The sequence below is a fragment of the uncultured Treponema sp. genome, assembly GCF_945873775.1.
In the GTDB taxonomy this organism is placed as follows: Bacteria; Spirochaetota; Spirochaetia; order Treponematales; family Treponemataceae; genus Treponema_D.
In genome coordinates this window covers 1-57,671 of the sequence record NZ_CAMCEC010000011.1, presented here as the reverse complement: position 1 = coordinate 57,671, position 57,671 = coordinate 1, and the positions used below count along the sequence as shown (strand labels likewise).

General features: G+C 41.3%; 51 protein-coding genes (1 of these 51 running past the window's edge). 28 read left to right on the top strand and 23 right to left on the bottom strand.

Going from position 1 to position 57,671, the window contains the following annotated elements:
- Both coaBC and Q0N70_RS07220 read right to left on the bottom strand, forming a co-directional pair.
- On the bottom strand, positions 1-442 hold the beginning of the coding sequence (gene coaBC, locus Q0N70_RS07225; protein ID WP_294015363.1) for a bifunctional phosphopantothenoylcysteine decarboxylase/phosphopantothenate--cysteine ligase CoaBC. 749 nt of this gene lie to the left of the window's left edge; only the first 442 of its 1,191 coding nucleotides appear in the window; its start codon is at positions 440-442; the stop codon falls past the left edge of the window.
- Positions 436-1,374 carry an AraC family transcriptional regulator gene (locus Q0N70_RS07220; protein ID WP_294015361.1) on the bottom strand — a complete coding sequence of 313 codons (939 nt, stop codon included), beginning with the start codon at positions 1,372-1,374 and terminating at the stop codon, positions 436-438. The genes coaBC and Q0N70_RS07220 overlap by 7 nt, the downstream gene beginning before the upstream one ends.
- A 110-nt stretch (positions 1,375-1,484) precedes the next feature.
- Between Q0N70_RS07220 and Q0N70_RS07215 the strand changes: the two genes are divergently transcribed.
- Together Q0N70_RS07215 and Q0N70_RS07210 are read left to right on the top strand one after the other, a co-directional pair.
- Positions 1,485-1,913 (top strand): hypothetical protein, encoded by a 429-nt coding sequence (locus tag Q0N70_RS07215; protein ID WP_294015358.1) that lies wholly within the window; start codon positions 1,485-1,487, stop codon positions 1,911-1,913.
- 137 nt (positions 1,914-2,050) lie between these two features.
- Positions 2,051-2,911, top strand: coding sequence for a flagellin (locus Q0N70_RS07210; RefSeq protein WP_273355447.1), 861 nt, complete (start codon positions 2,051-2,053; stop codon positions 2,909-2,911).
- Positions 2,912-2,998: 87 nt separating this feature from the next.
- Here Q0N70_RS07210 and Q0N70_RS07205 read toward each other — a convergent pair whose 3' ends face one another.
- The 5 genes from Q0N70_RS07205 to Q0N70_RS07185 all read right to left on the bottom strand — a co-directional run bounded on the left by Q0N70_RS07205 (position 2,999) and on the right by Q0N70_RS07185 (position 8,707).
- A complete protein-coding gene (locus tag Q0N70_RS07205) occupies positions 2,999-3,784 on the bottom strand; it encodes an AraC family transcriptional regulator (protein WP_294015355.1) in 786 nt (261 codons plus the stop codon).
- Positions 3,785-3,997: 213 nt separating this feature from the next.
- Positions 3,998-5,047, bottom strand: coding sequence for a sugar ABC transporter permease YjfF (locus Q0N70_RS07200; RefSeq protein WP_294015353.1), 1,050 nt, complete (start codon positions 5,045-5,047; stop codon positions 3,998-4,000).
- Positions 5,048-6,142: an ABC transporter permease gene (locus Q0N70_RS07195; RefSeq protein ID WP_294015351.1), complete on the bottom strand. Its 1,095-nt coding sequence runs from the start codon at positions 6,140-6,142 to the stop codon at positions 5,048-5,050.
- Complete coding sequence (locus Q0N70_RS07190; RefSeq protein WP_294015350.1) at positions 6,139-7,653, bottom strand: sugar ABC transporter ATP-binding protein; 1,515 nt, start codon at positions 7,651-7,653, stop codon at positions 6,139-6,141. The genes Q0N70_RS07195 and Q0N70_RS07190 overlap by 4 nt, the downstream gene beginning before the upstream one ends.
- A gap of 124 nt (positions 7,654-7,777) precedes the next feature.
- Positions 7,778-8,707, bottom strand: coding sequence for an ABC transporter substrate-binding protein (locus tag Q0N70_RS07185; protein ID WP_294015349.1), 930 nt, complete (start codon positions 8,705-8,707; stop codon positions 7,778-7,780).
- A gap of 227 nt (positions 8,708-8,934) precedes the next feature.
- On the opposite strand from Q0N70_RS07185, the gene Q0N70_RS07180 reads away from it, so the two are divergent.
- On the top strand, positions 8,935-10,533 hold the full coding sequence (locus Q0N70_RS07180) for a xylulokinase (protein ID WP_294015347.1): 1,599 nt from the start codon (positions 8,935-8,937) through the stop codon (positions 10,531-10,533).
- 160 nt (positions 10,534-10,693) lie between these two features.
- Complete coding sequence (araD, locus tag Q0N70_RS07175) at positions 10,694-11,410, top strand: L-ribulose-5-phosphate 4-epimerase AraD (protein ID WP_273355458.1); 717 nt, start codon at positions 10,694-10,696, stop codon at positions 11,408-11,410.
- Positions 11,411-11,500: 90 nt separating this feature from the next.
- On the opposite strand, the gene Q0N70_RS07170 is transcribed toward araD, so the two are convergent.
- Positions 11,501-13,009 carry an L-fucose/L-arabinose isomerase family protein gene (locus Q0N70_RS07170; protein ID WP_013702464.1) on the bottom strand — a complete coding sequence of 503 codons (1,509 nt, stop codon included), beginning with the start codon at positions 13,007-13,009 and terminating at the stop codon, positions 11,501-11,503.
- A gap of 351 nt (positions 13,010-13,360) precedes the next feature.
- On the opposite strand from Q0N70_RS07170, the gene Q0N70_RS07165 reads away from it, so the two are divergent.
- Positions 13,361-14,365: a hypothetical protein gene (locus Q0N70_RS07165; protein ID WP_294015343.1), complete on the top strand. Its 1,005-nt coding sequence runs from the start codon at positions 13,361-13,363 to the stop codon at positions 14,363-14,365.
- A gap of 255 nt (positions 14,366-14,620) precedes the next feature.
- Here Q0N70_RS07165 and Q0N70_RS07160 read toward each other — a convergent pair whose 3' ends face one another.
- Positions 14,621-17,467 carry a CHASE2 domain-containing protein gene (locus Q0N70_RS07160; RefSeq protein WP_294015340.1) on the bottom strand — a complete coding sequence of 949 codons (2,847 nt, stop codon included), beginning with the start codon at positions 17,465-17,467 and terminating at the stop codon, positions 14,621-14,623.
- A gap of 72 nt (positions 17,468-17,539) precedes the next feature.
- On the opposite strand from Q0N70_RS07160, the gene Q0N70_RS07155 reads away from it, so the two are divergent.
- The 7 genes from Q0N70_RS07155 to Q0N70_RS07125 all read left to right on the top strand — a co-directional run bounded on the left by Q0N70_RS07155 (position 17,540) and on the right by Q0N70_RS07125 (position 25,152).
- On the top strand, positions 17,540-18,010 hold the full coding sequence (locus tag Q0N70_RS07155) for a hypothetical protein (protein ID WP_294015338.1): 471 nt from the start codon (positions 17,540-17,542) through the stop codon (positions 18,008-18,010).
- 1 nt (position 18,011) lies between these two features.
- Positions 18,012-19,208, top strand: a complete 1,197-nt coding sequence (locus Q0N70_RS07150) for a hypothetical protein (RefSeq protein ID WP_294015336.1) — start codon at positions 18,012-18,014, stop codon at positions 19,206-19,208.
- A 24-nt stretch (positions 19,209-19,232) separates the two neighbouring features.
- Positions 19,233-20,111, top strand: a complete 879-nt coding sequence (locus Q0N70_RS07145) for a FecR family protein (protein ID WP_294015334.1) — start codon at positions 19,233-19,235, stop codon at positions 20,109-20,111.
- A 102-nt stretch (positions 20,112-20,213) separates the two neighbouring features.
- Positions 20,214-20,984, top strand: coding sequence for a hypothetical protein (locus tag Q0N70_RS07140; protein ID WP_294015333.1), 771 nt, complete (start codon positions 20,214-20,216; stop codon positions 20,982-20,984).
- Position 20,985: 1 nt separating this feature from the next.
- Positions 20,986-21,660 (top strand): YfcE family phosphodiesterase, encoded by a 675-nt coding sequence (locus tag Q0N70_RS07135; RefSeq protein WP_294015332.1) that lies wholly within the window; start codon positions 20,986-20,988, stop codon positions 21,658-21,660.
- 2 nt (positions 21,661-21,662) lie between these two features.
- Positions 21,663-23,780: an energy-coupling factor transporter ATPase gene (locus Q0N70_RS07130; protein ID WP_294015329.1), complete on the top strand. Its 2,118-nt coding sequence runs from the start codon at positions 21,663-21,665 to the stop codon at positions 23,778-23,780.
- A gap of 16 nt (positions 23,781-23,796) precedes the next feature.
- Complete coding sequence (locus Q0N70_RS07125) at positions 23,797-25,152, top strand: SLC13 family permease (protein WP_294015327.1); 1,356 nt, start codon at positions 23,797-23,799, stop codon at positions 25,150-25,152.
- Between the two features lie 3 nt (positions 25,153-25,155).
- On the opposite strand, the gene Q0N70_RS07120 is transcribed toward Q0N70_RS07125, so the two are convergent.
- The 3 genes from Q0N70_RS07120 to Q0N70_RS07110 all read right to left on the bottom strand — a co-directional run bounded on the left by Q0N70_RS07120 (position 25,156) and on the right by Q0N70_RS07110 (position 28,199).
- Entirely contained in the window at positions 25,156-25,557 is a 402-nt protein-coding gene (locus tag Q0N70_RS07120) for a hypothetical protein (protein ID WP_013702454.1), read from the bottom strand.
- A 100-nt stretch (positions 25,558-25,657) separates the two neighbouring features.
- On the bottom strand, positions 25,658-26,971 hold the full coding sequence (locus Q0N70_RS07115; protein WP_294015324.1) for a hypothetical protein: 1,314 nt from the start codon (positions 26,969-26,971) through the stop codon (positions 25,658-25,660).
- The gene (locus tag Q0N70_RS07110; RefSeq protein ID WP_294015322.1) at positions 26,907-28,199 is read right to left on the bottom strand and encodes an aminotransferase class I/II-fold pyridoxal phosphate-dependent enzyme; all 1,293 of its coding nucleotides are present in this window, start codon (positions 28,197-28,199) and stop codon (positions 26,907-26,909) included. The genes Q0N70_RS07115 and Q0N70_RS07110 overlap by 65 nt, the downstream gene beginning before the upstream one ends.
- Positions 28,200-28,398: 199 nt before the next feature.
- Between Q0N70_RS07110 and eno the strand changes: the two genes are divergently transcribed.
- The 5 genes from eno to Q0N70_RS07085 all read left to right on the top strand — a co-directional run bounded on the left by eno (position 28,399) and on the right by Q0N70_RS07085 (position 35,028).
- Positions 28,399-29,688, top strand: coding sequence for a phosphopyruvate hydratase (eno, locus tag Q0N70_RS07105; RefSeq protein WP_288756842.1), 1,290 nt, complete (start codon positions 28,399-28,401; stop codon positions 29,686-29,688).
- Between the two features lie 342 nt (positions 29,689-30,030).
- Positions 30,031-31,095 carry a multiple monosaccharide ABC transporter substrate-binding protein gene (gene chvE / locus Q0N70_RS07100; protein ID WP_273352073.1) on the top strand — a complete coding sequence of 355 codons (1,065 nt, stop codon included), beginning with the start codon at positions 30,031-30,033 and terminating at the stop codon, positions 31,093-31,095.
- Between the two features lie 81 nt (positions 31,096-31,176).
- Entirely contained in the window at positions 31,177-32,709 is a 1,533-nt protein-coding gene (gene mmsA / locus Q0N70_RS07095) for a multiple monosaccharide ABC transporter ATP-binding protein (protein WP_013702449.1), read from the top strand.
- Between the two features lie 24 nt (positions 32,710-32,733).
- Positions 32,734-33,984, top strand: coding sequence for a multiple monosaccharide ABC transporter permease (gene mmsB / locus Q0N70_RS07090; RefSeq protein ID WP_013702448.1), 1,251 nt, complete (start codon positions 32,734-32,736; stop codon positions 33,982-33,984).
- Positions 33,985-34,170: 186 nt separating this feature from the next.
- Positions 34,171-35,028 (top strand): hemolysin III family protein, encoded by an 858-nt coding sequence (locus Q0N70_RS07085; protein WP_294015315.1) that lies wholly within the window; start codon positions 34,171-34,173, stop codon positions 35,026-35,028.
- A gap of 189 nt (positions 35,029-35,217) precedes the next feature.
- Here Q0N70_RS07085 and Q0N70_RS07080 read toward each other — a convergent pair whose 3' ends face one another.
- From Q0N70_RS07080 to Q0N70_RS07040, 9 genes are all read right to left on the bottom strand, one after another.
- On the bottom strand, positions 35,218-35,430 hold the full coding sequence (locus Q0N70_RS07080; protein WP_294015312.1) for a SlyX family protein: 213 nt from the start codon (positions 35,428-35,430) through the stop codon (positions 35,218-35,220).
- Between the two features lie 5 nt (positions 35,431-35,435).
- Positions 35,436-36,968: an MBL fold metallo-hydrolase RNA specificity domain-containing protein gene (locus Q0N70_RS07075; RefSeq protein ID WP_294015310.1), complete on the bottom strand. Its 1,533-nt coding sequence runs from the start codon at positions 36,966-36,968 to the stop codon at positions 35,436-35,438.
- A gap of 475 nt (positions 36,969-37,443) precedes the next feature.
- On the bottom strand, positions 37,444-38,673 hold the full coding sequence (locus tag Q0N70_RS07070; RefSeq protein ID WP_294015309.1) for a hypothetical protein: 1,230 nt from the start codon (positions 38,671-38,673) through the stop codon (positions 37,444-37,446).
- A 173-nt stretch (positions 38,674-38,846) separates the two neighbouring features.
- Positions 38,847-39,836 carry an Rpn family recombination-promoting nuclease/putative transposase gene (locus Q0N70_RS07065; protein WP_294015307.1) on the bottom strand — a complete coding sequence of 330 codons (990 nt, stop codon included), beginning with the start codon at positions 39,834-39,836 and terminating at the stop codon, positions 38,847-38,849.
- 60 nt (positions 39,837-39,896) lie between these two features.
- On the bottom strand, positions 39,897-40,712 hold the full coding sequence (locus Q0N70_RS07060; RefSeq protein WP_294015304.1) for a hypothetical protein: 816 nt from the start codon (positions 40,710-40,712) through the stop codon (positions 39,897-39,899).
- Positions 40,713-40,788: 76 nt separating this feature from the next.
- A complete protein-coding gene (locus Q0N70_RS07055) occupies positions 40,789-41,712 on the bottom strand; it encodes a regulatory iron-sulfur-containing complex subunit RicT (RefSeq protein WP_294015302.1) in 924 nt (307 codons plus the stop codon).
- A 28-nt stretch (positions 41,713-41,740) separates the two neighbouring features.
- Positions 41,741-42,283: a YaaR family protein gene (locus tag Q0N70_RS07050; RefSeq protein ID WP_294015301.1), complete on the bottom strand. Its 543-nt coding sequence runs from the start codon at positions 42,281-42,283 to the stop codon at positions 41,741-41,743.
- 1 nt (position 42,284) lies between these two features.
- On the bottom strand, positions 42,285-42,701 hold the full coding sequence (locus Q0N70_RS07045) for a polymer-forming cytoskeletal protein (protein WP_294015300.1): 417 nt from the start codon (positions 42,699-42,701) through the stop codon (positions 42,285-42,287).
- A gap of 1 nt (position 42,702) precedes the next feature.
- Positions 42,703-43,716, bottom strand: coding sequence for a M23 family metallopeptidase (locus Q0N70_RS07040; RefSeq protein WP_294015299.1), 1,014 nt, complete (start codon positions 43,714-43,716; stop codon positions 42,703-42,705).
- 269 nt (positions 43,717-43,985) lie between these two features.
- On the opposite strand from Q0N70_RS07040, the gene Q0N70_RS07035 reads away from it, so the two are divergent.
- The 9 genes from Q0N70_RS07035 (at position 43,986) to Q0N70_RS06995 (ending at position 54,170) form a co-directional block, all read left to right on the top strand.
- Complete coding sequence (locus tag Q0N70_RS07035; RefSeq protein WP_273467032.1) at positions 43,986-44,771, top strand: TatD family hydrolase; 786 nt, start codon at positions 43,986-43,988, stop codon at positions 44,769-44,771.
- Positions 44,768-45,778 carry a tRNA dihydrouridine synthase DusB gene (dusB, locus tag Q0N70_RS07030; protein ID WP_273467033.1) on the top strand — a complete coding sequence of 337 codons (1,011 nt, stop codon included), beginning with the start codon at positions 44,768-44,770 and terminating at the stop codon, positions 45,776-45,778. The genes Q0N70_RS07035 and dusB overlap by 4 nt, the downstream gene beginning before the upstream one ends.
- A gap of 69 nt (positions 45,779-45,847) precedes the next feature.
- Positions 45,848-47,428: a DUF5312 family protein gene (locus tag Q0N70_RS07025; RefSeq protein WP_273467034.1), complete on the top strand. Its 1,581-nt coding sequence runs from the start codon at positions 45,848-45,850 to the stop codon at positions 47,426-47,428.
- A 1-nt stretch (position 47,429) separates the two neighbouring features.
- Entirely contained in the window at positions 47,430-48,587 is a 1,158-nt protein-coding gene (gene dgcA / locus Q0N70_RS07020) for a diguanylate cyclase DgcA (RefSeq protein WP_273467035.1), read from the top strand.
- A complete protein-coding gene (locus Q0N70_RS07015; protein ID WP_273353837.1) occupies positions 48,584-49,207 on the top strand; it encodes a rhomboid family intramembrane serine protease in 624 nt (207 codons plus the stop codon). Before dgcA ends, Q0N70_RS07015 begins: the two co-directional genes overlap by 4 nt.
- Positions 49,198-49,926 carry a hypothetical protein gene (locus tag Q0N70_RS07010; protein ID WP_294015295.1) on the top strand — a complete coding sequence of 243 codons (729 nt, stop codon included), beginning with the start codon at positions 49,198-49,200 and terminating at the stop codon, positions 49,924-49,926. The genes Q0N70_RS07015 and Q0N70_RS07010 overlap by 10 nt, the downstream gene beginning before the upstream one ends.
- A gap of 23 nt (positions 49,927-49,949) precedes the next feature.
- Complete coding sequence (locus Q0N70_RS07005; protein ID WP_294015294.1) at positions 49,950-50,384, top strand: hypothetical protein; 435 nt, start codon at positions 49,950-49,952, stop codon at positions 50,382-50,384.
- A 102-nt stretch (positions 50,385-50,486) separates the two neighbouring features.
- Entirely contained in the window at positions 50,487-52,046 is a 1,560-nt protein-coding gene (locus Q0N70_RS07000; protein ID WP_294015292.1) for a phenylalanine--tRNA ligase subunit alpha, read from the top strand.
- A 54-nt stretch (positions 52,047-52,100) separates the two neighbouring features.
- Complete coding sequence (locus Q0N70_RS06995; RefSeq protein WP_294015289.1) at positions 52,101-54,170, top strand: methyl-accepting chemotaxis protein; 2,070 nt, start codon at positions 52,101-52,103, stop codon at positions 54,168-54,170.
- On the opposite strand, the gene radA is transcribed toward Q0N70_RS06995, so the two are convergent.
- Entirely contained in the window at positions 54,167-55,516 is a 1,350-nt protein-coding gene (radA, locus tag Q0N70_RS06990) for a DNA repair protein RadA (RefSeq protein WP_294015287.1), read from the bottom strand. The genes Q0N70_RS06995 and radA overlap by 4 nt on opposite strands.
- A 119-nt stretch (positions 55,517-55,635) precedes the next feature.
- Here radA and pgsA point away from each other — a divergent pair, with 119 nt between their 5' ends.
- Together pgsA and Q0N70_RS06980 are read left to right on the top strand one after the other, a co-directional pair.
- Positions 55,636-56,244, top strand: coding sequence for a CDP-diacylglycerol--glycerol-3-phosphate 3-phosphatidyltransferase (gene pgsA, locus Q0N70_RS06985; RefSeq protein WP_273467039.1), 609 nt, complete (start codon positions 55,636-55,638; stop codon positions 56,242-56,244).
- A 173-nt stretch (positions 56,245-56,417) separates the two neighbouring features.
- A complete protein-coding gene (locus Q0N70_RS06980) occupies positions 56,418-56,792 on the top strand; it encodes a hypothetical protein (protein WP_273467040.1) in 375 nt (124 codons plus the stop codon).
- Between the two features lie 51 nt (positions 56,793-56,843).
- Here Q0N70_RS06980 and Q0N70_RS06975 read toward each other — a convergent pair whose 3' ends face one another.
- A complete protein-coding gene (locus tag Q0N70_RS06975) occupies positions 56,844-57,581 on the bottom strand; it encodes a bifunctional 2-polyprenyl-6-hydroxyphenol methylase/3-demethylubiquinol 3-O-methyltransferase UbiG (protein WP_294015284.1) in 738 nt (245 codons plus the stop codon).
- Positions 57,582-57,671 lie beyond the last annotated feature (90 nt).

The window sequence follows — 57,671 nt, the reverse complement described above, 5'->3', positions numbered from 1 at the left end:
GAATTTTAAATCCGAATTTTTTGCATTTTTCAAGATTATCTTGCGTTATTGGATTTTCGTACATTGCTGTGTTCATTGCAGGGCAGATTACTTTCGGGCATTTTGCTGCAAGAAAAACAGAAGTAAGCATATCATCCGCCATTCCGTTTGCAACTTTTGCGATTATGTTTGCAGTTGCCGGCGCGATTAAAAAAATATCCGCTTTTTGTGCAAGTGAAACGTGACTTACTTTGAATTCGAAGTTTCTGTCAAAAGTATCTATGAAGCATTTGTGTCCACTTAAAGTTTCAAATGTAATCGGATTGATTATGTTTGTGGCATTTTTTGTCATTAGCACGCGGACTTCAGCTCCTGTCTTTACAAGCATGCTTACAAGTGTTGCTGCCTTGTATGCCGCAATGCTTCCTGTGACTCCGACTAAAATTGTTTTGTCTTTCAGCATATTGTATTTTCCTTTTGCGCGGATTCTGTTTCTGAAGTTTTATTTGACTTTAGCTCAAGGTTTCTGTATTTGAGCGGCGTCATTCCTTTGTATCTGTGGAACATTTTTATAAAATAGCTGAAATCTTTAAATCCGCATTTTTGAGCGATATTTAAAAGCTTGTCGTTGGATTCCCGTAAAAGCGCGCAGCTTCTGCTGATTCTGAACCAGTTCAAATATTCAACTGGAGAACGCCCTGTCATTTCTTTAAAAACACGGCAAAAATATTTTGGTGAAAATCCGGCGGCCACAGAAAGCTGTTCAAGCGAAATGTCGTTTCCGTAGTTCTTTTTTATAAAGTCCAAAACAAGATCAAGTTTTTTGTTTCTGGCTCTTTTTTGCGCTGGAAGAATTTTCTTTTCTGAATAAAAATGATTCTTTTTTAAAAGTCCAAAAAAAACAATCAGTGCGCCGGAAGCAATTATGTCCCAGCCTTCTCTTTGTTCGCGGATTGTGTCGAACAAAAATTCAATTGTGCTGAAAATATCTTTTTGTTCTGCCGGAATATAATTTTTCAGCGAAATATTTTCCAATATAATGTCGTTTATAAAACTGTCCGGGCTGAATCCATGCTGGCGCAAAAGCTCAATGTCAAAAACTGCAGATTCGTATTTACATGCGCTTTTCTCTGGTGCGTCTCCGTGGACAATTTTTCCGGGAATAATGCAAGAGTCTCCTTTGTTCAAGACAATTTCATGATCGCCAAGAAAAAGATTGTAAGTTCCAGAAAGAATGTGGATAAGCTCAAATTCTGTATGCCAATGAAGCCACAAGTCGTAGTACGGATTTTCTGTATTACAAAAATTGTATTGCAACGGAAAAAGTGAAGTTCCGCGCTGCTGCCGTTCATTTACTGGAATTTTTTCTTTCAAATCAGAAGATACTTTTGTCATATTTTTATTTCCGTTCAGATTATATCATGTGATTTTATCAAAAACAACCTTTTGTTGCAGTTGCGCCGCTTTTTGTTGAAATAAAATTTTTTAGAACTTATAATGGCTTCATGCTGACATATTTTATTGCCGCCGCAGTTTTTGCGCTTATAATTTTTTTACTGAATCTTTATATAAAATTCAAATCTTTGGAAAGTAAGAATTCAGAACTTAAAGCTAGAAAAATCCGAAGTGAAAATGCGCAGAAAAAAGGACTTTTGGTTTCGTGTCCGATTTGCGGATCTTCTCTTCTTCCGGGTGAAGATTTGGTCAGCAGAGTTTACAGGCCTATGAATGTTCCAGACCAGCTTTGTACGATAAACGGATGTCCGCATTGCTATCCAAAAGTTGAAACTGGATTAAGAAGAATCTGCCCGGTTTGCCATAAGGAAATTCCTCTTGCAGACGGTCATCTTGTTGCCCGGCTTTTTAATAAAACTGAAGGAAAAAAGCACGTTATTGTAACTGGGTGCAACTCATGCTGCAAAGGAAAAAAATAGCAATTTATCTAAAAAAAATCTAAAGTAAAAAAATCAAACTCCGACAATCAAAATATAGGGTGGTAAACCCAAAGCAGGGGAAGCAGGCACAAAATGTTTGCTTAGAACTCCAGTATCTTGATCATAGGAGATAAATTATGGTTATCAATCACAACATGAGTGCAATGTTTGCACAGCGTTCACAGGGTTTGACTGATTTGAACAACCAGAAGAACATGGAAAAACTCTCTTCTGGAATGAAAATCAACCGCGCCGGTGATGATGCTTCTGGACTTGCTGTTTCAGAAAAAATGAGATCCCAGATTCGCGGATTGAATCAGGCTTCTACAAACGCAAAGAACGGCATTTCTTTCATTCAGACAACAGAAGGATACCTCCAGGAAACTGAAGATATTATCCAGCGCATCCGCGAGCTTGCAGTTCAGTCAAGCAACGGAATCTACACTGACGAAGACCGTATGCAGATTCAGGTTGAAGTTTCTTCACTCATCGCTGAAGTTGACCGCATTGCTTCTTGCGCACAGTTCAACGGCATGAATATGCTTACTGGTCGCTTTGCACGCCCAACAGGTGAAAACAGCGTTACAGCTTCTATGTGGCTCCACATTGGTGCAAACATGGATCAGCGCACACAGGTATATATTGGAACAATGAGCGCAGCAGCTCTTGGACTCCGCGCAGTTGGAACAGAAGAGATTATGACTCTTGAAAGCCCAGACGAAGCAAACCGCGCAATCGGAACTTTGGATGAAGCAATCAAGAAGATTAACAAACAGCGCGCAGACCTTGGTGCATATCAGAACCGCCTTGAAAAGACAGTTGTTGGTCTTGATATTGGCGCAGAAAACCTTCAGGCTTCTGAGAGCCGCATCCGCGATACAGACATGGCAAAGGAAATGGTTGACTTTACAAAGAACCAGGTTCTTTCTCAGGCTGGAACAGCAATGCTCGCACAGGCAAACCAGAGCTCACAGAACGTTCTTTCACTTCTCCAGTAGAATTGAAATCAGCGTAAAATCTGCGTGAAAAAAGCTTCCCTAGAAGTGAAAACTTTTAAGGAGGCTTTTTTTTGTTTCTTCAATTTTTTATTCCCCTTTCTGTTTTCGGTATTGGTGCGGAGAGACGCCGTTCATTTTTTTGAAGGCGCGGATGAAATTCTCACATTCGTTGTAGCCGCATTTCTGGGAGATTTCCTGGACTGTGAGTTCGGTTGTGTTCAGAAGGCGGAGGGCTTTTTCGTTCACAAAAAAATGGATGTCGGACTGCGGCGTAACACCAAATGTCTTCTTGTATAAAACTGAAAAATGCGAGCGCGTAAGGAAAAAATCGTCCGCCATAAGATCGACTGTCCACTTTTCAGGATTTTCCGAAACTTTTTTCCTCAGCTGGTTCAGCCTGAAGCGGATTTCACTTTCGCGCTTTGTTTTTATGCTCGGATAAAGCCGGTTGTTCTGGAGGTTGGACAGAACCTTGCACAGGCGGTCCAGAAGCTCGTGGTCGTGGTTTTCGTAGCGTTCCGTCAGAAAATATGTGATGTCCGTCATCTCGCGCTTGATTATGTCCGCATCGGTCACGTAAAAAATCTCGTCAAACGGAATCTGAAAGTCGTTGAAAAACGTCATGTCCGCCGGAAGAAATTTTATGTAGTCGTTTTCAAATTCGTTGTTCTTGCACCAGTAAATCTGCGGAGTTCCGGGCTTGTAAAGAATGCACGCATTTGCCTGAGTTTCAATCTGTTTTCCGTCCAGCGTTATGACCATGGGATTGTAAAAATGAAGAAGAACACATTCCTTGGTTCCTGAAACGAATTTCATTTTAAAAGAGGATTCTTCGGTTTTCTTGTAAAATGCTCCGGCAAAATCTATTTTCATATAAGATTCAATTATAAACCAAAATTGAAGGAAATGTCAGTCGCGGAATTCGTCTGATCTGCAAAATCCGCCGTGCTCAAAATGTGCTGAAAACGGCTGCTCCAAAAATTTCAGGGCAGCCGTAATTTTTTGCTGGTTGTCATTGTACGCCCGATTTTTGTCATTCCCGCACTTGATGCGGGAATCTTTGTACATACCGATGACAAACTGGATTTACTTTGAATTCTTCCTTGAGAGAACCACGCTCTGAATCAGGAGGAAGAGACAAATCATGAAAGCAACCGTGATGTTCGTCCACCAGGCGTCGTCAAGTCCGAGCGAGGAGACGATGTTCTTGATTGTGGCAAGAGAAAGCACGCCGAAGAATGTTCCCGCGATGTTTCCCACTCCGCCCGTGAGCATTGTTCCGCCGATAATCGAAGACGCAATCGCGTTCATTTCGTAGCCGCTTGCATGGCTTGGAGAAGCCGAGCCTACGTGCATGAAGTACACGAATCCTCCGACCGCTGCAAGAACCGAGCAGATGAAGTGCGCAAGGAATTTTGTCATCTGAACGTTGATTCCGAGCATGTTCGCGCTCTGCTGGTTTCCGCCCACAGCGTAGAAGTTGCGTCCGAGCTTTGTCCACCTTAGCACAAGGAAAAGAATCACGACCACAAGAAGCGCCACGAGAACGCCCGGCTCAACATAAGCCGGAATGTATTTTCCGAGCTTGTTCACCGAGCCCATGCCCGGAACGTAAATTCTTGTTTCTATGAGCTTGACGAATCCCTCGTGCTTTACGTTGAACTGCGTCGCGTTTACGATTGTCGTCATTCCTTTTGCAAAGAACATTCCCGCAAGCGAGACAATGAACGGCTGGATGTCGAGGAACGCCACAAGGAATCCCTGCACAAGTCCGAAGCTTACTCCGATAATCAGCGCATACATAACCGCGCCCGTAATTGTTCCGCCGTTTTTGTCCAGGTGAACTGCGCAGCACATGCATACGAGAGCCGTTACAGTTCCAACTGAAATGTCGATTCCGCCTGTAATCATTACAAGGCTAAGCGCGCACGAAAGAACTATGAGCGAGGCGTTCTCATTCAGCAGGTTGAAGAAAGTCTGGGGCTTCCTGAATCCTGAGCCTAGAAAAATGACCGCAAGAAGATACATCGCCACGAAAACCGCAATTGTAATCACAAGAAGAAGATTTGTGTCTGAAAGCGGTCTTTTTTTTGCAAGCGCAGTCTCATTCTGCTTTTTTTTGTTTAGAAAGTTCATTTAACAGCCTCCATTCGCTACGGCGTGTTTTCGTGCGCCGGAAATCTGTTTTGCCAGCTGCGACATTTTTTCGCGGAATACCGGCGCGCTGATTACAACGAGGATGATTACAACGACGGCCTTGTAAGCCGGAAGCGCGGTTGAGGCTACGTTGAACTTGAACAGCGTTGTCGTAAGGAACTGGATTACGTAAGCTCCAAGAATCGAAGCCCACATATTGAACTTGCCGCCGCTCAAAGCATTTCCGCCGAGCGCGACCGCAAGAATCGCATCCATCTCGATGTCCTTCGCGATAACAGAGTAATTAATAGAAGAAATTCGGCAGACTTTGATGAATCCGGCGACCGCAACGCAAAGTCCCATAATCACATAGGTGATGAATTTTATGAACTGGGGATCTAGTCCGTTCAGTCTTGACGAGTTGCTGTTGATTCCCACCGCCTGCGTGTAAAGTCCCAGGTTCGTGAATTTGAGTACAAGCATCGTGATTATTATGCAGATTATCGCGATGAAAACTGGAGTCGGAATCGGAATTCCCGGAATGAAGTTTCCGAAGTAGCCGAAAACAGGATCCACAACAATCGGAAGCGCGTTGTCGTTAATCCAGGCGGCGATTGAGCGTCCGGCCGTAAAAAGAATCAGAGTCGCGACCATCGGCTGAATCTTGAAGTACGAGACAAGAACGCCGTTGAATCCGCCGAACGCCATGCTCACAATACAGCCCACAAGAAACGCCACAAAAATCGGAGCCTGAAGAGTTTCGGGGCGCGCGTCCGTTCCGCACAGAACACGCAGAATCACCGAGCCTGCAATCGCAATTCCCGCGCCCACAGAAATATCCTGTCCGCCCGAAGCAGCCGTTACAAGCGTCATTCCGATCGCAAGAATCACAAGCTCAGAGGCGTTGTCCAAAATCGTAATCAGGTAGCCTGAAAGAACCGGGAAGCCCTCGCTGTTCTGGCCGAGCGTAATCTTGAAGAATGACGGATCCGCTGCAAGGTTGAAAATTACAAGAATCAGCAGCGCGGCAATCGGAATAAAAATCTGCTTTTTTACAAGTCCAAGAAGGAAGTCCGTGATTTTTTTAGAAGTCATTGTTTTTCTCCTCCTGCGATGGTTTCCATAATCTTTGTCTGGTTCAGGTCATTGCCGGAAAGCTCGCCGACCTGCTTGAGATCGCGCATGACAACAAGACGCGAGCAGGTTCTGAGCATCTCGTCAATTTCGGATGAGATGAACGTAACGCTCTTGCCTTCCTTTGCAAGCTTCAGGACAAGCTCCTGAATTTCCGTCTTTGTTCCGATGTCGATTCCGCGTGTCGGCTCGTCAAGAATCAGGTACTGCGGATTTGAAAGCAGGGCGCGCGCAAGAAGCACTTTCTGCTGGTTTCCGCCCGAAAGGGATTTTATCGGAGTTTCCGCGGAAGCCGTCTTTATCTCAAGCAGCTTGATGTATTCGTCCGCAAGTTTTTCCTGTTCCGCCCGGCTGAACGGCTTGAAGAATCCTCTCATCACCTGAAGCGCAAGAATCAGGTTTTCTCTCACGGAAAGGTCGCCGATTATGCCGTCGCGTTTTCTGTCTTCGGGAAGATAGCTGATTCCGTTTTTCATCGCGTGGATCGGCTTTGTGATGTTCACGCTTTTTCCGTTCACCTTTACTTTTCCGCCGAGGACTTTGTCCGCACCGAATATCGCGCGCACGCTTTCGCTTCTTCCTGAACCTAGAAGTCCTGTGAATCCGTTCACCTCGCCTTTGTAAATCTTGAAGTTGAACGGTTTTACGCCGCCCGTGCTTGAAAGATTTTCCGCCTCGTAGACAGGAACTTCATCCGCGGCGAATACCGGAGCTTCGGAAGACTTGGACGACTTGTCAAGATTCTCAACTGATTTTCCGAGCATTTTTGAGACAAGCTCAAGGCGCGGAAGATCGCGGATTTCGTATTCACCCACAAGCTGTCCGTCGCGCAGAACGGTGATTCTGTCGCAGATTTCGTAAACCTGCTCAAGGAAGTGGGTAACGAAAATAATTCCGACTCCCTTTGCGCGGAGATTGCGCATAAGGCGGAACAGTTTCTGGACTTCCTGATCGTCAAGGGAAGAAGTCGGCTCGTCCAGAATCAGAATCTTGCAGTCCATGTCAACGGCGCGCGCGATTGCGACCATCTGCTGAACAGCGATTGAACAGCTTGAAAGCTGCTGCTCCGCCTCGCACGGAATTTCAAGATCCCTTAGAATTTTTTCGGCTCCTTCATTCATCTTTTTCCAGCTGATGAAAGGCCCTTTTGTTCTTCCTATATACATATTCTCCGCCACGGTAAGGTTGTGGCAGAGAGTTATTTCCTGATAAACTGTCGAGATGCCTGCGTTTTGGGCATCCTGAGGGGAACGGATGTTGACTGTTCCGATTCCTTTTACAGAAACCTGGCCTTCGTCCTTGTGATGAACGCCAGTCAGAACCTTAATCAGCGTTGATTTTCCGGCTCCGTTTTCTCCCATAAGAGCGTGAATTTCGCCTTCACGCAAAGTAAAATCAATATTCTGCAATGCATATACACCGGGAAATTTCTTGTGTATTCCGCTCATTTCAAGAACTGATTTGTCCTGCATGGTCTGCCTCCAAAAAAAACACGGGGTTCAGATTTTTTGACAATCCGAGCCCCGTGTCCAAGGTGTTGGATTCTCCGCCAATTTTATATTTTTTGTTTACAGAAGAATCCGCTTGACAATATGCTTAGATACCGTACTTTGCAACATCATTCTTTGTGATTGTCGCGGCGTCAAATCCTTTTTCTTCCATAATTACAGTCTTTTCCTTTGCGCCGTTCTTGATGATGTCATCAATGTAAGCCGCCTGGAACGGATTGCACTGGCCGTCGTAGTTCCATCTTTTTGCAAGAAGCTCCTCAAGCGCCCATTTGTTGCAGTCGAATCCCATTACGATTACATCTTTTCCGACTCCGTGAGAGATTCCCGCCTTGTCGAGGGCAGCAACCGCGCCTTTTGCCATGTCGTCGTTTTCCGCATAGATTACGTTGAATTTTTTGCCGGAATCGATTACAGCCTGAACAATCTGCTGGGCGTTTTCCGCGTTCCATTCAGCTGTCTGCTGGGCAACGATGTTCCAGTTGCTTTCTGCCTTTGCCTTTTCATCAAGCGCGCCTGAGCGTCCGATCTGAGCGGCTGAACCCATAACACCCTGGATATGGATGATGTTGTATTCCTTGAGATTCTGTCCTGCGAGCCAGTTTACGGCTGTCTTTCCTTCCTGAGCCATGTCAGAAACGATTGATGCCTCGTAAAGGCTTTCGTCAGCGTCGATTGTGCGGTCAAAAAGAATAACCTTGATTCCGGCGTCCTGAGCGTCTTTAAGAACAGAAGTCCATCCTGAAGTTCCTGCTGCGGAAATCAGAAGGTAGTCAACTTCGTCCTGAACCATCTTGCGTGCGGCCGCAATCTGCTCATCGTTTTTAAGGCTGTAGAAGAAAGTCGGTTTGTAGCCGTTCTTCTTTGTGAATGTCTTTTTCATGTCGTTTACGTTCGCAGTGCGGTAGCCCGACTCGTTCGGATCGTTGTTGATGATTCCGACTTTTACCAGTTTTGCGGCGAATGTCGGAAGAACCATCATTGCCATTACAGCAGCCAAAACTAAATTCTTTTTCATGGTTTCACCTCTATGTGTTTGGATTAAGGATGTCCTCTGCACCCCTTGTGATTATGATTATCAACCTGAATCCGGCGGAAAGGAATAGTTTTTTTGTTCCCGATTTTTGAACATTCCTATCATTTTGTTCGGAAATTCGTATTTGATGATAGTTTTGGGCATTTTTTAGGGAAAACCGCCACTTGTTTTTTTCGCAATGTCAGTTACTATAAAATCAGAGGTAAAACATGACGAAGGAAAATATTGCCAGAGAAATTGAAGAAGGTCAGGCTGTCCTTGGAATCGAATTCGGTTCAACGCGCATAAAGGCGGTCCTTATTGATTCTGAGAAAAATCCCGTGGCGCAGGGCGGATTTACTTGGGAAAATTCACTTCTGGACGGAATCTGGACTTACAGTCTGGATGAAATTCACGGCGGAATCGTTGCGGCATATTCTGAGCTTAAAAAAGATGTTCTTGAAAAATACGGCGTAAAGCTTTCAAATCTGAAGGCTTTAGGGATCAGCGCGATGATGCACGGCTATCTTGCGTTCGACAAGGAAAACAATCTTCTTGTGCCGTTCAGGACATGGCGGAACACGATTACAGGCGAGGCTTCAAAAAAACTCACGGAACTTTTCAATTATCCTTGCCCGGAGCGGTGGAGCATTTCGCATTATTATCAGGCGATTCTGAATAACGAAGCCCATGTTCCGCAGGTGGATTTTTTTACGACTCTCGCAGGCTACGCGCACTTTATGCTCACAGGAAAAAAAGTTCTCGGCGTGGGAGACGCAAGCGGAATGTTCCCGATTGACGCTGAGACAGGCGACTACGACAAATCCATGGTTGAAAAATTCGACTCGCTGACGGCAGGAAAGGGAAGCGCGAAAAAACTTCTTGAGCTTCTGCCAAAGGCGATTCCGGCCGGAACAGATGCCGGAAAACTCACTAAGGAAGGCGCGCTGTGGCTTGACCCGACAGGCGAGCTTGCGGAAGGAATTCTGTGCGCTCCTCCGGAAGGGGACGCTGGAACAGGAATGGTCGCAACGAATGCTGTCGCTCCGAGAACAGGAAATATTTCCGCGGGAACTTCCGTGTTCGCGATGGTCGTCCTTGAGAAGGCGCTTTCAAAGGCTTATCCTGGAGTAATCGACATTGTTACAACTCCGGACGGAAAACCAACCGCGATGGTTCACGTGAACACCTGCACTGCCGAATACAACAAGTGGGTAGATTTAATCGGCGAGGCGGCAAAGCTTCTGGGAGCGGAATTCAATGCCGGAAAACTTTACGACACGATTCTCGGCTGCGCGAAGGACGGCGAAAAGGACTGCGGCGGAATTTTCACGGTCAACTACATTTCGGGCGAAGGCGTTACTGATTTTTGCGAGGGGCGGCCGATGGTCGTGCGCTCACAGGACTCAAAGCTGAATCTTGCGAATTTCATGCGGAGCCAGCTTTATTCGGCGGTCGGAACGCTCAGGCTCGGAATGGACGTTCTTTTTGCCGAAAACGTGAAGATTGACTCGATGACAGGACACGGCGGATATTTCAAGACGGAAGGCGTGGGACTTGAGATAATGGCGGCGGCAATGCACACTCCGATCAGCGCGATGTCAACCGCAGGCGAGGGCGGTCCCTGGGGAATGGCGCTTCTTGCCTCGTACACGGCGGACTCAAAGGGAAAAAGTCTCGGCGACTGGCTTGAAACCGAAGTCTTTGCAGGCGCGCAGAAGAAAACCGTAAAACCGGACGCGGCTGATGTCGCGGGCTTTGACAGATGGCTCGAAGGCTACAAGTCCGCGCTAAAAGCCGAACGCACCGCAGTCGAAAACGTGAAATAATCTGCTGAAAAAGATTGCCGGGTCTTTGCCCGCCAATGACAAAATGGTTTGATGTAAAACACGGCAACTGTCATTCCCGCACTTGATGCGGGAATCTATCATAAATAGTCATTTCCGTGCCGAGCATGGCAATGACACAAAACAAATGGAGGAAAAATTCATGGGGAAATATACAGAATTGCAGAGAGAGGCTTACGAGGCGAATATGCAGATTCCAGCGCAGCATCTTGCGCTCTACACTTGGGGAAACGTCAGCGCGTTCGACAAGGCGGCCGGCGTGTTCGCAATCAAGCCTTCGGGAGTTCCTTACCCGGAACTTACGCCCGAAAGCATGGTGATTGTTGACCTTGAAGGAAATGTTGTTGAGGGAAAACTAAGACCTTCAAGCGACACTCCGACGCACGCTGTTATTTACAGGGAATTCGCGGTTTCGGACGGAGCGAAAATCGGCGGAATAATCCACACTCATTCAACTTACGCGGTGAGCTGGGCTCAGGCTGTAAAGGCAGTTCCACTGTTCGGAACAACCCACGCAGACCACATCCAGACGGAAGTTCCCTGCACGCCGTATCTTAGCCGCGAGGCAGTCCAGAACGACTACGAGAAGGAAACCGGAAATTTCATTGTAAGCCACTTCCGTTCTCTAAAACTGAATCCGTATGAAGTGAACATGGTTCTTGTGGGCGGACACGGACCTTTCGCCTGGGGAGCAACCGCGGACAAAGCCGTCTACAACGCCGCAGTCCTTGAGGAAGTGAGCCACATGGCCATGAACACGCTGCAGATTAACCCGTCGCAGCAGCCGCTTCCGGACTACATCATCAACAAGCACTACATGAGAAAACACGGCCCGAACGCCTACTACGGCCAGAAGTAGAAATAAGAATGCTTATATAAAACAGAAAATCCGCCTGCGCAAACACAGACGGATTTTTTTTTGTTTCCAAGCTAAATGCTAAATTGCAAATCAGTTAAACGGATTTTCCGATGGATACAAAGTTCCCTTTGGCTGATTGTATGCAACATCAGGAATTCCAAGGTACTTGAAAAGTGTGAACAATGCTTTTCCGTAGTGGCCGAAAGCAACTGCGCCGTGGTGCGGATAATTTTTCTGGATAAGAACGTGGCGGTAGAATCTTCCCATTTCTGGAATTGCAAATACACCTATTCCTCCGAACGAACGGGTTGCAACTGGAAGAATTTCACCGTGCGCAATGTAAGCCTGAAGCTTTGTATCTGGAGTTGACTGCAATCTAAAGAATGTGATTGGGCCTGGCATTATGTCGCCTTCCAAAGTTCCGCGTGTAAAGTCTGGCGTTGAATCCTTTGGCTCAAGAAGTCTGTGCTGAATCAACTGATACTTGACTCCAGGATTGCAAGCCTTGTTCATGCAGCAGAAAGGTGTGTTTCCGCAGTGGAACGCCATGAACGTATCGTTAAGAACATAAGGATAAGAGAATTTACCCTTGATGCTTTCATCGTACATATCCTGCGGAACAGAATTGTTGATGTCAAGAAGTGTAACAGGAGCACCGGAAATGCAAGTTCCAATATATTCAGAAAGCGCGCCGAAAATATCAACTTCGCAGGCAACAGGAATTCCGCGGGAAGCAAGCCGGCTGTTCACATAGCAAGGCTCAAATCCGAATTCCTTAGGAAATGCCGGCCAGCATTTGTCTGCGAGAACTGCATATTTTTTGCAGCCTTTGTTTGCTTCAATCCAGTCAAGAAGTGTAAGTTCAAACTGCGCCATGCGTGGAAGAAGATCCGGGAAGTTGTTTCCGCCAGAACCAAGCTCTTTTTCCATGTCAGCGACAACTTCTGGAATTCTTTTGTCGTCTTTGTGGGCGCGGTATGCAACAAGAAGGTCAAGTTCCGAATTTTCCTGAATTTCAACTCCAATGTCATAAAGTCCCTTGATTGGCGCGTTGCAAGCAAAAAAGTCCTGCGGGCGAGGTCCGAATGTGATAAGCTTGAGATTTTTAAGACCGATAATTGCGCGTGCAACAGGAATAAATTCTTCAATCATCTTTACAATGTCATCTGCTGTTCCAACTGGATATTCTGGGATTATGGCAGGAATTTTGCGCAAGTTCAAATTGTATGAGCAGTTCAGCATTCCGCAGTAAGCGTCTCCGCGTCCGTTTATAAGATCATTCTGAGTTTCTTCAGCGGCGGCGACAAACATGCAAGGACCGTCAAATTTCTGCGCAATTTGAGTTTCTGGAGTTTCTGGTCCAAAGTTTCCGAGGAAAACAACAAGCGCATTGCAGCCGGCCTGTTTTACTTCTTCAACCGCCTTCAGCATATCGCATTCATTTTCTACAGTTGTCTTTGCTTCATAAAGGCTTCCTTTTGAGCTGAATGCCTTTACGATTGCCGCTCTTCTTTTTTCAGAAAGTGAAATTACAAAGCAGTCTCGGCTTACTGCGATTATTCCGAGCTTGACTTCCGGTATGTTTGAAAACTTTTCCATTAAAAAGCCTCCTTGAATTGGTTTGTGTGTTTTTTAGATTTGCATTTTCTGCGGAATCTTAAAAATCAGTTTAAGTTCACAAATGGCAGATGTCAAGTTTTTTTCTTGCAAGGAAAAGCCGTGTGCATTGGAAAAAATGAAAAGTTGAGCAACAGTTGCGCATAAAAGTGTCATCTTCGGAGGCTTAACAGTTCTGTCATCGTCCGGCTTAGTCGGATAATCTTTTGAAAAGTTCATCTGCAAAAAAAATCATAAGAATTCCTCAAAGTACTTGACAAATCCCGGGGGGGGGTACAATAAGCGTTGCTGAATTTTTTTCAGCGAAATCTATTTATTTTAAGGAGTGAACTTATGAGAAAGTTTGCTAAAATTTCAGCTGTATTGGCAGCTATGGTCCTTGCGCTTGCATTTGCAGGTTGCAATTCTAGCAGTGATGGCGATGATGACGCTAAGCCTATTCAGGCAATTGTAATCAACGGAGATGTTGTTACATTGTATGACGATGGCACTGTTATAATAAAAGCATCTGATGGAACAGTTTCTAACGGAACGTATACAAAGGCAGATGGAAAAATTGTTATTAAAGACAGCAAAGGAAATACAACAGAAGCAAAGTCAACCTCAGATGGAAAAGTTGATACTTCCGAGCCTGTAACAGTAAAAGACAAAGACGGAAATGAAACTAAAACTGAAGTAAACGAAACAGTTCCAGAAACTAATGAAGACAAAGGAACTTCTTCTACAAAAAATATTCTTGCAGGAAAAAATTATTATTCAATTGACTTTGAAAAAAAGGAATATACCTCAATAGAAATTAACAAAGTAAAAATCCGGGTTAGTATGCTTGCTTTTGATTCTAATGGACAAAAAGTGAAATTTAGTGGGCTTAAGTATGACCTCAAAAATGGAACTGTTAACAACGACAATATTATTGAGTCTGATGAATTTGATTATTCAGTTTCTGGTTCAACTTTGACAATAAAAGCGCTTGGCGATGATGAAGACTTGGTTGCTGCAATTAATTCTGACGGAAGCATAAAAGATAATGAAGGCTCTGTAATGAAAGAGTTTAAAGGAAATCTTTATGCCGTTGCAGAAGCTGAAGTAGATGAAAAAAGACTGTTAGCAAAGGCCCATATAGTAATTGTCAATGGCTCTGTTTGCACTTATGAAAATCGTATATTTAAAAGCAATGTTAATCCTCAAGATGATACTGAGGTTGTAAATGGCACAGTTTCAGGAAATAAATTGACATTGGGTGAAGGTGACAAAACGATGACTTGTTCATTATCTGATGAAAGTATTATTTTTATAGATTCAGAAGATGGCAGCAAGCAAATCTTAAAAAGAATGTAGTTTTAATTAAATAACCTTAATTTCGAGTTTTATAATTTAATGTCATTATCGGGCTTGACCCGATAATCTATTGAAAATTTCCAACAGATTCTCGTGCTACGACACTGCGATGTTTACGCAGTAAACTTGGTCAGGAATCTGAAATAGATACTCCGGTCAAGCCGGAGTATGACATAGGGGGGTTCACCCGAAAATGACAAGTCATTTTTCTATCATTCTCGCGCTTGATGCGAGAATCAATTTTATACTTTTACCTTATTTTTCTTTCATTGTGAAAACGCCATCCCATTTTTCGCCAGAACCGTATTTTAAGAAGTAGCTGCACCTTTTCATAAATACATCGGACGACATATCCTGCGGAAAGCATTCCTTTGCATTTTTAAAGAACTGGTACGCTTTCTTGAAATCCTCTGGATCTTTTGGAGTGTCAGGAAAATCATTTCCCTTTAAATACCATTTGATTCCTTCGTTGAAAATTTCCGCAGCTTCAATTTGCTTTGCCGGAAGTTCATCTTTAAGTCCTAAAATGCAGTGAATCTGTACAGGATTTTCAATGTTCACAACACGAACAAAGTCGAATTTCCGCGCGACTAAAAGACCTTTGTTTTCTCCATTGTCGGCGGCATTCCAAGTGCTGTCCGAGCACATTATCCAGGAATTGTAAACTTTGTTTGTTCCTTCAAGACGGGATGCAAGGTTTACGTTGTTTCCCATGACTGTATAGTTGAGCTTCTTTTTTGTGCCCATGTTTCCAACGACCATGTTTCCAGTATTTATTCCTACGCGGGAATTCAAATAGAACGGCTCTCCTGTACGCGGATTTATCGGAAGTTTTTCTTTGTTTTCCTCGTTGTATTTTGCTTCCGCCTGAAGCATTCTTATTCCTGCAAGGCACGCATGGAACGCATTTTCTTTGTCATCAACCGGCGCGCCAAAAAACGAAACAATTTCATCTCCTACATATTTATCGATTGTTCCGTGGCAGTCCATTATCGCATCGCTCAAAGCTCCAAGGTATCCGTTCAAAATTGAAACAAGCCGTTCAGCGCCTTTGCTTTCGCCTTCCGCATTGTTTACAGCTTCTGTAAATCCGGAGAATGTCTTTACGTCTGAAAAAAGCGCGGTTATGTTTTTGCTGTTTCCGCCGAGTTTTGCAGTTTCCGGGTTCTTGATGATTTCGTCTACAACGGCAGGAGCAACATAAGCGCTGAATGTTGACTGGAGGAATTTTTTGTCCGAGTTTATCGCATGGAAATTTACAATGATTCCCGAAAAGTAATTCAGGAACGAAAATGCAAAAAGAACTACGAACGGAACGTAAATGTTGAACTGCGTCATCAAAATGAAAAAAAGCGCAAGCGGAACAATTACGTATAAAAATCTTGAAACGTTCTTCTTTCCTGTGCTGAATTTTGCCGTTATGCGCATTGCAAGCAAAATGAAAACTATGCAGAATGCAAGTCCCCAAAGCGGATCTGCTTCACGTATAAATTTTTTCTGAAGGATTGTGTTTATAACATTCGCGTGAAGTCCAAGGTTTGCGTATTGTTTTGAAAATGGCGTTACTCCCAAATCAGTGCTGGAAGTCGCCGAGTTTCCGATTATGCAGAACGAGCCTTCCATGCTGCCTTTTAGCGTTTCAAAGTCGCGAAGATAAAATTCAATGCTTTTTGAAAGTTCCGCAAGCTCTGGAATCTGCTCAAATCCCGGAACTGTAACAAATGAATCAGAAAATTCCTTCAGATTTTTAAAGAATTCTGTTCTGGCTGAAAAATATTTTTCGTAGTCTTCTTCAGAAAGTCCGCCTCTTATTGCTTTTCCTTCCTCGTCAAATCCGCGGCATTTTAATAGAAGACGTTTTTTTGAATTTGAAAGTTTTTCGTATTCATCTTCAAAATACATGGAATTTAAAATGTATTCCGCATCTTCTTCTGAAATCGACGACAAATCCGCGTTTTTTATATTTGCAAGATTTTCTATTATAAGTTTTTCCGCAAGATCAAGATTGTAAAGCAAATAAGCCGGAACGTGCCTAAAGCTGTCCACGTAACTTTCGTGAAGCCAGTTTATCAGCATTCGTCCATGCTTATCCAGCGGAATTGTGATGCTGTATCTTGAATCCGAATTCGGATTTTTCAATCCTTGCAGAATTATTGAATTTGAAGTTCTTTCCATAGATTGAACATCCAAAAGCTTCATAAGCGGTGCAAAAGAAAGCTGCCCGACATATTTTCCGTTCTGAAAATTCAAAAGCTCAATTCTGCGCCTGATTCCGTCTTTGTCTACGATAACATTTGTAAATCCAAGTCCTTGCGCGCGTGAAAGAATTTTGTGAAGCGCCGGCGTAAAACCAAGCTCCTGGCTTGCTTCTTCTTTTACTGAATAAATGTTTCCTTTTTGAATAAGATTTTTTTCGTCCGTTACATTGTTAAAAAGAAATCTTGTTCTGGCGTAATTTTCTTCTGATTCATCGCTTTTTTGCGCAATATGCCTCATGTTTACAGTCAGCGAAGTGTTTCCAAAAAACTGAACGCATCTTGCAAAAAAATCATCGTAGTCAAGCTCAAACCCGGATGTGATTTCCTTTTGCATTTCGTAAAGAATTCCGTCTATTTCATTTGAAATAAGATTTTCGGCGTGTTCCTGCGCATTTTTCGCGTTTACCGTTCCGCCTTCAATTCCGTTTGCAAATTCTGAAATTGAACTTGAAATTGCCTGTTCGCCGTCTATAAAAGTCTTGTTTACTGTGTCGCTTAAATTTTCGTTTACGCCTTTTGAAGAAGGTGAAATATATTCAATATCGAATACAGCCTGTTTTGCGCCGAATTCTTTCATGCGGATTAAGGCGTTTCCCAAAATATCACGAGTCCAAGGCCAAGAGCCAACGCGTCCAAGTGATTCATCGTCAACATCGACAATTACAATATTAGGATGCGCCTCGATTTCTTTTGTTATTTTTAGCATTGAATCATAAAGCCTGTAGTCGAGCTTTTGAAAAAGGCTTGTCTGAATTGCCATTACGCTCAAAAGCGCAAAAACTGCCATAATAATCAGTTCTATCTTAGTTTTAAAAAATTCTTTGAATTTATTTTTCATTACCATGACAAAAACTATATCATATAGTATAATTTCTTGTAAATGAACATTTGCGAACATTATTTTTAGAGGAGTGGTATGAAACTTTTTACTTCGATTTTTCTGTTTGCTCTCATTTCTGTTTCGGCTGTTTTTTCTCAGTCTGCGGAAATTGTGGAGAAAACTGTATCTACTGAAAAGCTCACTTACGGAACTGCCGCGTATTTTACAGCAGTCGCAATGGGCTATATTTCAGATGATGATTCAGAAGAAGATGCTGTCGATGCTTGGAAAAAAATAGGAGAACAGTATTCTAAACCAGCCATAGAAGCAGATATTTCCGCAGATGATTTTATCAACTTTGAAAATCTTGCCTGGCTGTGCTATTTTACTTGGGATATTCCAGATAGCCTTATGATGAAGCTTTTTCCAAGCCCGCGCTATGCCTTTAAGCAGCTTCGCAATGGAGGCGTAATTTCGTATTCTTTTGATCCTAAGCGCATTCCCACTGGCAGGGAATTTCTTAATGTTGTTACAGACTGCATTGATTTTTATGAGGTGAGAAACTAGCATGAATGTAAAAAAATATTTTGCCGTTATTTTATTTTCAGTTTTCTCGGTGTTTGCTTTTTCTGCTGAACTTTCTTTCTTTTTGGGCGATAACACAGACTTGAAATTTGACAGCGAAGAATACAGCGACCCTACATTGAAGCAGAGCGAGGCTTTTTCTGCGCTTGCAAAAATTCCTTTCAATAAAAAAGGCACAACATTTCTTTCTTTGGAAGCCAGCCTTAGTCATAGCTATGAAAAAATTTTTGGCGACAATTCTAATAGCGAAAATAATTTTATTGCAGATTTAAATATTTTGAAGTTTTCTTCCATTATAGAGTGTTCTGCTGGAAAATTCTTCTTGGATGCAGGCCGCCTTTTCTTGCCGGATCTTTCGCAATCTGTTTTTGCCCAATCGCTTGACGGAGCTTCTGCGCAGTTTTCCGCTTCCTGGCTTGATGTTTCTGTCTTCGGCGGATACACAGGACTGTTGAATTTAAAGAACATTTCTGTTTTGAACAGCGGTGGCTATGTTTGGGAGCCAGGCGATGAAGATGAAAATGACTTTTACGATTTTTGCGCCCCTTACATAGCAGGCGGAGTAAAAATCAGCCTTCCGTATTTATTGCTAAACCAGACGATTTCTTTGGAAGGTCTCGGCTTTTGGGACACAGAAGGTCCTGCTGATTCTCCAGAAGATGAAGACAACCGTTTTTATGGAACTTTGCGCTTGGACGGACCGCTTGCTCCTATGGTTTTTTACGGCTTGAGCGGAACTGCAAGCTCTACAGATTTTTCTGATTTTGGATTTTTGGGAAGAGCCAACATTTCTTTGTTCCCGGATTTTAAGTCTTCTTCTGTTACTATTTCTGCTTCTTATGCTTCTGGAGACAGAGGTCCTTTTGTTCCATTTATTGGATTTACACAGGTTACAGCCTGTCTTTCGGCTGATGAACCGATTTATTCAGGAATTTCAAAAGCTGGATTGTTTGCATCTATAGTTCCAATTGACAGGCTTTATTGTGCTGTTGGCGGAGATGCTGTTTTCCTTGACAGGGATGATAATGCTTTTGATTATTATGGTTTCCAAGTTTATGGAAATGCAAAATATTACTTGTTCTCTGATCTTGCTTTGACGCTTTTTGCAAGCCATTTTGCAGGAGATTCAAGCGATTCCAGCAGAACAGAAATTGCGCTTAATGCGGTTATTTCGTTTTAGCCGTAAAATTTTAGGAGGTGTTGTATGAAATTGAGTTTTAAGTTTTTGCCGTTGCTTGCTTTTGCCGTTTTTGCGGGCTTTTCAGCTTCTGCTTTGGAAGCTAAATTTGTAAGCATTGAAGGCAAAGTTGAAATTCTGGAAGGCGGAATGTGGATTCCTGTTGAAGAGGGCGATATTATTCAGGAAAGAGGAGTCGTTATTTCAACTGGATTTAAATCAAATGCTGTAGTTTCTGTAAAAGGAACAAATTTTACATTGGGACCGTTGACAAGAATTACAATTGAAAACATGGTCGCAATGGAAAACAAGGATTCAACTCAGATTTATATTGATTCCGGCTCGCTTAAAGCAAATGTTTCTTCTTCTGATGGAAGAAAAGTTGGATTCAAAGTTCGTTCCGCAGTTGCAACAGCTTCAGTAAGAGGAACAGAATTCAAAGTTACTTCTTCCGGACGTCTTTCTGTTACGCAGGGACTTGTAAGTTTTGGCGGTCCTGAAGCTTCTTCTGCGGAAGTCGCTAAATCCGAGGATAATTCTACCGACGTTGCTCCATCTGAAGAAAGCAATGCAGGAACAGTTGCTTCTGCAAATGAAACTTCTGACGGAAACGTTGCTGCCGAAGAACATCCAGAATCAACTCCGTTTACTTCCAGCGCGGAAGTTGGAGAAAAAAATGGAGTTCCTGTTTTTGCAGGTCAGAACAGCAAGTCTGATGTTACAGCAAACAGACCTTCAAATCCTCATGCGGAAAAAGTTGCGGCTGTTTCTGGAAAAGGGTTTGACAATGAATCTATGGGAATGAACTTAATAAATACAACAAGTGTTGAACCTGGAGCTGGTTCTAAATCTGGCTCTAAAAAAGGTAGTGGCTCAGTTGCTGTTAAAATTGAATGGGGTGACTGATTTATTGCTGAAAAACTTGTGATTTTGTAAAGTAACCCAAAATGCGCCCCGTTGTTATTTTTGCAGCGGGGTTCGTTTGTTTTATAAAATGGATTTTAAAAAATGAAATTAAAAAAGAAAATTGCATTAATGGGAAAACTGCTTTTTTTGACTTTTGCAATTATTTTTTCAGGCTGCAAAGAAAAAAATGTTCCCAGCATAAAAGTTGCTTCAGACGACTCTATTGAAATTCAGCCGCGCGAAAGTTCCTCTGAATTAAAAGAGAATTCTTGGACAGACGAAAATGGAATTGTCTGCGTGCTTATTGGATATGGTTTTAATGACAACGATTTTGTAAAAAAAGCGATAAATTCCTTGGAGAAAAAATTTGGACTTGCTGAAAATGGCGGACTTGTTCTTCCGCTAGTTTTTCCAGATGATTTGCATGGCAGAATTTCCAGTTTGCGTGATGTTATTGAAAAAAACAATGTGCATGGAATTGTTCTTCTTGGCGCGCCGGAAAACACACATTCTCCGCTTGCAAGGATAAAAGAAGAATGGAATGGGAATCCGCCGTTCAATGTTTTTTCAATTTTTCCGCAGGATGATGTTTTAGGGCAGGAATTTACTTGCAACTTTGTGATTGACCACGAATATACGGCTGGAATTCAGTTTGGCGATACAGAAAATAAAAATGAAGACGATGAAACTTTGGCGCTTTTGATTTCGTCAGTTGAATATGCGGCGGAACTTCCGTTTGTTCTTCCGCAAGACAGCGAGCTTTATTATCATGTTCAGGCTGTTGCAGGAAAAAGAAAGGTTGCCCGCTATGTTGATAGCGAAACTGGAATTCAGTCAAGAAATCATTTTATAATTTTAAATTCGGCGGAATAAATTGAACACACTTTTACAAGATGAATCTTTGCTTATCGGCAGCCGTGAAGAAATACAAAAACTCGCAACAAAAGATTCTGCTCGGATTCTTGTGGTTTCAGATTCTCATGGCGCGTATTCTAATCTTTTGCTGATTTTGCGTCAGTTTGGAGTTATAAGCGATGCCCTTGTTTTTTGCGGCGACGGAATTTGCGACATTTCAAAGCTGATTTCAAATTCTGTTGATGAAGATGAAATTAAAGCTATTGTTCCGCCAGTAATTGGAATTGTCGAAGGAAACAACGACGCAGATCTTTATCCTGTTAGAAATGTTCTTTCTGACGAGCCTTATTATGTTCAGCTGAAAGTTCCACTTTTCAATGTGCTTGAAGCATGCGGGCAGCGAATTTTTTTTACGCATGGACACAGAAATTCTCTTTACCTTGGAACTGGTGAAATTGTTTCTGCGGCAAAGAAAAACAACTGCAAAATTGCGCTTTACGGCCACACTCACATTGCGGCGGAAAATCTTGGCGAAGTTTTTACTATAAATCCTGGAAGCTGTTTTAGACCTCGCGGCGGACAAAAACCTTCATTTGCGATGTTAAATTTAACAAAAAACATCGGATTTGAATGTATTTTTTATGAACTTTCGATTTCTGGAAGCAAACCGTTTTTTCCAGCTAGGAATATTTGAAAATGCCGTTGCTTGAGCTAAAAAATGTTTACTATGAATATCCTCGTTCAAATAAAATTGCGCTTAACAATATAAATTTTTCTGTGAGCCAAGGCGAATATATTGTGGTTCTTGGGCTCAACGGTTCTGGGAAAAGCACGCTTGCCCGGCTTATTGCAGGATTTTTTGAACCTTCAAAAGGTGAAGTCATAAAGCAGGATGGAATTCTTCCCGGCATTGTTTTTCAGCAACCAAAAGAGCAGATTGTTGCCGGAATTGTTGAGCGCGACACGGCTTTTGGTCCGCAAAATCTTAGCATGACAGATGCTGAAATTGAACTGCGCACAATCGAATGTCTTTCCGTTGTTTCTCTTGTGGACAAAGCGTTGTGCAAAACTTTTGAGCTTTCTTTGGGGCAGACTCAGCGTCTTGCTTTCAGCGGAATCCTTGCGCTTTTCCCGGATTTGCTGATTCTTGACGAAGCCACGGCTATGCTTGATCCGGATTCAAAAAATCAGCTTGTGGAATTTGTGGATGCTTGGAATAAAAAAGGGCACACGGTTATTTCTGTTACGCACGATTTGGATGAAGCTTTAGCTGCAAAAAGAATCATCGTGATGGAGCAGGGGCAGATAATTTTTGACGGCTCTCCAAATGAATTTAAAGAAAACAAGAATATTTTTGAAGCGATTTTTGGAATTGACGGCGAATACACTTCGTTTAAAAATTTAAATCCAGCAAAGAATAAATTTGCAGAAATAGCTTTAAAGGTTCAAGGACTTTCATTTTCCTATGGAAATTTTCCAGTTTTTAAAGACATTTCTTTTGAGCTGAAAAAAGGAACTCTTGTTGCCTTGACAGGTCCGAGCGGCTGCGGAAAATCAACGTTGTTTGAATGCCTTGCAGGACTTAAAAAAAATCAGAGCGGAAAAATTTATGCTTTGAGCCGCCCTGTGCTTGGCTTGCAAGAAAGCGAGGCTGCGTTGTTCGAGCCGTATTCCGCAGATGATGTTGCGTTTGGTCCTAAAAATAAAAATATAAAAGGCAGGGAACTTTTTGAGCGCGTAAAAAAATCCATGGAACTTGCGGGACTTGATTACAAAAAATACGGAAATCTTCCGGTTGTTTCTCTTAGCGGCGGTGAAAAACGGAAACTTTCTGTTGCGGGGCTTATTGCGCTTGGTAGCGACATTTTGATTTTTGACGAGCCTACAGCTGGCTTAGATCCTGTTTCAAGAAAAAATCTCCTTGCATCTTTTAGAAAGCTTGCTGAAAGCGGAAAAACTGTTTTGTTTAGCACGCATAGATTTCAGGAAACCGAAGCTGCGGACTTTAGGCTTTGCTGGGAAGATTTGATTTCCAAGCGTGAAGAAAATTCATATTCAGTTCCGGGCAATTTAAAGGAAATGAATTTAATTGAAAACGCTTCGCTGCTTGAAAAAGTTTCTAAAGCGACTTCAGTTTTTTCTGCGCCTGAAAAAATTCCAGCTTCGTTTATAAATTCACTTTCTGCAGGCAAGAAAACATTTTTATTTTTAGTTTTGTTTTTTGCTTCAATTTTGTTTCCGTTTCCAGCTTGCATTGCAATGATTTTTGCAAACATTTTGTATTCCGTTCTTGCAAAATCGCCGCTAAAAAATGCCTTTAAAATAATTGCAAAACTTGTTCCTTGGATTGTGATTTTTTCTTTGCTTGGAATTATTCTTTTTCCTGTTTATGAAGGAGACAAAATTCTTTTCAGCTGGAAAATGATTTTTGTTACTCAGCGGAAACTCTTGCTTTTTGCAGCTTCCTTTGTTCATTCGGTCTGCGCTATTTTTGCGATTGGAACTTATATTTTTACTGCGGATGAACGGCAGGTTATGGACGGAATTTCCGCTATTTTAAAGCCTCTGAATTTCTTTAAATTTCCTGTTCGCTGTGTTGTCCTGATAGTTGGAATTATTTTTAGGTTTATACCGTTGCTTTTAGATGAATTTTCGGGCATTATAAAAACACAGATTATCCGCGGAACATTTGGAAACGCAAAGGGAATAAAAAAAATAAAATCGATAATTCCTGTTTTTGTGCCGCTTGTTCTTCAGACAATCCGAAAAGCACGCTGCCTTGCGGATGCTCTTACCGCAAGATATTTTAAATAGTTTATTTGGAGAAAATATGCTTAATATGAAAACTTTAGTCGCAATTATTGCGGTTTTGATGTATGTGCTTGTGATTTTATTCCAGAACAAAAAAGTTTTGTTTACAACTGGAGCTGCGTTTCTTGTTATTATTGTTGCGAGTTTTTTTCCGGGGCAGATTTTTCCGCTTCCGCAGGATGTAGTTGCTCTTGAAGGCCAGTTTCCGCAGAGAATATACGCGCTTTATCATTCTGTATTTGAAATCATAAACTGGAATGTTATTATGATTTATCTTGGCAGCATGATTATTGCTTCTCTTTTTATTTATTCAAAAGTTCCTGTGAAAATCGCTGACAAAATTGTGAACAGCAGCCGGAACACTTGCATTGCGATGGTTGCGATTCTTGCGATGACGGGAATAATTTCGATTTTTGTGGAAAATGTTGCTACAGTTCTTGTAATGGCTCCGATTGGACTTGCGCTTTGCTCAAAGCTGAAAATTAATCCTACTTTTTTTATGATGGGACTTGCCGTTATGAGCAACCTTGAAGGAACTGCGACTTTGGTTGGAGATCCGCCTTCAATGATTTTTGCAAGCTACGCCGGATACAATTTTAACGACTTCTTTTTTTATATGGGAAAACCTTCAATTTTCTTTATAATTCAAGCTGGAATGCTTGCCGGATGTGTTTTCTTTTATTTCTTCTTTGCGAAAAATAGAAAAAATAAAGTTCAGGTTGAAAGCGAAAAAGTCATTTCCTGGGTTCCTTTTGTTTGCCTTTTGCTTATGATTTTTGGACTTGCTGGAGTTTCTTTTGTGAATACCAGGTTTGAGTATTTGAGCGGAACTTTGGTAATGTCGATTGGAATTTTGTGCCTGCTTTGGTTCAAGTTGTTTCAGAAAAAAACAAGCGCCGAAACTGCAAAAGTTGTAAAGGAACTTGACTGGGAAACAATTTTTTTCTTGCTTGGAATTTTTGTTGTAATAGGCGCAATAAAAGAAACCGGACTTTTGAACGACCTTGCGGATTTGCTTGTGAATGTTACTGGCGGTTCTGAAGTTGCTGGCTTTTTTATAATACTTTTGATTTCTGTTATTGTAAGCGGATTTGTTGACAATGTTCCTTATATAATTGCGATGCTTCCTGTTGCGGGCGGAATGGCGGCTCAAATTGGAATAAACCCGGAGCTTTTTATGTTTGCGCTTTTGGTCGGAAGCTGCCTAGGCGGAAACCTTACGCCTTTTGGTGCGAGCGCGAATATTGTTGCAATGGGAATTTTAAAGAAAGAAAATTATCCTATGAAATTTTCTGGCTGGCTTAAAATCGGAGTTCCATTCACGCTTATTACAACAGCCGCCGCATCTGCTTTGCTTTGGTTTATCTGGGCGTAATTTTTACGCTGAAACAGAAACGACTGCGCCTGCTTCTGGCATTAAGCCTGCAAGTCCGTAAGCTGCCTGTCCTTGCGCGCTGCTAGCTGCAATTGCAGTTTTTATTTGCTGCTGGTAGCTTTTTATAAGTTCATCTTTCTGTTCTTCAGAAAGTCCAGTGGCTTCTTCTTCTGAAAGGGCTGGCTTTTGCTTCATGGAAACAAGCTGGGAAATCAATGTGTTTAAAATGCGCAGACGGTTTATTGGAACTCCGCGCTGTCCGTGTTCGGTTGCAGTTCCATGCACGTAATCAAATTGAGAATATATTACTGCGCTAGGCTTTACTGGAACACAGAGCGAGCCTGAAGAAGTAGAGAAAAGAGTTCTGTAAGATGCCGCGTTTAGGCTGATTCCGTTTGAATACATAAGTCTACCCTCAGTTTTTAGTGCAATAATTTTCTTTGCACTATCTTATGTATCGGAATTTAAAATAAAAAGTTTAGCTGGCTTTTTTGACTTCAAACTATTAGTAGAACTGCTTTGTCCATTCCGCGATTCTTTCTTCAAGCGACTGAACTGCGCCTGAATTTTCAGTTTTTGTGCTGTCTTTCAAATACGGAATTATTACATTTTCTTTTAAGCTGTTCCATCTGTACGGAAGAATATTCGGCAATGTTATAAATTGTTCCGGCGGCATATTTCCCAAAAGATGTCTGTAGAAAGCCGGATAAAATTTTTCATTTACTTCGCGCAATGTAGAAAATCCGCCTGCAATTCCAAAGTTTACAGTGTCCAGCTTCATGCTTTCTGTGCGTTCAATTAAAAGCTGCTGAGTTTCAATTTTCATAAACCAGGAAATAAATTCTTCGGCTTGCGCTGAATGCTCGGATTTTTTGTAAAGTCCGATACTAAGAATGTTGTCTTCAACTGGAATTTTATTATCTTGTTCAATCCATCTAAATGAAAGATCTGTAATCTGCGCATCTGTGAGCGTAAAAAGCTTGTCGCTGGTTGTGTGCGAAAAAAGACATCGTGTTGTGGCAACTTGCTTGTAGCCCGGCATATAAAGGTAGCGGAACTGAAAATTTTGTTCTGCGGAAGTGCTGGAATTTCGTGCGATTGTCCACTGGCGCATTTCGGAAATTGAAGTTTCCATCGCTTTTTCATTCCATATAAAACTTGTTCCTTTTTCATGGTAGGCGGCACCGTAAAGTTTTGTTACAAGATACATAAAATCTGTGTCCCAGGAAGGCGCGTATCCCATCGCAGTGTATGTGCCGTTTTTATTTTTTTTGTTGAATGCCGCTGAAAATGTTCTTATCTGCTCAAGATTTAAAAAATGCTCGGACTCTACAAAACTTTCATTTTTTTTGTTGAAAATCATTGCAGGCAAATTAAAGCTTATAGGAATAAGATATTGCTTGTCGTTTATTTGTCCGTATTCAAGAATCTGCTTGTAGAACAAAGTGCGGTTCAGGCTTTTTTCTTGAAAAAGATAATCCAGCGGCTGAAAATATTTTCGTGTTGCGGAATTCTTGAGCCAAGAGCCTACGACCAAATCCGGGGTAAGCTCGTCTTTTGCTGGCGGAAGTGAGCGCGCCGCTTCCTCTTTGTAGACTGCAAATGCGCTTATGTTTTCGTGCGTGGCATTAAAAAGCTCAACATAAGAAACAATTTCCGCATTGTCTGTCCAAATAATCAAAGGCTTGCTTCCAGAATTTTTACAGGAGGCAAGCAAAAGAGAAATCAGCGCGGCTATAACTGCAAGAAATTTTTTATTTTCCAAGTTCATCCGCAACGTCGTAAATCGCCTGATAAACAATGTTGATTTTTTCTTCATCAAGGCTTGAGAATGCAACTCTTAAAGTTTTTGCGTCTATGGAAATTGTTCCGATTCCACGGTCATTTAAAAGCTTCTGCCTTAATTTTTCAGCGTCAATGCTCATTGTGTCAAAAGACATAAAGTAGCCTGAATTGAATGGCAGCGGCTTTATAAATTTGCTTTCGTGTGTGGAAACAAATTCGCGTACAAGTTTATAACGGCGTTCAAGAATTTTGCGGAATTCAGCTTTTTCTTCTTCAAGTTTTCCGTCTGATGCGGCTTTTAAAATCAGCGACTGAGACGGAGTTGCCGCGCATGAAACTGACGAGCGGATTGCAGCCATAAGTTTTTTTACAAGAGCTTCGTATTGCGCGTCAGAAAGTCCTTTGCAGCCAAAAGTTATAAATCCAGTTCTAAATCCCCAGGCAAAGTCTTCTTTTGTAGGTCCGTCGATTTTTGCGGCAAGAACATTTTCGTGCAGGTCGCAAAGATATGCAAAGAGCGACTGTTTTTCAATGTTGTCTTCGTAGTTCAGTCCGAAATATGCGTCATCGCACCAAACCATTACTTTTGCGCCTTTTTCTGCGATTTCCTTTACAATTGAAACAAGCTGTTTTGCTTCGTCGGATGTCGGGCTGTAGCCTGAAGGGTTCTGCGGAAAATTCAAAAGAATGCGGACAGAGCCAGATTCAGCCTGTTTTTGCATAGTTTCTTTCAATTCTTCAATGTTGAATTTTCCATCCTTGAACATTTTAAACTGAACGAATTTTGCGTTGCGTCTTGCTTCGGCTATAAGAACGTAATTGTCCCAAGATGGATCTGCTGCAACAAGCGGCTTTGTTTCGTCAAGAAAAAGGTCGGCAAGATAAGAAATGCCTGCTGTAAGTCCCGGAACAACAACCGGCAACGAAAATTTTTTATCTTTTAAAAGCGGATTTTTGCGGATAATTGATTCTTTCCACATTGCACGCAAATCTGGATTTCCTGCTGTCGGCGCGTATCCTACAAGTTCAGAGGAAGTTAAGTCCGGCACGTATTTTTTTATAGAAGGAAGCATAATCGACTTGCCTTCAACAACTGTGGTTCCGATTGTTCCGTTTGCAGTTTTTCCAAGTTTTTTGGCTTCTGCGCTTTGTGCGATTATTCCCTTTGGAAAGTAAAGTCTTGTTCCAACATCAGAAAGCAGCTCGCCTGGCGTTGTGCCTTTGAGCGCGTCATTTAATTCTTGTGCTAATGGATTTATCATGATTGCAAATTATAGCTTTTTTGCCTGTTTGTTTCAATAATTTGTGGATTCCTTAATAAGTCGGAAAATGACAAGTGTCGTGGCACAGAAATAAAGTTTCTGAAAAAATTTTTGAATTTAACTTGAAAAATTCACTGGATTTTATTATATTTAAATTGATTAGCAGTAGCTAACTATATTTTTATCCCAGGGGGAAATTATGGGCGGTTGTAAAATTCAGAAAATTGTCGGACGTGAAATTCTTGATTCTCGCGGAAATCCTACGGTAGAAGTTGACGTTACTTTGGAAAGCGGCGCGTTTGGCAGAGCATCAGTTCCTTCTGGAGCTTCTACTGGCGAAAATGAAGCGCTTGAACTTCGCGACGGAGACAAAAAACGCTACTTGGGAAAAGGTGTTCTCAAGGCAGTTGAAAATGTTAACAAAGTAATTGCTCCGGCTCTTATTGGAATGTGCGGACTTGAGCAGCGCGCAATCGACAAAAAAATGATTGAACTTGACGGAACAAAAACAAAATCCAAGCTTGGCGCAAATGCAATTCTTGGTGTTTCACTTGCAGTGGCAAAAGCGGCCGCTGATTATCTTGAAATTCCTCTTTACCGTTACATTGGCGGAACAAACACTTACACATTGCCAGTTCCAATGATGAACATTATAAATGCCGGCCAGCATTCAGACGCTCCTATTGCATTCCAGGAATTTATGATTCGCCCGGTTGGAGCTTCTTCATTTAAGGAAGGAATCCGCATGGGAACAGAAGTTTTCCATAGCTTGAAGGCTGTTTTAAAGGCGCGCGGACTTTCAACTGCTGTAGGCGATGAAGGCGGTTTTGCTCCTAAGCTTGACGGAACAGAAGATGCTCTTGATACAATCGTAAAGGCGATAAAAGAAGCAGGATACGAGCCTGGAAAAGATGTGAAAATCGCAATGGACTGCGCTTCCTCTGAATTCTATGAGAATGGAATTTACGATTATACTTGGAAAGAAGGCGCGGACGGAAAAAAACTTACTTCCGCACAGCAGGCAGATTATCTTGCAGACCTTATTTCAAAATACCCGATTGATTCAATTGAAGACGGAATGGCGGAAAGCGACTGGGAAGGCTGGAAACTTCTTACTGACAAAATCGGCTCAAAATGCCAGCTAGTTGGCGATGACCTTTTTGTTACAAATGTTGAATATCTTAAGAAAGGAATCGAGCTTGGATGCGCAAATTCAATTCTTATAAAAGTAAACCAGATTGGCTCTCTTACAGAAACACTTGATGCGATTGAAATGGCTCACCGCCACGGATATACAAGCGTAACTTCTCACCGTTCCGGCGAAACAGAAGATTCAACAATTGCCGACATTGCGGTTGCAACAAATTCAGGACAGATTAAAACAGGTTCTGCATCTCGTTCAGACCGCATGGCAAAGTACAATCAGCTTTTGCGCATAGAAGAAGAGCTTGGAGACTTGGCTGTTTACGGCTATAAGAGAGTGAAATAGCTGTTTTTAATTTTTATACAATAGGGTTCAACCTCGGGACCTTTGTAGAATATGCTCCGGGAAAAGGAATGTAAGCCTCCTTGCCCGGAGTTTTTTTTCGGGGAATATTTTACGTTCTTGCCGTTCTGTATTTTTCTTACAACAAAAAAATCCTAATGTTCTTCTTTCGTTTTTTATAGATTTATTCAAAAAATCACATAAATTAACAAAATAATCAAGAAAATTGGGAATTCAGAAAACGTTTCATATTGTATACTTTAATCAATCTAGAACGTAACGGAACATTTTTGGAGTTCTGTTAACTAAAAAAATAAGATATGCATTTTTAAGGAGGTTTATCTTATGAAAAAAATTATCGCTGTTCTTTTGGCTTGCGCGCTCGTGCTTCCATGTTTCGCAGCAAAAAAGAAAGGAACAAAAGTAGGTGTTTCTATGCCTACAAAAGACTTGCAGAGATGGAACCAGGACGGAGCAAACATGAAGGCTCAGCTGGAAAAAGCAGGATATGTTGTTGACTTGCAGTATGCTAACAACGACATTGCAACTCAGGTTTCCCAGATTGAAAACATGATTACTGGAAAATGCAACGTTCTTGTTGTTGCTTCTATTGATGGTTCAGCTCTTAAAAACGCGCTTGACGGTGCAAAGAAAAAGAGAATTCCGGTTATTGCTTATGACCGCTTGATTATGAACACAAATTCAGTTTCTTACTATGCAACATTCGACAACTACAAAGTAGGAACAATTCAGGGTGAATATCTTGTTGACAAGCTGAATCTTAAGAACCGCACAAAATCTGACCCTGCTTACATTGAATTCTTCACAGGATCTCCAGATGACAACAATATCAACTTCTTCTTCGGCGGAGCTATGGACACACTCAAGCCTTACCTTGACAGCGGAGTTCTCGTTTGCCGTTCAGGACAGACTTCAAAAGCACAGTGCGCAACTTTGAACTGGTCTACAGAAGAAGGACAGAAACGCATGGAAAACCTTATTACTTCAAATGGATATGGTCCACGCGGAACAAAGCTTGACGCTGTTTATTCTTCAAATGACTCTGTTGCAATGGGAATCACAAACGCTCTTGTTGCAGCTGGCTACACAAAGGCAAACTTCCCGATTGTTACTGGACAGGACTGCGACATTGGTTCTGTAAAGAACATGCTCAAGGGAACTCAGGCAATGTCTGTTTTCAAGGACACACGCACTTTGGCAGAAAAAGTTGTTGGAATGGTTGACGCACTTCTTCAGGGAACAAAACCAGAAATCAACGACACAAAGACTTATGACAATGGAAAAGGAATTGTTCCTTCATACCTTTGTGATCCAGTTTATGCTGATGTTTCAAACTACAAGGCTCTCCTTGTTGATTCTGGATATTACACAGAAGCTCAGCTTAAATAGTAAAAACTAAAATGGTCAAGGCGGGGTCAAAAGCCCCGTCTTTTTTAGAAGTTTATAATCGGCTTAAAATAGGAGATTCCAATGGCAAAGGCATTATTGGAAATGCGGAATATTACAAAAGAGTTTCCTGGCGTCAAAGCTCTGAACAACGTTACGCTTTCTGTGGAAGAAGGCGAGATTCATGCTCTCTGCGGCGAAAACGGAGCTGGAAAGTCTACTCTTATGAATGTTTTAAGCGGCATTTACGGATACGGCTCTTATTCCGGCGATATTATCTATGACGGCAAACTCTGCAAATTCCAGACAATAAAAGACAGTGAATCGCTGGGCATTGTAATTATTCATCAGGAGCTGGCTCTTGTTCCTCTTCTGACGATTGCGGAAAATATGTTCCTTGGAAATGAGCGCGGCTCAAAATTCAAGGTTGACTGGGCAGAAACATTCGATAAGGCTGATTCCCTTCTTGCGGAAGTTGGTCTTAAAGAATCATCACATACACTTATAAAGGACATTGGCGTTGGCAAGCAGCAGCTTGTAGAAATTGCCAAGGCGCTTGGAAAAAAAGTTCGGCTTTTGATTTTGGACGAGCCAACCGCTTCCTTGAATGAAAATGAATCCAAGCATCTTTTGGATTTGCTCCTTGAATTCAAAAAACAGGGAATGACTTCAATTATTATTTCCCACAAGCTGAATGAAATTTCTTATGTTGCTGACAAAATTACAGTTATCCGAGATGGCGCTGTAATAAAAACGCTCGACAAGAGCAAAGACGATTTTTCAGAGAATACAATTATTGCGGCGATGGTTGGCCGTGATATTACAGATAGATTTCCTAAGCGCGCTTCAAAAGTCGGAGATGTCTGCTTTGAAGTCAAGAACTGGTGCGTTGACCATCCTGTTTTCGACGGAATCAAGGTTTGCGACAACGTGAATTTCAATTTGCGTAAAGGCGAAGTTCTTGGAATTTCGGGGCTTATGGGAGCCGGCCGCACAGAACTTGCAATGAGCATTTTTGGACATTCCTATGGCGCGAATATTTCCGGACAGATTTTTCTTAACGGAAAAGAAATTGAGCTTCCGAATGTAAAGTCAGCAATCAGCCACAAGATTGCCTATGTTACAGAAGACCGCAAAGGCAACGGGCTTATTCTTTCACAAACAATCACGCAGAACACAGTTTCAGCAAGGCCGGAAAAAGTTTCTAAGCACGGAATCTACAACTTTGACGAATGCAGGCGCGTTGCCCAGGATTCATCAAAAGAAATGAGGACAAAATGCGCAACTGTAGACGAAGCTGTAGGAAATCTTTCAGGCGGGAACATGCAGAAAGTTCTTCTTGGAAAATGGCTTTTTGCGGATCCGGATATTCTGATTCTTGACGAGCCGACACGCGGAATTGATGTTGGCGCAAAGTACGAGATTTACTGCATTATAAACCGCATGGTTGCAGAAGGAAAATCTGTAATTCTGATTTCTTCTGAGATGCCGGAAGTGCTTGGAATGAGCGACCGTATTTATGTTATGAATGAAGGCCGCATGATTGCAGAAATGAATGCGAAGGATGCAAGTCAGGAAAAAATCATGTCATGCATCATCAGCTCGGAAAATAAATAGCCAAAATTTATTAGGAGTGTAAATATGGCAGTTAATACAAACAGCTTAAAGAAAATGCTTAAGGGTAACACGATGATTTTTATTCTTCTGGCAGTCATGCTGTTTTTTCAGGCTTTGATTGTTGGATTCGGAAAAGGATCGCTTTTTGCACCGGAAAATATTACAAACCTTATAAACCAGAACGCCTGGGTTGTAATTCTTGCAACTGGTATGCTTCTGTGTATTCTTACCGGCGGAAACATTGACCTTTCTGTTGGCTCTGTAATTTGTCTTGTTGGCGCGGTCGCAGGAATTTTAATTGTAAATCTTGGCTGGCCGGTTATTCCTTCGATTATTGTATGCCTTATTGTCGGAACAGCAATCGGTGCATGGCACGGATTTTTTATTGCTTATGTTCACATTCCGCCGTTTATTTGTACATTGTCCGGAATGCTTTTGTGGCGCGGAGTTGCCTTGATCCTTCTTGGCGGAATGACAATTTCTCCGTTCCCTTCAACATTCATGAATATCTTCAACAGCTATCTTCCAGACCTTGCGCTTGAGCAGGCTACAGACGAGCTTTTTGAAGCTTCAGAAGATGCCTATTATGCTCTTGTTGACAAGAATGCGCAGATTACTTTGATTGTAACTTTGATTATTGCCGTTATCTGCTGCTTTGTTACTGTGGCATCAGCACTTTGTAGCCGCGCGTCAAAAAAGAGAAAGGGATATTCTGTGTCTTCTGCCGGCTCGTTTATGGGAAAGCAGGTTGTTTTGTGCGCTGTTATTATGCTTGTTGGCTGGCTACTTGCTCAGGACAAAGGACTTCCGCTTATCCTTGTAATTCTTGCAGTGATTGTCGGAATCTATTCTTACTATACACAAAATACAGTTCCAGGCCGCTATCTTTATGCAATCGGCGGAAATGAAAAAGCTGCCCGCCTTTCAGGTGTAAACACTGATAATGTTATGTTCTTTGCTTACACAAACATGGGATTCATTGCAGCTGTTGCAGGCCTTGTCTGCGCCGCTCGATTGAACTCTGCCGCTCCTACTGTTGGAACAAGCTATGAAATGGATGCGATTGCATCATGCTTTATCGGCGGAGCTTCTGCTTACGGCGGAACAGGAACTGTAGGTGGTGCTGTAATCGGCGCTGTATTTATGGGAATCCTGAACAACGGTATGTCGATTCTTGGTGTTGATGCGAACTGGCAGCGCGCGGTAAAAGGACTTGTTCTTTTACTTGCTGTAATCTTTGATGTTGTTTCAAAGAAAAGAAGCAGTTCAAAATAAAAAATAGTATTTGTTTCATTTTTTCCTCCTTTCATTTTTGCCCGGTGTCTAAAAAGATGCCGGGTGTTTTTTGTATTGATATTTACGTATTTAAAAAAGACTTGGAATGTTGTATAATACAAGTTCAGAGTTTCCTCAAAAAATTTAAGTTTTTAGAGGTTTCAATTAATTTTAACGAGGTTTGTCATGGGCGATATTACCCGCAGAATCACAAGAAAATCCTTGAAGGCAAAAAGAAAAGCAGCCATAAAAACTATAAAGGCTCAGGCAAAGGAAAAAATCCATCAGATAAAAGTTGACTATTCTATGGATGCAGAAAAGAAAAAGGAAAAAGCAGCTGAACGGGAGCGAAAACGTGAGCTTAGGGCGCAAAAGGCAAATGCACGCTTGTCTTACAATGCACGCCAGCCGCGTCCATTTACACTTGGCGAAGATGTGTTAAGTTCAATTGCAAACGGAATCGGAGCGGGGCTTAGTGTTTCGGCGATTGTTCTTTTAGTTATCCGCGCGTACTTTTATGCCCCGGCTTTGCAGAAAAGCACTTATATTTCAACATTTGCGGTGTTCGGCTCAAGCCTTTTTGTGCTTCACCTTATGGCGACTCTTTACCATGCGATTTCACCTTCAAAAGCAAAAAAAGTATTTTCCATTTTTAATCATTGCGCAATTTATCTTTTTATAGGCGGAATCTTTACACCTTTAATGCTTGCTAAAATGTCTGGACCTGCTACAACTGCCTGCGCTGTTCTTTGGGGAATTCTTGCATTCCTTTTGGTTTTGTATGCAGTGTTCGGCGCAAGGCTTCATTCATTTTCAGTTTTTACGTACATAGTTTTTGCGGCAATTCTAATAGGACTTGTTGCCTCTGGAGCTATTGCATTGAGTTTTTCAAGCAAAGTGTTCTTGTTTGCAGGAGCAGCCGCTTATGGAATAAGCCTTGCGTTCTTTATGATGCGGAATTTCAAATGGACTCACAGCATTTTCCATCTGTTTGCGATTGGAGCTGCGGTGCTGGTATTCTTTGGAATTTATAATCTTATATAATCTGAAGTTTTTTGATAAAAATATCAGTTTAAGTTATTCACTAAATCAAAATGTCATTGTCTTACTTGATACGGCAATCAGGAGACAAATTAACTGAATTTTTTCAGAAACATTGATGTGTCGTTGCCCGATTCCCACAGCAAAATATAAAACAAGAAATCCCGGTTGCAAAAACAGCCGGGAATTTTTTTAGTAATGCGGCGGCTTTCTGTTTGGAATGTCGCCTTCAAGAATGTCAGAAACTTCGTGCAGCTTCTGCGATAAAATCTTGTTTTCAGCCCTGAGCCGCTCAATAGTTTCTGTATGCTCTACGGAAACAGCCTGAAGCTGGTTTATAAAGTCTTCCAGGTAGGCAAGCTTTGTTTCAAGGCTGATTATTTTTTCTTCAACTTCCTTTTCCATTTGAACTATTCCAAATTGTATGTTTCGCCGTACTTTACAATTTCAACATTCGGAAATCCGTTTTCTGCAAGGTAGCCTTTAAGGTGTGCCTGCGCATCTTTTTCACCATGCACAAGGAAAATCTTTTTGAGCCTGCTTGTGTCTATGAGCTTGAGCCATTCGGTGCTTTCCTTGTAGTCGGCGTGCGCGCTGAATGAGTCAATTTGCTTTACCTGAGCATTCACCTTGTACCAGTCGCCAAGAATCTTCACTTCCTTTTCGCCTTCAAGAATTCTGCGGCCCAGAGTATGTTCGGACATATAGCCTACAATCAGAATTATGTTGTTCGGATTTGAAATGTTGTTCGCCAAGTGGTAAAGAATGCGTCCGGCTTCGCACATTCCGTCTGCGCTCAAAATTATCATAGGACCGCTTTTCTTGTTAAGCTCCTTGGATTCATCGACGCTTGTAATGAACTGAAGCGAGTTAAAGCCAAACGGATTTTTGTGGTGTGCAAGGAACGCTTCCTGAGTTGCGGCGTCATAGCATTCCTGATGAAGCTGATAGATTCCAGTTGCATTTACTGCCATAGGACTGTCCATGTAAATTGGAATCTGCGGAATTCTTTTTTGGTCAACTAAAAGATGAAGGTAATAAACAATTTCCTGCGCGCGCTCAATTGCAAAAGTTGGAATGATTATTTTTCCTTTTGAGTCGATTGCCTGGCGCACAACTTTTTCCAGCTCATACATTGTGCTTGAAGTTTCCGCATGAAGCCTGTTGCCGTAAGTGCTTTCCATGAAGATGTAGTCTGGGGCTGGCATATTTGTTGCCGGGTCTTTTATGATTGGCTTGTTGCGTCTTCCCAAGTCTCCTGTGTAAAGAACTCTAAGCTCGTCTGCTCCGTCTGCATTTTGCGCTTGCTCATTTTTTGAAGAAAGTTTTGCGCCGAACAGTTTGTGCCAAAGTTTTGGTCTTGAGCCGCTTCCTGAGCCCGCGTTTGGTCCTTGCTGATTTTTTCTTTGCCCTGTAATTGTAAAGTAGGCGAGGGAACTTCCAAGAATATGCCCTGCGTCAAAAAATTCAAGCTGAACGTCCGGGGCAATGTACATTTTGCGGTTGTAGCCAAGCGTAACAATCTGGTTTGCCGCCTTTACGCAGTCCGCTTCATTATACAGAGGCCTCCAGGTAAAAGCTTCGCCTTTCTTTTTTGCCTGCTTTGCAAGAAATTCCGCGTCCCGTGCCTGAATGCGCGCGCTGTCCATCATAACGATGTTTGCAAGGTCTCTTGTTGCCGGAGTTGCATAAATTGTTCCGTCGTATCCGTTTTTCATAAGAACAGGAAGAAGCCCGCAGTGGTCGTAATGCGCATGGGTCAAAACAACGCTTTCAACTTTGTCCGCCGGAAAACTGAATTCCCTGTTCTTTTTGTCTGATTCTGCTCTTCGCCCCTGAAAAGCTCCGCAGTCTACCATTATGCTGCGTCCGTCAATTTCAAGTATATGCCGGCTTCCTGTAACTTCTTCTGCCGCTCCAAGTGAATATGCTGTAACTGCCATAAAAGCCTCCTGATGTAATTCTAAAAACTGCCTATATTTAATTATAAACCCGATTTGTGTTTTTCTCAATTTTTTTCTTTACGCTGAAAGTCTAGTTTACTCATCCTTGCAAGAAATGCGGGACAGTGAAACCGGCAGTGTCCCATAGCAGTTAGGAATTAACTTAGTTTCACATTGTTTTTGACTTTAAAACATTTCGTTTTTTAGCTTAAAACACTTTGTTTTTTCCAAAGAAACACTCTGTTTTTTAGGAAAAAACATTTCTTTCTAAAATTAATATCACACAGATAGCAACAGAGAAAATTGTATTATTGCCCTTTCATTTAAACACAAAAAAGCCTCCCTTTTGGGAGGCTTTCGCTTTGGTTGCACATTATGTGTGCCAAGAACAACCCCCGACAGCTTTGCTCGCAAAACTGTCAGATCGACCGAGTTTGCAAAGCAAACTCGCAGAGATTGTCCTTTGGACAATCGCCTAGAACCAAACGCTTACAGATACTGGGATTGCCCAAACGAATTCATCGCCGTCGCCAGTAACAGTTCCTGCAACTGGGTTGTATCCAGCTACGAGACCATTAGAATCTCCTCCAGCTACTACAAGACCACAGCCGTTTGTTGCGCCCTGGAAGCCAACACCAAGGGAACCGTTGCTTCCAATAGACTTGTTAACTCCAATGAGGAAGCTGATAGCACCTTCGTCACCGTCTTTTCCGAAGTTGTTATTCTGGAAGCGAACATCAGCAACTGCTGCAAGTCCGTCCATTACAGTGAAGTCTACACCAGCTCCTACGAAGAAAAGACTGTCATCATCGTCGCCAACACACTTGTCCTGAAACTGTCTATAACCGCCAGAAACAGAGAATTTCATAGCATCAGAAACCTGATAAGAAGCACCAGCTGAGAATGCCATCTTGAGGTAGCCAGGAGCATAGTCCTTGTCTGCGATACCGAAGCGTGCACCTACAGTTACATAGAGGTTCTCGATTGCTGTGATGTCGAATGCAACACCAATCTGTCCTGTTGTTTTGTCTTCATCAACTTCTGCATTTCCATCACTGTCTGCTTTTGTTGTATATGACCAGTCACCAATCCACTGTGCCTTGAGCTTACCTACACCCTCGATTGCATATCCGAATCCAACCTGCGCATTGCGGTATGTCCATTCTGCTGTGTGATAGTAGTTTCCGTCATCAGTCTTGTCCATTGGGATAACTGCGAAGAGGTGGAGTCCATCGATTGGATCAGCCTCAACCATAAGACCTTTTCTCCAGATTCCGTCGAATGTGAGACCTTCATCTTCAAATCCTGCCCAGTTGTAAGCTCTGAGCCAGTTCCACTGACCGTAGCAGAAGTCGCCGCGGAGTCCATTGTCTGGAGAGTCGTATTTACCGATAGAAATCTTTACTGTGTCAGTTGGCTTAACCCAAAGGTTGAAGCGGTCTCCAGTTCCGAGTCCGCCATATACATCGTTGTATACACCCATGCTGAAACCAGCTTTTCCGTCTTCAGAAACGCCGTTGATGTCGATACGGGCTGTACGTGCGCCCCATCCCCATGAGTTCTCCATTCCTGCTACAACTTCTTCACCTGTAGAAGCGATTGGTGAACCGAGCACGCGAAGCCATGCTCCGAATGTGATTTCTGCGAAAGCAGAAGTTGCTGTAAGTGCGGCAGCCGCTGCGACCGCGATAAGAGTCTTTTTCATCTCTTAGCCTCCTTATTTTTTGCGATACCATACGATATCATATCGTTATTCTACCCCAAGACAATCTATAAGTCAACAAAAAAAATTAAATTTTTGTAACCTTTAGAACTGCCTACGGTTTGTAGAAGCAACGCTATATTTTCGGCAAATTCCGCAGAATTCTTTAGCGGAATCTACTCTTTAATGACAAGCTTTTTCACCTGCTCCAAAGAAAGTCCAGTGCATCTTGCAACCACTTCCGGCGCAATTTTTTCCGCAAGCATCTTTCTGGCAGTCTCCTCAACTTTTTCAGCTGTTTGTTCTTCCGCAATTTCATTTGCCTTTTCCTTGGCTTCATTTTCTATGTCTTTTCTTATGGCATTAACTCTATCTTCGACCATTTCTTTTGCTAAATCTTTAGCTTCTTTTTCTATATCTGCCCTCATAGCATTAACTCTATCTTCAACCATTTCTTTTGCTATGATTTTTGCAAGCTGCTCGGATTTTTCTTTTACTTGGATTCGCATTTCCTGTTCCCACGTCATAAACCTATGCCTCCATTGCGCATTTGCCTTGGCGTACCTCACTTTTTGCTCAAGCTGGTCTGTAAAGTCCGAGGCCGCATTCAGTCCATTAAGGAATTTAAAGAATTCCCTTAGGCTTTTCGTGGGCATTTTATCATATTTTGAAGCATTGAAGAAGACTTTGTGAGTTCCGTCGTTTAATAAAACTTCAGAATTCTGCTTGCAAACCTGATGAAAATCATATACGGGAAGTCCGTTTCCAAAGGCATCTTCCATGCACAGAAAAATAACGTAGCTTTCGTTAAGCTCGCTGTAATCCGCGCCGGAAACAAGGCTGTCAACGTCCATAAGTCCTTGGTAATATCTTGCGCGCTTGGCAAGATTTGTTCTGTTTGTAGTTTGAATTTCAATATCAAAGCAGCGGCCAGTTCCGTCCTTTACATAGACATCGAACCGAATTCCCTTTGAATCGTAGTCAACTTTAAAGCTTCTTTCTGCCACATGAATTTCAATCCGCTCAATTTTTATGTTAAGAAGAAGTTCCAGGAGCTCCTTGCACAAGTCCGGGTTTGCCGTCATGACTTTGCAAAAGATAAAGTTGTCAGCCAGTGTCGCCTGCTCCCATTTTTCAGCGGGAGTCAGTTCATGCATTTCTTCCATAAATCCTCCGCATATTTAATTGCAGAAAATTATCAAAAAAATGCAGATTAAATGGGGAAATTAGTTTTTTAACAAGGCAAGAATTATTGTTGAGGCGGCAAGCAATATCAAAAACACAGTATAAACTGCATTAAACCATTTCTTCTTGCCTTTGTTAACTATAAGCATTACAAATCCAAGCAAAGTTGCAATGCAGGTAAGGAGGCAGAGATTTACTGTTGCTATTAGGTTTTTAGAAATGGTTTCTCTTGCAAATGCCTGGATATTCACGCTTACAAGTGTAAATATTGAAACAAAAACGCCCATTATTGTAAGAACATTTCCATAAATCTTTTCTTTTAAAGATTCAAGATCTTCTTTTGCGTCTTTGTATTCCTTCATAAGCTTGTCGTATTCAGGCTGATATTTTCCAACTCCTACAAAGTCTTTTTCGTTTCTGAATGAAGCTCCGTGCTGCTTGTCGTAAGTCTGCTCAGGGATTTCCTTTAGTTCTTCAAAAACAATCTGTGCAATTCCAAATCCCTTAGAAATTGTAAGAACCGAGTCAGAAATATTTTGAACGCGTAAAAAGCAGAATGTTCTGTGCCCCGGAATATATTGCGGACCGTCAACTTTAAGTCCCATTCTCATAACTGAATTTCTTTCAATAATCCGAGCGGTCAGTTGAGGCGGAAGTTCTATTTCTTCATTTGATTTTATGTAAACCACGTCTCCCGGTTTCAGTTCAAAAGACAAAACGATATTTTTTTGAGAGTCATATATGCAATCAACAGAAAGTTCGTAGGCAATTCCTTTTAAGTTTTCTTCTTTATAACCTGAAACAATGAGTTTTCCCTGCGAAACCAGTTCTTTTATATTTTTGTCAACTAAAAGCATAAAAACCTCTTTGATATGGATTTAAGTATATTCCCTATCATTTTTATTTTCAACAGTTGTGCGCTCTTTCAGTTTTTTAATTTCCGATTTTCCATCTGTTGCCTTCGCGGACAAACCGTTTGGCGTTCACTTCGATTACACGGCCGTCTTCTCCAAGCATTTTTACCATGGAAGTTATGGGGTTCACTTCAATTACGCGGAAATTTGTATCGTCGTAAAAAAGTCTTATGCCTTCATTCGGGAGCTTTTTGCGTGCCTCGGAATACCAGTCGTACTCATAGCTAAGGCAGCACAAAAGTCGTCCGCACTGTCCGCTGATTTTCATGGAGTTAAGGCTTAGGTTTTGTTCCTTTGCCATTTTTATGCTTACAGGCCGGAGTTTGTCGCTTATGCTGTTGCAGCAGTAAGGCCGTCCGCACACTCCAAGCCCTCCTGTAATTCGGCATTCATCGCGCACTCCAATCTGGCGCAGTTCAATTCGCATTTTAAAGATTGAAACAAGGTCTTTTACAAGTTCGCGGAAGTCAACACGGTTATCGCTGGAAAAGAAAAACAAGGCTTTCTGTTCGCCCACAAGAAAATGCACGGAAATGAGCTTCATGTCCAAATGATGATGCTCTACTTTTTCGCGGAAGACTTTGAATGCAGACTTTTCAGTTTCTGCAAGCGAAGCAGCTTTTTCAAAGTCGTCATTGTTTGCCTTGCGCGCAATCTGCACAACATCGCCGGGTTTTATTCCAACGGGAACTTTTGAAATTCCAAGGTTTTCTGCAAGGTCAAGTCCATAGCGGGTGGGAACAATCACTTTGTCGCCGTCGTTCAGCTTTCCGCCGGGAAACGTGGCGTAAATCCCTTCAAATGAATACACCAGCTTAAGCTTGTAAAGTTCTTTGGGAAAAACAAAATTCCTTGAGTCAGTGCTTTCTGATTCCTGCAAGTCTTCAAGAGAGGCAAGATCTTCATTTTCTTCATATATATCGCTTTCAAAAATATCAGACATAAAAACTCCAATTGTCTTAGTTTATCAATTATGACGCCATAAGGTCTACAAGCAGGCCGCTGATTTCGTTTACTCGGGCAAGCATTGAGAAAGCTTCCTTGTGCGAGCTTAAAAGCCACTTTGCCATTTCGTCCAGTTTCTGATTTATGACTACAATCTTAAACTGCGGATCAAGCGGCTTTCCTTTTCTTGTGAATCCGCGCCGTTCTCTTTTTTTTACTTCAAAGTTGTTTTTTGCAAGGTATCTTAAAAACTGTGACACTTTTTTTCTGTAGTCAGCGAATTCTTCCGGCGTCTGCTTTTCCTTTAGGCGGTCCGCCGCCATGTCGGCCTGATCTTTTAAATAAATTGCAGCGTCTTCCGTGTCCAGCCCCGCAATTTCCTTAGGTAAGCCGTCTTTTTGCAGAGCGAATTCTTCCCGGGCCTTTTCCATTGCGTTGGAAAAAAGTTTCCGCCTTGTTTTGTCTGTTTTCTGGGATTTTTCGTCTTTTTGGGCTTTTTGAGCCTGGGCGTTTGCTATGGAAGCTGCCGCGGAAAAATACAGGCTTGAGGATGTGCCTTCAACTTCCATTTTAAATCCTTATGGACATTGAAGAAATTGCCTTCATGTTTTCCTGCCGTGAAACTGCGGCTGCAAATTCCGCGCTGTCTGAAAGTGAAATGCAGTGGCCGTGCAGAACAACATTTTCTTCCGAGACAAGTTTTTTTGTCTGCAAGTCTCCGATTACCACGCTTGAAGAAAGAAGCTTTATAAAATCCGGCGCAACAATATCGCCAAGAACAATTCCGCCTATGACTGTTATTGATTTTGCTTTTATGTTTCCGCGGATTCTGGCATTTTCGCCGATTATAACGTTTCCTGTGGCTTCTATGTTTCCGTCAATATCGCCGTCAATACGAGCAAATCCGTTTATCTTGACATCGCCTTTTACAGAAGAGCCTGCGCCAAGGATGCTGTTAATGGAAATATTGTCGTTAAAAATTGCCATATTATTTTACGTTGATGTATTTTGCAGGATCTACTACGTCTGAACCAATGTGAACTTCGTAATGAAGATGCGGTCCTGTTGTGATTCCTGTGTTTCCGATTGTTCCAATTATCTGACGCTGGGCAACGGTATCGCCTTTCTTTACACGAGTTGTGCCAAGATGCGCATAGCGTGTATAAATTCCATGCTTGTGCTTGATTATCACATAAAGACCAAAACTGTCATCGTAAGTGACTGTAACAACCTGTCCGTTAGCAGTAGCAATAACAGGATCTCCTTGCCTCCAAGTACTAAAGTCAAGTCCTTTGTGAATGTACCATTGCTGTGTAATCGGATGCTGGTTCTGGCCGAATTCCATGGAAATGTGTCCGATTCCGTTTTTTACAGGCCAGACATTCGGAATGTCAGAAAAAAGCGCGCCTTGGTTTTCGAGCATTTTTCCAATCTGCTCAACTGGACGAACTGCGCTTTCCAAATAGGCTGTAAGCTGCTTTATGTCGGAAGTTTCCTTTAAAGAGCCTGAAGTTATGTCCTGTGTGTCAAACAAAGATGAAAGGTCTGAATTTCTTCCGGCTGATTTTGAAGTTCCTGTGTTCTGGTTTATTCCCAAAAGCGAAAGAGACTGGCTTAAAGTTGACTGGAATTTTTTTGCAGTCTGAAGAAGGTTGTTGTTTTCGTCCCTAAGCTCGTCAAGGCTTGCAAGAGTTTCTCTATTTTCGTCCCTAAGCCGTGAAATTTCAAGTCCAGAGGAAGCGTTTTTCTGATTAAAATAAACAAATGAGCCTGTAATTCCAATTGCAAGAATAATTCCAAGTACAAGCGCAAAAACATTTGTCTGCACGCTGAAAACTTTTCCCTGCGAATGCGGAACAATCATCAAAGTAAGTTTTCCGTCAAAGAATTTTACGACATTTGTGCAAATCTTGCCTATAGAAACAAAGAAAAGTCTAAAGGCATGCATAATACGGGAAACTATATTTTTTTCTAATCTCTTGTATTTGCGAGAGTGCGCCACAAAAATCTCCGTAAAAAACTTTATTCAGAAAATAACAAGCAAGCTTTAAAACTTGACTTTTAAAACTACTTCTGAATTACCGAACAAACAGTATATCAAAGGGCGGCTATGCTGTCAAACGGACTGACCTAGCAAAGGCAAATTATGTTTGACTTCAAAGCGTTCCTATGTTATCTTATTAGTAATATATCGGATAGTTAATTAAAAAATATTAAAATTTTCTAGGGAATCTTCTTTAGAAAAGTCTTTCAAGTTTTTAAGGAAAAGCCATGCAGTTTTTTGATACTCACGCCCATATAGGGTTGATTTATGACGACCCTGTAAGACAGATTAGCGTTATTCAGCAGGCAAAACAAGCCGGCGTTACAAGAATTATAAGCATAAACAACAGCATTCTTGACTTCAAAAAAGAATATGCGTTCCTAAAGTCGCAGAAAGGTGTTTATCATGCCGTTGGAGTCGGTCCGTCAGAAGTAAACAATCCTGGCGCAGATTGGATTAAGATAATAGAAGAAAGTGTTTCACTTCCAAATGTTGTGGCAATTGGAGAAACTGGACTTGACTATTTTAAGCAGTACGGAGACAAACGCCGCCAGATTGAACTTTTTATAACTCAGCTGGAGCTTGCCCAAAAGCACAATCTTCCAGTCATAATCCACAACCGCGATGCAGGAAAAGACATTTTTGAAATTCTTCAGGACAGACTGCCGGAAAAAGGCGCAATTTTTCATTGCTACAGCGAAGATGCTCCTTATGCAAAAAAATGCCTTGACGCAGGAATGAATGTTTATTTTTCTTTTGCAGGAAATTTGACTTACAGAAACGCCCGCAATCTGCACGAAACAGTTCTTAATATTCCGCTAGACAGAATTCTTTTGGAAACTGAAAGTCCTTTTATGATTCCGGCTGAATTCCGCGAAAGAAAAAGAACAATGCCGGCATATTTGCCTTCCACTGCAAGATTTTTGGCGGAAATGCTTGAAACTGACTTGGAAAAACTTTCTGACCAGCTTTGGACAAACAGCTGCAAAGTCTTTAACTTGCCGGAAGAATGAGCCTTTATCATCCAGTAGACATAGGAACTCTTCATTTAGACGGAAATCTCTTTTTAGCTCCTATTGCAGGCTACAGCGACATGGCGTTTCGTTCGCTTTGCGTTGAATACGGAGCTTCATTTTGCACCACGGAAATGGTTTCTGCGGAAGCTCTTGTGCGAGGAAATAAAAAAACAGAGCTTCTTATGCGCCGTGCCCCGAATGAAAAAATTTACTGTGTTCAAATTTTCGGCGGAAATGCGCAGACAATGGCAGAAGCTGCAAAAATCGTCCTTGAAAAAACTGACTGCAACTGCATAGACATAAACGGCGGCTGTCCTGTTCCCAAAATAACAAAAACCGGAGCAGGCAGCGTGCTCACAAAAGAGCCGGAACGTCTTTATTCAATAGTAAAAGCCGTAAAAGAATCTTCCATAGAATACGCTTCATTGCATCCAGAACGCGGCAATGTTCCTGTAACAATAAAAATCCGCAGCGGCTGGGATTCTTCTAATATAACATGGAAGGAATGCGCAGACGCAGCTTTAAAAGCCGGAGCAGACGCAATAACAATTCACGCGCGAACAAAAGCCCAAGGCTATTCTGGAAAAGCCAACTGGGAAATTCAAAAACAGCTGGTTGACTTCGTTGCAAAAAGAATTCCAGTTTTTGGAAGCGGAGATGCGTTCAGCCCGGAAACTGCAAAACTAATGCTTGAACAGACTGGCGTAGATGCCGTTATGTTTGCAAGAGGCGCAATGGGAGATCCGTTTTTATTCAGAAGAACAAAACAATTTCTTACAGAAGGAAAGTACGAAACAGAAACTCCAAAAGAACGACTTGAAGCAGGACTTCGAGAACTTAAAATGAATGTCTCAGAACACGGAGAACGCGCCGCCTGTATGCTGATGAGAAAAAAATTCTGCGCGTACAGCTCAGGAATAAAAGGCGGCGCAAAGCTAAGAGAGCAAATCGTAAATTCCGTTTCTGTAAAAGACTACGAAGAACTCTTCCAGCAGTTTTTGTGAAAACCATTGCGCAAAACGCGTTTTTACTGCACTTGAACAAATCCTTGTTTATCCATAAAATAATCTATTATGGGGCTTTTTCAAATAATTGCAGAGTTTTTCAAAACAATATTTTCTCCAACATCACCAGAAAGCCTCCAAAGACAGGCAGTTAGAAAAATTGAATCCGAACTGAAAAATCTTGCGCCGGAACTCTACAAGCACGGTCTTGTCATGCCAGATTTTGCAGAAGCTTTGCGCGTGCTTTTTATAAATACAGCTCCAATTTTTGACATTCTTTCAGAAACTTACTGTTCTACGGATTTGGACACAAGCCGGCATTTTGAAGAGCAGCTTATTTTTACAGGATTTGACAACGAAGCCCGGGAAATTCTTGAAAATCTTCTTTCTTATGAAAATAGAAAAAAAAGCGCAATGGAAGCCCAGTCGCTCATCCGGCATTTTGAAACCGAGCACAGACAGCTTGAAAAAGTTGAAAAAGAACTGAATTCTCCTGCATTTATAAAAATTGAAGAAACTTTAGATAAAATAAAGCAGCTGAATGACATTTGCAAATTCAGCTACATAACCGCCCTTAAGCTTTTTGATCCTAGCTACAGCACAAAAGATTCCTACACGCCGGAATTTCAGCCAGTGCCAATTGAACTGCTGGAAAATTCTTTGCTTGACTTGTATTTTGTCATTGCTGAAATGGACATTACGAATTCGCTTTACAATGCGGTTCTTGCCCTTTTTAGACTGAAGAAAGGCGGAAAAATTTCAGACAGGGAACTTCAAAGCTTAAAAGAAAATTTCAAGAAAATTCAATATATCGTAAAGCACATTTTTACCAAGGAAATTCTTTCCTGCATGATTAGAATTTCAAAGAAAAACTACGAGCTTGTTCCAGAACGCGCGGTTTACAATGGAAATTCACGGCAAAAATACGCTGAATATCTTGAAACAAGATTCCGCACAGATGAAGCCCGCTTAAAAGGTGAAATTCAAGACGCGGCAATAAACAATGAAATAAAGCAAATCTTCGGGGGCGCGCCGCTCGCCGCAGTTCAAGGATACAGCAAGGATTTGGATTTTCAGCTTAGGCAAAGCACGCCGTTTTCTTTTGCTTGGATTACGCCGCTTCAGCTTTTAAAGAATTTTATTTCAGTTTTTTACGAAGATCACGTAAAGCCGCTTTTAAATGACATTGTAATAGAAGGTTTTTTCAATAATCCAGCATACAAATCTGAATTCTCGTCTTCCGTGTTTACTTGCAACGATTCTCTTGAACGAATAAACGCATTTGAATCCAAATTTACGCGCGGAAACGAATTTGACGAAACAAACATCACTTCGCTCATAAGAGACAGCCATAAGGACGCGACATTTGAATCAACGCTGAAAAGCCTCATCGACAGAATTAACAGGCAGGCAAAAGAACTGATTCAGACAGAAACGACGAATGTTTTTCAGCTTTACAAAAAAATAAACGATATTCTTATCGAATCCAAAAAACCAAGTTCCGAAGTTATAACGAATTTAAAAGTTCTTATGATTTCTTCAAGAAACAGAGACAATTCTGACTGCATGGAAAATCAAAACGGCCAGTGGAAAGTTTTTCTTGAAGTAATGAAGAATTATGTTATAATCGGAAATATAGAGAAGAAATAAAATGGCTAAAAAGAATGCAATTTCTGCAAAGACTCAAACTCCAGCGGCAAAAGAAAAACAAGTTATTGCCGAGTTTGAAAAGCATATTTACGATTTACAGCAGATGCTTGAAATTTCAAAGTCATTTTGTTCAACAATCGAATTTTCACCGCTTATTGAATCGATTCTTTATGTTGCGATGGCTCAAATGCGCGTTACAGGCGCGGGGCTTTTTATTTCAGAAGAATTTGGCAGCGAATATTTTAAGCTTTCAGAAAATTATTCAGGAATCGCAATAGATCCTACAATCGAATACAAAATCAGCATAGATTCTCCGCTTATTGAATTTTTATCCAGTTCTTCAAATGTTTTTGATTTGCACGAGCTTTCTGAAAAATTCCCGGAATCGCAAGAAATAAAAGTTATAGAATCGCTGAATCCGTCGCTGATAGTTCCGCTTATGCTAAAAAATCACTTGAACGGAATTCTTGTTATGGGCGAGCGGATTTTTGTGGAAAATCTTTCTGCTGACTACACAACTTATGAAAGAAACGAAATTCAGACAATCGCTTCTCTTGCTTCGGTTGCAGTTCACAACGCATCTTTGATTGACCAGTCCACAACCGACATGATGACAAAGCTTCGCCTTAAATTTTACTTCTACAATATTCTTGAAGACAAGCTTGACTCCGCATTTTCCCACGAGCAGACATTAAGCGTTATAATGTTCGACATTGATTTCTTTAAGAAGTTCAACGACACTTACGGACACGCCTGCGGAGATTATGTTCTAAAAAAAGTTGCTGAAATTATAAGCGACAGCATAAGGGAAGGAGATCTTGCTTCAAGGTACGGCGGAGAAGAATTTACAGTTCTTTTGTGCAATGCAGGAAAAGACGAGGCGATGCTTGTTGCAGAACGCATAAGAAAGCGGATTGAACAGACCACGGTTTTCTATGAAGGCCATAATATGCAGATTACAATTTCCGGCGGAATTTCTGTTTTCAATGTAGAAACAAATCCTGTGCGCTCTGCAAAAGTTTTAGTAGATCAGGCTGACAAGGCTCTTTACATTTCTAAAAGAAGCGGAAGAAACAGAGTTACTGTTTTTGATCCTTCTTCTCAAAATGAAAATTCCGCAAAAGAAACAGAATCTGCTGTAGAAAAAACAAATTCATGAATATAATCCGAAAACCATTCCGCTACACTTTTTTTAACGCGACCTCTATAATAATTGCTTTAAATCTGATTGTTTTTTTCCTGACAATGATTTTTCCGCGGCTTCAAGTTTATCTTGGAATGTCGTATTTTGGAATTTTGCTTCATTATTATTGGCAGCCGCTCACTTACCTTTTTGTGCATTCAGGTTGGAGCCATATTCTTTTCAATATGCTGGCTTTGTTTTTCTTTGGAATTTCCGTGGAACGCGCGGTTGGCTCTAAGGAATTTCTGCTTTTTTATTTTTTGTGCGGAATTCTTGACGGAATTATTTCTACGGTTTTGTATCATTTTCTTGGAATCACTGTTCTTCTTGTAGGCGCAAGTGGAGCTGTTTACGCGCTGCTTTTTGCCTATGCCGTTATTTTTCCGCGAAATGTAATTTATATCTGGGGAATAATTCCAGTGGCTGCACCGCTGCTTGTTTTTGTCTATGCGCTGATTGAAATTATAAGCCAAATTTCAGGCGGCTCAGGAATTGCACATCTTGCGCATTTGGCGGGATTCGCTGTTGCCTGGATTTACTTTATTGCAAGAATGGGAATTCATCCTTTAAAAGTATGGAAAGACGCATGGAGATAAAAAAGCCGCTTTTTTTTTGCGTTCTGCTTTTATTTAGCGTGAATATTTTTTGCCAGGCTCCGTTGCAGAATGAGCAGATTAGAATTCAAGTTTGGGCGGAACTAGATTCTTTCCCCGGAAAATTTGAAGAAGAAAATTCAGTTCAAGAGCAAAAAATTTCTAAGCAGGAAGAAAAATCCGACTTTGAAAAATTGTACGGATTCGCAATTGAACGGACAAAGCAAGTTGCGCCTTTTTTAATGGAAGGACTTTTGTACGGCTGGAATTTTGACTACACGCCTTATGACAAAAAACGCGGAGTTCAGGAATATTGGGAATTTTCCGAAGTTAGAAAATTTGATTCTTCTATAAATCGCCTTGAATATCACAATCCAGTTCCCAAAGACGGAAAGCTTTTAAGCTGGGTTTACTGCGACAGAACTTCAGCCCAGCAACTCGAATACAAAAGATGGACTTCTATAATTCACCCAAAAGTAAAAGGCTCTGGTTCAGCTTCTGTTCAAGACGGATTTGAAGGAATAAAGCAGGCGTGCAGCAATGCGGCGAAAAATGCAGTAAGAGAATATTGGCGCACAATGGAAAAAAACAAGCCCAAGGAAATTTCCGGGACTTTGCTTTTAATCCGTGACCCAAGAATTTTCATAAAAAACGGACGCTATGAAGTTGACCTTGATTTTTTCTTGGAAACTGATAGAATAGTTCCGTATACTTACTATTGACGCTACTTGAAAGGAGGTATCGCATGAAAAAGATATTTATATTGGCAACAGCAATTATGCTTGCAGCAGGAACAGTTTTTGCACAGCAGGAAGAATCATTAGAAACTAAAATGGCTTTAGATCCATTGGAAGCCGCAAACAGCTATGCGGATACAAAAACAAAAGTTCTTCCTATAGAAGACAAATATTCAACTTTGCATCCAAAAGCTAAGAACGTAACTTTGCAGCTTGAATTTACTCCGCTCACTGGAGAAGTTATTTTCACTTATACTTGTATGCAGTCCAGTTTTGATTTGGGCGAAGCAATGAATGTTGCAATTGCAGTTTACGAAGATTTTGCCTTGCAGAATCAGTTCAAGCATTATACTTACGCTCAGAAAGACAGAAAAAAATACTTTAAAGATGACAAAGGCGTAAGAATGGCAACATACACTTCAAAAGTTATCTTTACAAAATAATTTTTGCTGAACAGTTATTTTCACTTGCCTGTTAGGTGATTTTCATTTTGCTCCGGTTTGCAGTACAGGTTTTGCAGCCGGAATTTTTTGGTGCATATAAAATTGGCAGACTTAAAAACTTTAATTAAAAATCTTCATCCGCTTGAAACAAAAGTTCTTCTTCATTACAGCTTAAAAGACGAGCTTACTTCAACAAGGCTTCAGACTGAATTAGGATACAAGGAAGGCCACGCAAATCAGGCATTCAGCTGGCTTGCCGGAAAAAAACTTTTGGCAGAAACTTCCCGCACTCCGCACACATATTTTGAGCTTACAGATTTTGGCAGAAAGATTTTTAAAGACGGTTTTGCAGAAGAAAGAATTGTTTCTTATTTGAAGGAAAATGGTCCAAAACGTCTGCCGGAAATTGCAGCTGCCCTTGGAATTGAAAACAAAGATGTAGGCTCTGCATTTGGTTCGCTTAGCAAAGACAATGTTCTTGCCATGAATGCAGAAAAAAAAGCTGAATACACAGGCGCGCCTCTTCCAGAAAGATTCGCAGTTGCAAAATCACTTATAAAAAAAGCTTCCGAAGCTGAAAACTGCCAGCTTGACGCCGCAAATCTTACAAAGTCCGAAATTGAAATAATGGGTGGACTTACAAAGAAACGCGGAATTTCAGAAACTCCATTTAAAACTATTGAACGTGAAACTGTAATTTATAAACTTACAGAAGCATTTAAAGGCGTGGCTGATGCGCTCAAGAATTCAGGAATCACAGGAAATGAAATTGGAGAAATAACTCCATCAATGCTTGCTTCCGGTGAATGGAAAAAAGGAACTTTCCGCGGATACAATATTTCAATTCCACCGGCACGAATAATTCCGGGGCGCACAAATCCTTACGTTCAGTTTTTAGAGTCAGTAAAAGACAAGCTTTGCTCGCTCGGTTTTCAGGAATTTGATGGTCCGCTTGTAGAAACTGAATTCTGGAACGGAGACGCTTTGTTTATGCCTCAGTTCCATGCAGCCCGCGACATTCACGATGTTTACAGACTTAAGTATCCGACGCACGCAAAGTCAATTGAAGAGCCTTATCTTTCAAATGTTGCGGCTGTTCACAGAAACGGTGGAAACACAGGAAGCCGCGGATGGAACTACAACTTCGACAACGAATTTACACGCCGCTTGATTATGAGAAGCCAGGGAACAGTTCTTTCTGCGCACCAGCTTCACAAGGCAGAAATTCCTGGAAAATATTTTGGAATTGCAAGATGTTTCCGCTATGATAAAGTTGATGCGACTCACTTGAGTGACTTTTATCAGACAGAAGGAATTGTTCTTGGCGAAGAAGTAAATTTGAAAACTTTGCTCGGATTCCTTGAAATGTTCGCAGTGGAAATTGCAGGCGCAACAGACGTAAAATATGTTCCTGGCTACTTCCCATTCACAGAGCCTTCAATTGAAGTTCACATAAAACATCCGAAACTTGGCTGGTTTGAGCTTGGCGGCTCTGGAATTTTCAGACCGGAAGTTACAAAGGCAATGGGCGTTGATGTTCCTGTTCTTGCCTGGGGAATTGGAATTGACCGAATGGCTTTGATGGCTTTGGGACTTAACGATTTGCGCGAGCTTTTCTGCGAGGACATAGAAAAAGTAAGACTTAGAAAAGCAAAGTTCTAGTCTTACAATAAGTCTAATAAAAAAACTGTGCTTTTATATATAAAGGAGGAAATGTTGTCTAAAGCAAAGTCTATAGTTTTTAATTTTTTTGTTTTATTTTTTGCATCATTTTTTTCTATTGCTTTTGTTGTTGCTGGCAGTAGAATTTTATTCAATAAAGATGCTAAAAAAATTTTAAATCAGTCGGCAAGAATAAAAGAACTTGAATTTTCTTCTAATCTTGATGGAGAGCTTTTGCTTGCAACAAAAATGGCAAAATCTCCTTTGATTTCTCATTACATGGAAAATCCTCAAGACGCATCTCTTTCAAAAGCCGCAATGGAAGAAATTCTTTCGTATCAGGATGCATTTAAAGGGAAAAATACATTTTCAATTGCAGATACAGACTTGCTTTATTATTCAAACGGAAAATATCTTTACACGCTTGACAAGTCAGATCCTGCAAATTCATGGTTTACATCTTGCCTTGCAATTTCGGAAGACTACACTTTTATTGTGAGTTACGACACTGTTCTGAAAAAGACAATGCTGTGGGTTAATGCGGTTGTTCGTGATGAAACAAAAAAAGGAATCGGCTTGATAGGAACCGGTGTTGACCTTTCAGATTTTGTAAACATGATGTACAATAATCTTGAAAAAAATCGTAAGATGTTTTTCTATAATAAAAACAAGGAAATTACCGGTGCAGAAAACACACAGCTTCTAGAAGACAAGGCAAAGATTGAGTCACAGCTTCCAGAAATGGGAAAGATTGATAATTTCCCCGTTGAAAAAACTTTCCTCTGTGGAAAAAAAGGTTGTTATGAAATCGTCCCGATTCCATCTGTTGACTGGATGATGGTAATTTTTCTTCCATACACTATGACAGTCGCATTGTCTTATGCCGTTGCGCCTCTTGGAGCAGTTTTAATTCTTTTGCTCTTGATTGCTGCCGCTATTACACTGAAACGTCTTGTAAAGCCGCTTTTAGTTTTAAATGACGCTGTAAAAAACATTTCAGCAGGGAACGCGGATCTTACAAAAAGACTGAATTCGAATTCTGATGCTGCGACAATCGGGCTTATAAAAAAGATTGAAAAAGGATTCAATGCATTTATAGAAAAACTTCAGCAGATAATTATAACTGTAAAAAAATCCAAGGAAGAGCTTTTTGAATCTCTAGAAAATCTCCGCAGGTCAATTCATAAAATTGTAAATTCCATTGAGGAAATAAATCAGCATATTGACGGCATGGAATCTTCTGTTAGCGAGCAGTCGGGATTTTCTAATCAGACATCGGATGCTGTAAATCAAATTTCAGAAAAAATAAGTTCGCTAAATAAAATGATTTTGACACAAAACCAAAGTATTGAAGAAGCCAGTTCTTCCGTAGTACAGATGATTGGAAACATAAATTCTGTAAATAATTCTGTTGCAAAGCTTTCTGATTCTTTTTCGGCTTTGGAAGCAAGCACAACTCAAGGTGTTAAAAAGCAAAAAGAAGTGAATGAAAGAATTTCCGAAATAGAAAACCAGTCTAAAATGCTTCAGGACGCAAACTTAATAATTTCATCTATAGCGAGCCAGACAAATCTTCTTGCCATGAATGCGGCGATTGAAGCTGCCCACGCAGGAGAAGCAGGAAAAGGATTTTCTGTAGTTGCGGATGAAATCAGAAAACTTTCAGAAACCTCATCCGAGCAATCAAAGACAATTGGTCAGCAACTTACTGCTATTCAGGAATCAATTTCAAATATTGTTGTTACTTCTGGAGACTCCGAGAAAGTTCTACATTCCGTAGCAAACAGCATTCATAATACAGACGGACTTGTTCAGTCGATAATGCAGGCGATGAAAGAACAGGAGTGCGGCTCTAAGCAGATAAGCGACTCCTTGGCACTTTTGCAGAGCAGCTCACAGGAAGTAAGAGATGCGTCAATGCAAACTGAGCAAAAAAACGAGTCGATTCTTGAAGAAACAAAGAAACTTCAAAACAGCTCTAAAACTATAAAAAATCGCATAAATGAAATGGCAGAATGTGCCCGTTCAATAACACAGGAAGCAGAAACACTTGGAGGTCTTTCCGATGGAGTTGACCGGTCGCTTGAAAAAATTGGAAGTGAAATCGACTTATTCAAGGTTTAGCTTCTTTCCACAAAAAGACATTTTATAAGGTCTTTTATAGTTTCTACTTGAGTTGCTCCGGCTTCGGATTCAGGGACAATAAATTTCTGGAAACCAAGATCCCTTGCGGCTTTTATTCTTTGCTTTTGCTTCGTAACAGGACGAATTTCACCAGCGAGGCTTATTTCGCCTACAATCGCAGTTTTTTCTGGAAGAGAAATGTCTGTTCTTGCTGAATAAAGAGCCGCTGCCAAAGCTCCGTCAATCGCACTTTCTGAAAGTCTTATTCCGCCGGCAACATTTATATAAATATCCTGATCGCTGAATTTTATTCCAAGCCTTTTCTCAAGAACTGCGGCAACTCTGCTCACCCTTGCAGAGTCGATTTTTTCTGAATAAACACGGTTCACAGCCGCTTTTGCAGGAACAGTCAACGCCTGAATTTCAACGATAAAAACACGGCTTCCTTCAAAAACACTGGCGCAAGCAATTCCAGCTGGAGTTTCTTTTTTTCTTCGGGTTATAAAAAGCGAACTTGGATCTGAAACACACTTGAGGCCTTTTTCATCCATTTCAAAAAGTCCAAGCTCATCAACAGAACCGAATCTGTTTTTTTGCGCGCGCAGAAATCTAACTTCATCGCTTGTCCGCTCAAAAGATAAAACGGTGTCAACCATGTGCTCAAGGCTTTTTGGTCCGGCAATGTTTCCGTCCTTTGTAACATGGGCGGTCATAAACAAAACGCTGTCTCTTTCTTTTACCCAGCCAATCAGTTCGTTGCTGCAATATTTTAGCTGAGTTATAGTTCCCGGAACAAGTCCAGCTTCCACGGAATAAACAGTCTGAATCGAGTCCACAATGACGACCAGAGGATTCAGCGAGTCAAGAGCATCAAGAATATCTTCAAGGCGCATTGTGCATAAAATTTCCAAAGTGCCGGCTTCAAGATTTAAACGGTTCGCGCGGCTTTTTATTTGCCCTGCCGATTCTTCTCCGCTGACGTAAAGAATTTTTCCCTGGGGAAGAAGACTTGCCGCCGCCTGCAAAAGAAGTGTTGACTTTCCGATTCCGGGTTCGCCGCCAACAAGAATTGCGCTGCGTTTTGTAGCTCCGCCGCCAAGCACACGGTCAAATTCCTCGTTGCCAGTTGAAATCCGCGAATTGCTTTGCTGCGAAACTTTTTGCATTGGAACTGGCTTTGCTTTTAAAACTGTTCCGTCAGATTTTAAAGACGACTTTGGAGCATTTGAATCTAAAATGCATTCTTCAAGGGAATTCCATTCGCCGCATTCAGGACATCTTCCAAGCCAGGCAGGTTGCGTGTAGCCGCACTTTGAGCATTTGTAAACAACAGATTTCTTCGCCATATTTTTCCTACTATATTCAAAATTAGCCAAAAAGTCATTACCGTAAAAAGCGGCCAAATTTCAGCATAAAAAATACATTTATTGCTAAAACAGCAAAAATCTTCTATAATAAATTTATTATGAGAATTTCAAATAAATTCACACTTTCCAGAATTATTTTAGCGCCGATAATTTTTATAATATATAACATTCCACGCTGGCTTGGACTTGAAAACGGAAGCACTGTTGCAATCGCTTCAATTTGCGTTGCGATTCCAGTTCTTGCTTTTGCGGAACTCACGGATTATTTTGACGGACACTATGCGCGCAAGCTGAATGATGTGAGCGACTTTGGAAAAATGTTCGATCCTTTTGCCGATGTTTTTCTTCATCTTTCAATGTTTACCTGCTTTGTTTTTTCTGGATATATGCCGATTGTCTGCTATGTTTTGATTCTTTACCGTGAATTCAGCCAGAACTTTTTAAGAATGGTCGCGGCAAAACAAGGAACTGCAATTGCGGCAAGAAAAGGCGGAAAAATAAAAACTGTATTTTATGTGGCTTCGTGCTTTGTGGCTCTCATGCAGGAAGCTTTGATTCGCACAGAACTTGCTTCAGTCTGGAATTTAGACATGAAACTTTTGCTTCATATAGGTCAGGGATTTTTTGTTGTTTGCGTAATTTTGGCTTACATTTCTTTTATAGATTACTTAAAGAATTTTGGAAGCATACTGAAAAAGGCAATGTAAATTTTATAGGAGGATGTAATAAAAACTTTGCCTAAAATAGCGTCAAAGTTTTTATTCATAAGTTTGCGTTGCAAACTTTAATATAAACTGTTGTTTCTCACTTTGTTGCGAAACAACTTAAAAAGTCAAATCAAAAATTGATGTTTTCTTATTGACTTTTTATGGGAGGAATCATGAAAAAAATTTTTGCAATTGCAGCGGCTCTTGTTGTGGGAACTGCGGGAATGTTCGCTCTTGACTTGAAGGACATTCAGGGAACTTGGCAGGATTCTAACTGGGATGCAAACTGGACTTTCAATGCAGATGGAAGAATTATTCTTACAAAAGCTTCCAGCGGAGAAACAGTTTTCACTTTTGATGATTCAAATGTACAGAACTTTAAAATCTCTCCAAGCACTTCTGGCGTAAGCCTTTCTTTTGACTGCGAAGAAACAGAACGCTCGTACAAATTTACAAAGCCAATTACTCTCAATGCGGATTTGGATATGCACATTGATCCAGAGTGGACTTCTGAAGGCTACGACGTTAAAATTAAATTTCAGAAATAAAATTTAGCAACTATTTCTCAAAACTAAATGGCATTCTCAAAAATGGGAATGTCATTTTGTTTTTAAAATCACAACAAACTGCTCTTCGTTTCCTGTAAATTCGGATTTGTCAAAGTCAGCAAAAAATTCCGCACTTTTAAAGCCTGCATCTTCTGCAAAGTTTTCAATTTCGGAAGGAAGCAAAGGGTAAATCGGAATGTCCTTTACGATTGGCAAGAGCTTACCGTTGCCGGTTTCAAGGTTCATGGAAAAAAGCTTGGAATTATCTTGCGCAGTCATTATTTCAGAAAAAAGTTTGGCTCTCATGCTTTCACGACATTTAAGCTGGAAAAATGTTTCATCTTTTTTGTTTTCAAAATTTATGCACTGAATGACAAGAAATCCGTCTGGCGACATGAGTTTTTTGCAGTCAAAGAAAAACTGCCGGATTTTTTCCCTTCCGCCTAAAAAAAGCAAGCGGCTGTTCAAAATGGAAACAACATTGTAAAAATTTTTACCTAAGAATTTCGTCATGTCTTCTGCTTCCATCTGAAAAAAACGAATTGACATCAATTGATTTCTTCGGCGCAAATTTGCTGTATGCAAAAGTTCCTCGCAGTTTTCAATTCCTGTAACATCGTGTCCTTGCTTGGAAAGTGAGCTTTCAAAAAGCCCTGAGCCGCAAAAAACTCTCAAGAACCTGACAGGCGAACTAAAATTTTCGCACAATTCCGTATATAAATTTTTTTGAGCTTCTGAAACTTTAAAAAGCTCATCGTAATATTCAACAAGATTTTGAATAAACATCATTCTTCTATTATAAAAGCAGTTTTGCTATTTTGCAAATGATAGTGTACAATAAAGTTCGCAATTTGGGGTAGAAAAAAGCCATTGAAAATT

What these genes read in the sequence shown, in the direction of transcription:
- Q0N70_RS07220 (WP_294015361.1), bottom strand. Translation starts at nt 1,374, where the DNA reads ATGACAAAAGTATCTTCTGATTTGAAAGAAAAAATTCCAGTAAATGAA.
- Q0N70_RS07215 (WP_294015358.1), top strand. Translation starts at nt 1,485, where the DNA reads ATGCTGACATATTTTATTGCCGCCGCAGTTTTTGCGCTTATAATTTTT.
- Q0N70_RS07210 (WP_273355447.1), top strand. Translation starts at nt 2,051, where the DNA reads ATGGTTATCAATCACAACATGAGTGCAATGTTTGCACAGCGTTCACAG.
- Q0N70_RS07205 (WP_294015355.1), bottom strand. Translation starts at nt 3,784, where the DNA reads ATGAAAATAGATTTTGCCGGAGCATTTTACAAGAAAACCGAAGAATCC.
- Q0N70_RS07200 (WP_294015353.1), bottom strand. Translation starts at nt 5,047, where the DNA reads ATGAACTTTCTAAACAAAAAAAAGCAGAATGAGACTGCGCTTGCAAAA.
- Q0N70_RS07195 (WP_294015351.1), bottom strand. Translation starts at nt 6,142, where the DNA reads ATGACTTCTAAAAAAATCACGGACTTCCTTCTTGGACTTGTAAAAAAG.
- Q0N70_RS07190 (WP_294015350.1), bottom strand. Translation starts at nt 7,653, where the DNA reads ATGCAGGACAAATCAGTTCTTGAAATGAGCGGAATACACAAGAAATTT.
- Q0N70_RS07185 (WP_294015349.1), bottom strand. Translation starts at nt 8,707, where the DNA reads ATGAAAAAGAATTTAGTTTTGGCTGCTGTAATGGCAATGATGGTTCTT.
- Q0N70_RS07180 (WP_294015347.1), top strand. Translation starts at nt 8,935, where the DNA reads ATGACGAAGGAAAATATTGCCAGAGAAATTGAAGAAGGTCAGGCTGTC.
- araD (WP_273355458.1), top strand. Translation starts at nt 10,694, where the DNA reads ATGGGGAAATATACAGAATTGCAGAGAGAGGCTTACGAGGCGAATATG.
- Q0N70_RS07170 (WP_013702464.1), bottom strand. Translation starts at nt 13,009, where the DNA reads ATGGAAAAGTTTTCAAACATACCGGAAGTCAAGCTCGGAATAATCGCA.
- Q0N70_RS07165 (WP_294015343.1), top strand. Translation starts at nt 13,361, where the DNA reads ATGAGAAAGTTTGCTAAAATTTCAGCTGTATTGGCAGCTATGGTCCTT.
- Q0N70_RS07160 (WP_294015340.1), bottom strand. Translation starts at nt 17,467, where the DNA reads ATGGTAATGAAAAATAAATTCAAAGAATTTTTTAAAACTAAGATAGAA.
- Q0N70_RS07155 (WP_294015338.1), top strand. Translation starts at nt 17,540, where the DNA reads ATGAAACTTTTTACTTCGATTTTTCTGTTTGCTCTCATTTCTGTTTCG.
- Q0N70_RS07150 (WP_294015336.1), top strand. Translation starts at nt 18,012, where the DNA reads ATGAATGTAAAAAAATATTTTGCCGTTATTTTATTTTCAGTTTTCTCG.
- Q0N70_RS07145 (WP_294015334.1), top strand. Translation starts at nt 19,233, where the DNA reads ATGAAATTGAGTTTTAAGTTTTTGCCGTTGCTTGCTTTTGCCGTTTTT.
- Q0N70_RS07140 (WP_294015333.1), top strand. Translation starts at nt 20,214, where the DNA reads ATGAAATTAAAAAAGAAAATTGCATTAATGGGAAAACTGCTTTTTTTG.
- Q0N70_RS07130 (WP_294015329.1), top strand. Translation starts at nt 21,663, where the DNA reads ATGCCGTTGCTTGAGCTAAAAAATGTTTACTATGAATATCCTCGTTCA.
- Q0N70_RS07125 (WP_294015327.1), top strand. Translation starts at nt 23,797, where the DNA reads ATGCTTAATATGAAAACTTTAGTCGCAATTATTGCGGTTTTGATGTAT.
- Q0N70_RS07120 (WP_013702454.1), bottom strand. Translation starts at nt 25,557, where the DNA reads ATGTATTCAAACGGAATCAGCCTAAACGCGGCATCTTACAGAACTCTT.
- Q0N70_RS07115 (WP_294015324.1), bottom strand. Translation starts at nt 26,971, where the DNA reads ATGAAGAAAAAATCAACATTGTTTATCAGGCGATTTACGACGTTGCGG.
- Q0N70_RS07110 (WP_294015322.1), bottom strand. Translation starts at nt 28,199, where the DNA reads ATGATAAATCCATTAGCACAAGAATTAAATGACGCGCTCAAAGGCACA.
- eno (WP_288756842.1), top strand. Translation starts at nt 28,399, where the DNA reads ATGGGCGGTTGTAAAATTCAGAAAATTGTCGGACGTGAAATTCTTGAT.
- chvE (WP_273352073.1), top strand. Translation starts at nt 30,031, where the DNA reads ATGAAAAAAATTATCGCTGTTCTTTTGGCTTGCGCGCTCGTGCTTCCA.
- mmsA (WP_013702449.1), top strand. Translation starts at nt 31,177, where the DNA reads ATGGCAAAGGCATTATTGGAAATGCGGAATATTACAAAAGAGTTTCCT.
- mmsB (WP_013702448.1), top strand. Translation starts at nt 32,734, where the DNA reads ATGGCAGTTAATACAAACAGCTTAAAGAAAATGCTTAAGGGTAACACG.
- Q0N70_RS07085 (WP_294015315.1), top strand. Translation starts at nt 34,171, where the DNA reads ATGGGCGATATTACCCGCAGAATCACAAGAAAATCCTTGAAGGCAAAA.
- Q0N70_RS07080 (WP_294015312.1), bottom strand. Translation starts at nt 35,430, where the DNA reads ATGGAAAAGGAAGTTGAAGAAAAAATAATCAGCCTTGAAACAAAGCTT.
- Q0N70_RS07075 (WP_294015310.1), bottom strand. Translation starts at nt 36,968, where the DNA reads ATGGCAGTTACAGCATATTCACTTGGAGCGGCAGAAGAAGTTACAGGA.
- Q0N70_RS07070 (WP_294015309.1), bottom strand. Translation starts at nt 38,673, where the DNA reads ATGAAAAAGACTCTTATCGCGGTCGCAGCGGCTGCCGCACTTACAGCA.
- Q0N70_RS07065 (WP_294015307.1), bottom strand. Translation starts at nt 39,836, where the DNA reads ATGGAAGAAATGCATGAACTGACTCCCGCTGAAAAATGGGAGCAGGCG.
- Q0N70_RS07060 (WP_294015304.1), bottom strand. Translation starts at nt 40,712, where the DNA reads ATGCTTTTAGTTGACAAAAATATAAAAGAACTGGTTTCGCAGGGAAAA.
- Q0N70_RS07055 (WP_294015302.1), bottom strand. Translation starts at nt 41,712, where the DNA reads ATGTCTGATATTTTTGAAAGCGATATATATGAAGAAAATGAAGATCTT.
- Q0N70_RS07050 (WP_294015301.1), bottom strand. Translation starts at nt 42,283, where the DNA reads ATGGAAGTTGAAGGCACATCCTCAAGCCTGTATTTTTCCGCGGCAGCT.
- Q0N70_RS07045 (WP_294015300.1), bottom strand. Translation starts at nt 42,701, where the DNA reads ATGGCAATTTTTAACGACAATATTTCCATTAACAGCATCCTTGGCGCA.
- Q0N70_RS07035 (WP_273467032.1), top strand. Translation starts at nt 43,986, where the DNA reads ATGCAGTTTTTTGATACTCACGCCCATATAGGGTTGATTTATGACGAC.
- dusB (WP_273467033.1), top strand. Translation starts at nt 44,768, where the DNA reads ATGAGCCTTTATCATCCAGTAGACATAGGAACTCTTCATTTAGACGGA.
- Q0N70_RS07025 (WP_273467034.1), top strand. Translation starts at nt 45,848, where the DNA reads ATGGGGCTTTTTCAAATAATTGCAGAGTTTTTCAAAACAATATTTTCT.
- dgcA (WP_273467035.1), top strand. Translation starts at nt 47,430, where the DNA reads ATGGCTAAAAAGAATGCAATTTCTGCAAAGACTCAAACTCCAGCGGCA.
- Q0N70_RS07015 (WP_273353837.1), top strand. Translation starts at nt 48,584, where the DNA reads ATGAATATAATCCGAAAACCATTCCGCTACACTTTTTTTAACGCGACC.
- Q0N70_RS07010 (WP_294015295.1), top strand. Translation starts at nt 49,198, where the DNA reads ATGGAGATAAAAAAGCCGCTTTTTTTTTGCGTTCTGCTTTTATTTAGC.
- Q0N70_RS07005 (WP_294015294.1), top strand. Translation starts at nt 49,950, where the DNA reads ATGAAAAAGATATTTATATTGGCAACAGCAATTATGCTTGCAGCAGGA.
- radA (WP_294015287.1), bottom strand. Translation starts at nt 55,516, where the DNA reads ATGGCGAAGAAATCTGTTGTTTACAAATGCTCAAAGTGCGGCTACACG.
- pgsA (WP_273467039.1), top strand. Translation starts at nt 55,636, where the DNA reads ATGAGAATTTCAAATAAATTCACACTTTCCAGAATTATTTTAGCGCCG.
- Q0N70_RS06980 (WP_273467040.1), top strand. Translation starts at nt 56,418, where the DNA reads ATGAAAAAAATTTTTGCAATTGCAGCGGCTCTTGTTGTGGGAACTGCG.
- Q0N70_RS06975 (WP_294015284.1), bottom strand. Translation starts at nt 57,581, where the DNA reads ATGATGTTTATTCAAAATCTTGTTGAATATTACGATGAGCTTTTTAAA.